At 71.6% G+C, this 57,671-nt stretch carries 43 protein-coding genes, 2 tRNA genes and 1 pseudogene (1 of these 46 running past the window's edge); 27 read left to right on the top strand and 19 right to left on the bottom strand.

The features are described from left to right. Nucleotides 1-136: 136 nt before the first annotated feature. From ACFU9P_RS17495 to ACFU9P_RS17525, 7 genes are all read right to left on the bottom strand, one after another. Nucleotides 137-1,582, bottom strand: coding sequence for a S28 family serine protease (locus tag ACFU9P_RS17495; protein ID WP_384081459.1), 1,446 nt, complete (start codon nucleotides 1,580-1,582; stop codon nucleotides 137-139). 90 nt (nucleotides 1,583-1,672) lie between these two features. Beyond that, entirely contained in the window at nucleotides 1,673-2,158 is a 486-nt protein-coding gene (locus ACFU9P_RS17500) for a hypothetical protein (RefSeq protein WP_384081462.1), read from the bottom strand. 141 nt (nucleotides 2,159-2,299) lie between these two features. Next, nucleotides 2,300-6,154: an ABC transporter ATP-binding protein gene (locus ACFU9P_RS17505; RefSeq protein WP_384081465.1), complete on the bottom strand. Its 3,855-nt coding sequence runs from the start codon at nucleotides 6,152-6,154 to the stop codon at nucleotides 2,300-2,302. A gap of 153 nt (nucleotides 6,155-6,307) precedes the next feature. After that, the gene (locus tag ACFU9P_RS17510) at nucleotides 6,308-7,165 is read right to left on the bottom strand and encodes a serine hydrolase (RefSeq protein ID WP_384081468.1); all 858 of its coding nucleotides are present in this window, start codon (nucleotides 7,163-7,165) and stop codon (nucleotides 6,308-6,310) included. Between the two features lie 185 nt (nucleotides 7,166-7,350). Next, nucleotides 7,351-9,021, bottom strand: coding sequence for a thiamine pyrophosphate-binding protein (locus tag ACFU9P_RS17515; RefSeq protein ID WP_384081471.1), 1,671 nt, complete (start codon nucleotides 9,019-9,021; stop codon nucleotides 7,351-7,353). Then, nucleotides 9,018-10,181, bottom strand: a complete 1,164-nt coding sequence (speB, locus tag ACFU9P_RS17520; protein ID WP_384081474.1) for an agmatinase — start codon at nucleotides 10,179-10,181, stop codon at nucleotides 9,018-9,020. Before speB ends, ACFU9P_RS17515 begins: the two co-directional genes overlap by 4 nt. A gap of 200 nt (nucleotides 10,182-10,381) precedes the next feature. Then, entirely contained in the window at nucleotides 10,382-11,896 is a 1,515-nt protein-coding gene (locus ACFU9P_RS17525; RefSeq protein WP_384081477.1) for a sodium:solute symporter, read from the bottom strand. Between the two features lie 140 nt (nucleotides 11,897-12,036). Here ACFU9P_RS17525 and ACFU9P_RS17530 point away from each other — a divergent pair, with 140 nt between their 5' ends. Together ACFU9P_RS17530 and ACFU9P_RS17535 are read left to right on the top strand one after the other, a co-directional pair. Then, entirely contained in the window at nucleotides 12,037-13,644 is a 1,608-nt protein-coding gene (locus ACFU9P_RS17530) for a PucR family transcriptional regulator (RefSeq protein ID WP_384081480.1), read from the top strand. 196 nt (nucleotides 13,645-13,840) lie between these two features. Continuing rightward, nucleotides 13,841-14,998, top strand: a complete 1,158-nt coding sequence (locus ACFU9P_RS17535) for an acyl-CoA dehydrogenase family protein (protein ID WP_376373921.1) — start codon at nucleotides 13,841-13,843, stop codon at nucleotides 14,996-14,998. A 72-nt stretch (nucleotides 14,999-15,070) separates the two neighbouring features. On the opposite strand, the gene ACFU9P_RS17540 is transcribed toward ACFU9P_RS17535, so the two are convergent. Both ACFU9P_RS17540 and ACFU9P_RS17545 read right to left on the bottom strand, forming a co-directional pair. Beyond that, entirely contained in the window at nucleotides 15,071-15,850 is a 780-nt protein-coding gene (locus ACFU9P_RS17540; protein WP_376373923.1) for a phosphatase, read from the bottom strand. Between the two features lie 194 nt (nucleotides 15,851-16,044). Beyond that, nucleotides 16,045-16,659 (bottom strand): TetR/AcrR family transcriptional regulator, encoded by a 615-nt coding sequence (locus ACFU9P_RS17545; RefSeq protein ID WP_376373926.1) that lies wholly within the window; start codon nucleotides 16,657-16,659, stop codon nucleotides 16,045-16,047. Nucleotides 16,660-16,759: 100 nt separating this feature from the next. On the opposite strand from ACFU9P_RS17545, the gene ACFU9P_RS17550 reads away from it, so the two are divergent. The 5 genes and pseudogenes from ACFU9P_RS17550 (at nucleotide 16,760) to ACFU9P_RS17570 (ending at nucleotide 23,790) form a co-directional block, all read left to right on the top strand. Further along, the gene (locus tag ACFU9P_RS17550; protein WP_376373928.1) at nucleotides 16,760-18,391 is read left to right on the top strand and encodes a carboxyl transferase domain-containing protein; all 1,632 of its coding nucleotides are present in this window, start codon (nucleotides 16,760-16,762) and stop codon (nucleotides 18,389-18,391) included. Between the two features lie 8 nt (nucleotides 18,392-18,399). Further along, nucleotides 18,400-20,415, top strand: a pseudogene (locus tag ACFU9P_RS17555) (acetyl/propionyl/methylcrotonyl-CoA carboxylase subunit alpha); the annotation flags it as partial. A 59-nt stretch (nucleotides 20,416-20,474) separates the two neighbouring features. Continuing rightward, a complete protein-coding gene (locus ACFU9P_RS17560; protein ID WP_384081485.1) occupies nucleotides 20,475-21,416 on the top strand; it encodes a hydroxymethylglutaryl-CoA lyase in 942 nt (313 codons plus the stop codon). A gap of 7 nt (nucleotides 21,417-21,423) precedes the next feature. Next, a complete protein-coding gene (locus ACFU9P_RS17565; protein ID WP_384081487.1) occupies nucleotides 21,424-22,584 on the top strand; it encodes an acyl-CoA dehydrogenase family protein in 1,161 nt (386 codons plus the stop codon). A gap of 135 nt (nucleotides 22,585-22,719) precedes the next feature. Further along, nucleotides 22,720-23,790, top strand: coding sequence for an ABC transporter substrate-binding protein (locus tag ACFU9P_RS17570; protein ID WP_384081490.1), 1,071 nt, complete (start codon nucleotides 22,720-22,722; stop codon nucleotides 23,788-23,790). Between the two features lie 40 nt (nucleotides 23,791-23,830). Here the strand turns inward: ACFU9P_RS17570 and ACFU9P_RS17575 are convergent, their stop codons facing one another. Then, nucleotides 23,831-25,447, bottom strand: coding sequence for a beta-N-acetylhexosaminidase (locus ACFU9P_RS17575; RefSeq protein WP_384081493.1), 1,617 nt, complete (start codon nucleotides 25,445-25,447; stop codon nucleotides 23,831-23,833). A 208-nt stretch (nucleotides 25,448-25,655) separates the two neighbouring features. On the opposite strand from ACFU9P_RS17575, the gene ACFU9P_RS17580 reads away from it, so the two are divergent. The 3 genes from ACFU9P_RS17580 to glmS all read left to right on the top strand — a co-directional run bounded on the left by ACFU9P_RS17580 (nucleotide 25,656) and on the right by glmS (nucleotide 28,917). Next, nucleotides 25,656-26,540, top strand: a complete 885-nt coding sequence (locus ACFU9P_RS17580; RefSeq protein WP_384081495.1) for a DUF4429 domain-containing protein — start codon at nucleotides 25,656-25,658, stop codon at nucleotides 26,538-26,540. Nucleotides 26,541-26,709: 169 nt separating this feature from the next. Continuing rightward, complete coding sequence (locus tag ACFU9P_RS17585; protein WP_046507995.1) at nucleotides 26,710-26,985, top strand: hypothetical protein; 276 nt, start codon at nucleotides 26,710-26,712, stop codon at nucleotides 26,983-26,985. A 102-nt stretch (nucleotides 26,986-27,087) separates the two neighbouring features. Next, nucleotides 27,088-28,917, top strand: a complete 1,830-nt coding sequence (glmS, locus tag ACFU9P_RS17590; protein ID WP_376373946.1) for a glutamine--fructose-6-phosphate transaminase (isomerizing) — start codon at nucleotides 27,088-27,090, stop codon at nucleotides 28,915-28,917. Between the two features lie 122 nt (nucleotides 28,918-29,039). Here the strand turns inward: glmS and ACFU9P_RS17595 are convergent, their stop codons facing one another. Next, nucleotides 29,040-29,618, bottom strand: a complete 579-nt coding sequence (locus ACFU9P_RS17595) for an acetate uptake transporter (RefSeq protein WP_384081499.1) — start codon at nucleotides 29,616-29,618, stop codon at nucleotides 29,040-29,042. 242 nt (nucleotides 29,619-29,860) lie between these two features. After that, entirely contained in the window at nucleotides 29,861-30,382 is a 522-nt protein-coding gene (locus ACFU9P_RS17600) for a universal stress protein (RefSeq protein WP_376373950.1), read from the bottom strand. Nucleotides 30,383-31,438: 1,056 nt separating this feature from the next. Between ACFU9P_RS17600 and ACFU9P_RS17605 the strand changes: the two genes are divergently transcribed. The 3 genes from ACFU9P_RS17605 to ACFU9P_RS17615 all read left to right on the top strand — a co-directional run bounded on the left by ACFU9P_RS17605 (nucleotide 31,439) and on the right by ACFU9P_RS17615 (nucleotide 33,423). Further along, nucleotides 31,439-32,659: a GlxA family transcriptional regulator gene (locus tag ACFU9P_RS17605; RefSeq protein WP_376373952.1), complete on the top strand. Its 1,221-nt coding sequence runs from the start codon at nucleotides 31,439-31,441 to the stop codon at nucleotides 32,657-32,659. Between the two features lie 10 nt (nucleotides 32,660-32,669). After that, nucleotides 32,670-33,272 (top strand): oligoribonuclease, encoded by a 603-nt coding sequence (gene orn, locus ACFU9P_RS17610; RefSeq protein WP_376373955.1) that lies wholly within the window; start codon nucleotides 32,670-32,672, stop codon nucleotides 33,270-33,272. Nucleotides 33,273-33,350: 78 nt separating this feature from the next. Then, nucleotides 33,351-33,423, top strand: a tRNA-His gene (locus tag ACFU9P_RS17615). A 193-nt stretch (nucleotides 33,424-33,616) separates the two neighbouring features. On the opposite strand, the gene ACFU9P_RS17620 is transcribed toward ACFU9P_RS17615, so the two are convergent. Beyond that, complete coding sequence (locus tag ACFU9P_RS17620) at nucleotides 33,617-34,795, bottom strand: LacI family DNA-binding transcriptional regulator (RefSeq protein WP_384081504.1); 1,179 nt, start codon at nucleotides 34,793-34,795, stop codon at nucleotides 33,617-33,619. Nucleotides 34,796-35,058: 263 nt separating this feature from the next. Here ACFU9P_RS17620 and ACFU9P_RS17625 point away from each other — a divergent pair, with 263 nt between their 5' ends. The 4 genes from ACFU9P_RS17625 (at nucleotide 35,059) to ACFU9P_RS17640 (ending at nucleotide 40,010) form a co-directional block, all read left to right on the top strand. Beyond that, nucleotides 35,059-36,393 carry an ABC transporter substrate-binding protein gene (locus ACFU9P_RS17625; protein WP_376373961.1) on the top strand — a complete coding sequence of 445 codons (1,335 nt, stop codon included), beginning with the start codon at nucleotides 35,059-35,061 and terminating at the stop codon, nucleotides 36,391-36,393. Between the two features lie 2 nt (nucleotides 36,394-36,395). Continuing rightward, nucleotides 36,396-37,493 carry a carbohydrate ABC transporter permease gene (locus ACFU9P_RS17630; RefSeq protein WP_376373963.1) on the top strand — a complete coding sequence of 366 codons (1,098 nt, stop codon included), beginning with the start codon at nucleotides 36,396-36,398 and terminating at the stop codon, nucleotides 37,491-37,493. 8 nt (nucleotides 37,494-37,501) lie between these two features. Beyond that, nucleotides 37,502-38,419 (top strand): carbohydrate ABC transporter permease, encoded by a 918-nt coding sequence (locus ACFU9P_RS17635; protein ID WP_384081508.1) that lies wholly within the window; start codon nucleotides 37,502-37,504, stop codon nucleotides 38,417-38,419. Between the two features lie 181 nt (nucleotides 38,420-38,600). Next, the gene (locus ACFU9P_RS17640) at nucleotides 38,601-40,010 is read left to right on the top strand and encodes a GH1 family beta-glucosidase (protein WP_384081510.1); all 1,410 of its coding nucleotides are present in this window, start codon (nucleotides 38,601-38,603) and stop codon (nucleotides 40,008-40,010) included. A gap of 297 nt (nucleotides 40,011-40,307) precedes the next feature. Here ACFU9P_RS17640 and ACFU9P_RS17645 read toward each other — a convergent pair whose 3' ends face one another. Together ACFU9P_RS17645 and ACFU9P_RS17650 are read right to left on the bottom strand one after the other, a co-directional pair. Then, nucleotides 40,308-41,771: a sensor histidine kinase gene (locus tag ACFU9P_RS17645; RefSeq protein WP_384081513.1), complete on the bottom strand. Its 1,464-nt coding sequence runs from the start codon at nucleotides 41,769-41,771 to the stop codon at nucleotides 40,308-40,310. After that, the gene (locus ACFU9P_RS17650; protein WP_376373975.1) at nucleotides 41,768-42,490 is read right to left on the bottom strand and encodes a response regulator transcription factor; all 723 of its coding nucleotides are present in this window, start codon (nucleotides 42,488-42,490) and stop codon (nucleotides 41,768-41,770) included. The genes ACFU9P_RS17645 and ACFU9P_RS17650 overlap by 4 nt, the downstream gene beginning before the upstream one ends. A 98-nt stretch (nucleotides 42,491-42,588) precedes the next feature. On the opposite strand from ACFU9P_RS17650, the gene ACFU9P_RS17655 reads away from it, so the two are divergent. Further along, on the top strand, nucleotides 42,589-43,170 hold the full coding sequence (locus ACFU9P_RS17655; RefSeq protein WP_384081516.1) for a hypothetical protein: 582 nt from the start codon (nucleotides 42,589-42,591) through the stop codon (nucleotides 43,168-43,170). A 39-nt stretch (nucleotides 43,171-43,209) separates the two neighbouring features. Here the strand turns inward: ACFU9P_RS17655 and ACFU9P_RS17660 are convergent, their stop codons facing one another. Together ACFU9P_RS17660 and ACFU9P_RS17665 are read right to left on the bottom strand one after the other, a co-directional pair. Next, entirely contained in the window at nucleotides 43,210-44,073 is an 864-nt protein-coding gene (locus ACFU9P_RS17660; protein WP_384081519.1) for a spermidine synthase, read from the bottom strand. A 226-nt stretch (nucleotides 44,074-44,299) separates the two neighbouring features. Beyond that, nucleotides 44,300-44,701, bottom strand: a complete 402-nt coding sequence (locus ACFU9P_RS17665) for a hypothetical protein (protein WP_384081859.1) — start codon at nucleotides 44,699-44,701, stop codon at nucleotides 44,300-44,302. A 225-nt stretch (nucleotides 44,702-44,926) separates the two neighbouring features. On the opposite strand from ACFU9P_RS17665, the gene ACFU9P_RS17670 reads away from it, so the two are divergent. After that, nucleotides 44,927-46,336 (top strand): tetratricopeptide repeat protein, encoded by a 1,410-nt coding sequence (locus ACFU9P_RS17670; RefSeq protein ID WP_376373986.1) that lies wholly within the window; start codon nucleotides 44,927-44,929, stop codon nucleotides 46,334-46,336. Nucleotides 46,337-46,364: 28 nt separating this feature from the next. Here the strand turns inward: ACFU9P_RS17670 and ACFU9P_RS17675 are convergent, their stop codons facing one another. After that, nucleotides 46,365-46,961: a histidine phosphatase family protein gene (locus tag ACFU9P_RS17675; RefSeq protein ID WP_376373988.1), complete on the bottom strand. Its 597-nt coding sequence runs from the start codon at nucleotides 46,959-46,961 to the stop codon at nucleotides 46,365-46,367. A gap of 312 nt (nucleotides 46,962-47,273) precedes the next feature. Here ACFU9P_RS17675 and ACFU9P_RS17680 point away from each other — a divergent pair, with 312 nt between their 5' ends. From ACFU9P_RS17680 to ACFU9P_RS17710, 7 genes are all read left to right on the top strand, one after another. Continuing rightward, complete coding sequence (locus tag ACFU9P_RS17680) at nucleotides 47,274-48,248, top strand: phosphatase PAP2 family protein (RefSeq protein WP_384081862.1); 975 nt, start codon at nucleotides 47,274-47,276, stop codon at nucleotides 48,246-48,248. Continuing rightward, on the top strand, nucleotides 48,166-49,377 hold the full coding sequence (locus ACFU9P_RS17685; RefSeq protein WP_384081522.1) for a hypothetical protein: 1,212 nt from the start codon (nucleotides 48,166-48,168) through the stop codon (nucleotides 49,375-49,377). Before ACFU9P_RS17680 ends, ACFU9P_RS17685 begins: the two co-directional genes overlap by 83 nt. After that, the gene (locus tag ACFU9P_RS17690; RefSeq protein WP_384081525.1) at nucleotides 49,377-51,044 is read left to right on the top strand and encodes a hypothetical protein; all 1,668 of its coding nucleotides are present in this window, start codon (nucleotides 49,377-49,379) and stop codon (nucleotides 51,042-51,044) included. The genes ACFU9P_RS17685 and ACFU9P_RS17690 overlap by 1 nt, the downstream gene beginning before the upstream one ends. 94 nt (nucleotides 51,045-51,138) lie before the next feature. Beyond that, nucleotides 51,139-52,518, top strand: coding sequence for an AAA domain-containing protein (locus ACFU9P_RS17695; RefSeq protein ID WP_384081528.1), 1,380 nt, complete (start codon nucleotides 51,139-51,141; stop codon nucleotides 52,516-52,518). 145 nt (nucleotides 52,519-52,663) lie between these two features. Further along, the gene (locus ACFU9P_RS17700) at nucleotides 52,664-53,011 is read left to right on the top strand and encodes a hypothetical protein (protein ID WP_384081531.1); all 348 of its coding nucleotides are present in this window, start codon (nucleotides 52,664-52,666) and stop codon (nucleotides 53,009-53,011) included. 356 nt (nucleotides 53,012-53,367) lie between these two features. Next, entirely contained in the window at nucleotides 53,368-53,937 is a 570-nt protein-coding gene (locus tag ACFU9P_RS17705; protein ID WP_384081865.1) for a bifunctional DNA primase/polymerase, read from the top strand. A gap of 85 nt (nucleotides 53,938-54,022) precedes the next feature. Next, a tRNA-Lys gene (locus tag ACFU9P_RS17710) sits at nucleotides 54,023-54,096 on the top strand. Nucleotides 54,097-54,180: 84 nt separating this feature from the next. On the opposite strand, the gene ACFU9P_RS17715 is transcribed toward ACFU9P_RS17710, so the two are convergent. Then, nucleotides 54,181-55,425, bottom strand: a complete 1,245-nt coding sequence (locus ACFU9P_RS17715; RefSeq protein ID WP_384081868.1) for a M6 family metalloprotease domain-containing protein — start codon at nucleotides 55,423-55,425, stop codon at nucleotides 54,181-54,183. Nucleotides 55,426-55,771: 346 nt separating this feature from the next. Here ACFU9P_RS17715 and ACFU9P_RS17720 point away from each other — a divergent pair, with 346 nt between their 5' ends. After that, a protein-coding gene (locus ACFU9P_RS17720) for a putative bifunctional diguanylate cyclase/phosphodiesterase (protein ID WP_384081534.1) crosses the window boundary here: on the top strand, nucleotides 55,772-57,671 show its 5' portion. Its footprint extends 152 nt past the window's final position; only the first 1,900 of its 2,052 coding nucleotides appear in the window; its start codon is at nucleotides 55,772-55,774; its stop codon lies beyond the right edge, outside the window.

The raw sequence follows: 57,671 nt of genomic DNA on the forward strand, positions 1-57,671 counted from the left end.
TTGTACGGATCGGCCGGGCAGTGAAGCGCACTTGGGGAAAGAGAGCCGTTCCTGCGTTCCCGAAGTCCAGGGGCCCGGAACGGGAGGCCACGGCAGGCACAGCGGCACGGCCGCCTGTAGACCGGCGGCTGAGGAGTTACGGCCTCAGAGTGTGCTGCTCGCGCTCGGTCTTCTGCCGGTCGAGCTTGGTGTTGAACGGCGCCAGCGGCTTCGCCTTCGCCGCGTCCTGCTGGACGGCGGCCGGGGCGACGCCCGCCCACTCCAGGATCCGGGCGGTGGCCTTCGCCTGCTCGTCCGGGACGAGGGCCGCGACATTGGCACCGTGGTTGGCGCCCGGCGCGACATACACATAGCTGTCACGGGCACCGCGGCCCAGGTGGAAGGGCTCCGCACCCCACGGGTCGTTCTGCCCGTACACGAACAGCATCTGGTTCGCGTGGTTGCGGACCCAGGTGTCGACGTCCCGCATCGTGGAGGAGTCGAACTTCATGGGGATGGAACGGGGCACGAAGTTCCGCGGCGGCTGGTAGCCGTAGCGGCTCAGATTGCCGAGGTGCGGCTGCTTGATGTCGGGCGAGCCGAGCTGCGTACCGGCCTGGTAGTAGTACGGCGTGTAGGTCTCCAGGCCCTGGTCCGTGTAGGCCGAGAAGCCGGAGATCGCGTCGATGGTGTCGTAGATCTCCTGGTCGGAGGCGGTCGCCGCGGCCGGGATGAACTCGCAGTCCGAGAGCAGGCTGTACTGCCAGAAGGCCCAGACGAAGTCGAGCACCACGGCCTCGTACGCCTTGTCCAGCGTGCCGACGGTGGTGAAGGTGGCACCGGTGGCGTCCGCCCACTCCTGGTAGGTCTTCTCCAGCGGCTCGCGCCGGACGAGCGCCTCGCGCTGTACGGCGTTGAGCTTGTCGCGGCACTCCTTGGTGCCGACCCGCTCGAAGAACCGGTCGTACGCCGAGTCCTCGGTGTTCACCACATCGTTGGGCGCGACATACGCGACGACGCCGTCCATGTCGCGCGGGTAGAAGCGCTCGAAGTAGGTGGCGGTCATGCCGCCCTTGGAGCCGCCCGTGGAGAGCCACTTCTTGGGGTAGATCTTCTTCAGCGCGGAGAAGATCCGGTGCTGGTCACTGGCCGCCTGCCAGATGTCCAGCTTCGACCAGTCGGCCGGCTGCGGGCGCGACGGCGTGAAGAATCGGTACTCCATGGAGACCTGGTTGCCGTCGATGATCCGGGTCGGCTCGCTGCGGCTCGGGTTGGTGGAGACGTTGTAGCCGCCGGTGAAGAAGACCGTCGGCCGGCTGGTGTCCTTGTGCAGCAGGGTGACGCGCTGCTGGAACGTGCCCTTGGACGGATGACGGTGGTCGACCGGCTGGGTGTAGTTGAGGACGAAGTAGCGGTACCCCTCGTACGGCTTCTCCTGGATCAGGCTCATCCCCGGGATCGCGAGGATCCGGTCCTTGATGTCGGTGGTGTCGGTGGCGGGCTTGTGGTCCGCGCTCCGATCGGCGGCGGTGGCCGCGCCTGCCGTGGCCACCGTGCCTATGATCAGCACGAGCGACAACAGCCATCTCAGCGCCTTGCGCATTCGCTCTCCCCTGTGTTCATGACAGACGCCGTGAACCTAGCGGGCCGAACACCCGACCCGCCAGTGCCGGTTCGGCGACGGTTCACGGGTTCAACAGAGGATCCAGCCGGTGGAGGCGGAGACTCCGGCGACGGCGCCGGAGACCCGTACGCATCGGTTCAGGGCATGGACCGTGACGGGGCCCGCCTGCTGGACGAAGTTTCCGCTGTCCACCACCGGACGTGCGCCGCGCGCCTGGAGACTGACCGTCATCGTCCGCCTCGGGCCGGGGTCCTTGGCGACGGTGAGGGCGCAAGCGTAGTCACGCGCCTTGTAAATCCGCAGCTCACCGATGGCGAAGCCCACCGTCTTCTGCGGCCGCCCCGAGCAGACGGACGCGATCTCGGTACGCGCGACCCCCGACACCTTCGTGGGCGCGACTCCCGGCACACCGTCGGCCTCTGCCGTGCCGGGGCCCGCGAGAACCAGGGCGCCGGCGGCGGTCAGTCCCGTAAGACAGCGCAGCAGTGCTCTTCCGGCGCCGATGCCCGTACCGGCACCACTACCAGTACCGGTCCCTCCCCCAGCCCGACCCAAGACACGCCCCCTCAAGGCTCCCACCACATATACGCGTACGACGCTTCAAGGGCCCGGAAGGTTGTGAAGGGCGTCAAAGGACGGCAAGTGCGCCCACACGCCACCCTGATGACCCCGTGATGCCCTCCCGCACAACGCCCCTCAGACCACCGCGGCCGGCTCCTCCTCGCCGAGGAAGCTCCGCCACAGCTTGGCGTACCGGCCCTCCAGGGCGAGGAGTTCATCGTGCGTGCCGTCCTCGACGACCCGCCCGTGGTCCATCACGACCACCCGGTCCGCGCGGGCCGCAGTGGTCAGCCGGTGCGCCACGACCAGGGTGGTGCGACGGCCCGTCAGCCGGTCGGTTGCCTGGTTGACCAGGGCCTCGCTGGCCAGGTCGAGGGCGGCGGTCGCCTCGTCGAGCAGGAGTATGTCCGGGTCGACCAGTTCGGCACGGGCCAGGGCGATCAACTGGCGCTGCCCCGCGGAGAGATTGCGCCCGCGCTCGGCGACCTCGTGCAGATAGCCGCCGTCCAGCGTGGCGATCATCTCGTGCGCGCCGACCGCGCGGGCCGCGGCCTCGACCTCCGCGTCGCGCGCGTCGGGGCGCCCGTACGCGATGGCGTCACGGACCGTACCGGCGAAGAGGTACGCCTCCTGCGGTACGACTCCGAGCCGGTGGCGGTACGCCGTGAGATCCAGGTCGCGCAGATCGCTGCCGTCCACGGTGACCCGGCCGGAGGTCGGATCGTAGAACCGCGCGACCAGCTTGACCAGGGTGGACTTGCCCGCTCCGGTCTCGCCGACGAAGGCGACGGTCTGGCCCGCCGGTATCCGCAGATCGACACCGGCGAGAGCGGCCTCCCCCGAGCCGGCGATACCGGCCGAGACCCGCGAACCCGCGGCGCCCGCGCCGCCGTTCGACGCGAGCCGATCGCTCGCGAGTCCGTTGCTCGCCAACCCGCCGCTGGGCAACCCGTCGCTCGCAAGCTCGTTGTACGCGAACCGCACACCCTCGAAGGCGATCTCGCCCCGCAGCGACAGCACATCCAGCGGCTCCTTCGAGGAGGCCGTCGAGGTCGGCTCCCGCAGCAGCTCCTGGATACGGCCCAGGGAGACGGTCGCCTGCTGGTAGCCGTCGAAGACCTGCGAGAGCTGCTGCACGGGGGCGAAGAACAGATCGATGTAGAGCAGATACGCGACCAGCGCGCCGGTCGTCAGCGTTCCGGCCTCCACCCGCCCCGCGCCGACGATCAGCACGGCCGCCCCGGCCACCGAGGACAGCAACTGTACGAAGGGGAAGTACACCGATATCAGCCACTGACCGCGTACCCGGGCCTCGCGGTAGTGGTCGCTGCGCCCGGCGAACCGCTCCGCGCCGTCCTTCTCGCGCCGGAACGCCTGGACGATCCGCAGCCCGGACACCGACTCCTGGAGATCTGCGTTGACGACGCTGATGCGCTCGCGGGCCAGTTCGTACGCCTTGACGCTCTTGCGGCGGAAGTAGACCGTACCGACGACCAGGACGGGCAGGGTCGCGAACACCACCAGCGCGAGCTGGACGTCGATCACCACCAGCACGACCAGGATGCCGAAGAAGGTGACGACGGAGACGAACGCGGTGACCAGGCCGGTCTGGAGGAACGTCGAGAGCGCGTCCACATCGGTCGTCATCCGGGTCATGATGCGGCCGGTCAGCTCACGCTCGTAGTAGTCGAGCCCGAGGCGCTGGAGCTGCGCGAAGATCTTCAGGCGCAGCGCGTAGAGGATGCGTTCGCCGGTCCGCCCGGTCTTGCGTGTCTCGCCGATCTGCGCCGCCCACTGGACGAGTACGGAGACGAGTCCGAGGGAGGCGGCCACCCAGACGGCGCCGAGCGCGAGCTGCTCGACGCCCTGGTCGATGCCGTGCCGGATGAGGACCGGGAGCAGCAGGCCCATTCCGGCGTCGACGGCGACGAAAGCGAGGCTGATCAGCAGCGGCAGCCCGAAGCCGCGCAGCAGCCGGCGCAGTCCGTACGACTCCTCGGCGGCGACCGCGCGCGCCTCGTCGACCTCGGGGGTGTCGGTGGCCGGGGGCAGCGCCTCCACCTGGGCGAGCAGTTCGGGGGTGGCGCCGGGGGCCGCCGCGTCGGCGGCGTCGCGCGCCTCGTCCCGCACCCACAGCCCCGGGGTGACTCCGCGCTCGGCGTCGAACTCGGCGTCGATCTCCTCCTGGAGCGCGCGGACCTCCTCCGGGGAGGGGGCGTCGTCCGCGCATTCGGCGGCGACGGGGGTGTGGCCGGGTGAGACCCCGCCCAGCTCCTCGGGGTCGGTCAGCAGCCGGCGGTAGAGAGCGGACCGTTCCTGCAGCTCCTCGTGGGTGCCGATGTCGGCGAGCCGTCCGCCGTCGAGTACGGCGATACGGTCCGCGAGGCCGAGGGTGGAGCGTCGGTGGGCGATGAGCAGGGTCGTACGCCCGGCCATCACCGCGCGCAGTGCCTCATGGATCTCGTGCTCGACACGGGCGTCGACGGCGGAGGTGGCGTCGTCGAGGAGGAGCAGCCGGGGGTCGGTGAGGATGGCGCGGGCCAGGGCGATGCGCTGGCGCTGGCCACCGGAGAGGGTGAGACCCTGCTCGCCGACCTTGGTGTCGTAGCCGCCGGGCAGCGCGCTGATGAAGTCATGGGCCTGGGCGGCGCGGGTCGCCGTGAGGATCTCCTCCTCGGTGGCGTCCGGCTTTCCGTAGGCGACATTGGCGCGGACGGTGTCGGAGAAGAGGAAGCTGTCCTCCGGTACGAGCCCGATGGCGGCCCGCAGCGAGTGGAGTGTCAGCTCGCGCACATCGTGGCCGCCGACGAGGACGGCGCCGTGCGTCACATCGTAGAAGCGCGGCAGCAGGAGCGAGACGGTGGACTTGCCGCTGCCGGAGGAGCCGACGACGGCGACGGTCTCGCCGGGCCGAATCTCCAGGGAGAAGCCGTCGAGGACGGGTCTGCCGTTCTCGTACGCGAACGACACGTCGTCGAACTCGACGGAGGCCGGGGCGTCCGCGGGCAGTTCCTTCGTGCCGTCCTGGAGGGTGGGCTCGGTGTCGATCAGCTCCAGTACGCGTTCCACACCGGCGCGGGCCTGCTGGCCGATGGTCAGCACCATGGCGAGCATCCTGACCGGGCCGACGAGCTGGGCGAGATAGGTGGAGAAGGCGACAAACGTACCGAGGGTGATCTGGCCGCGGGTGGCCAGCCAGCCGCCGAGCGCCAGCATCGCGACCTGTCCGAGGGCGGGTACGGCCTGGAGTGCGGGGGTGTAGCGGGCGTTGAGCCGGATGGTGCGCAGCCGCCCGGCGAACAGCTTGCGGCCTGCTTCGCGGAGTTTTCCGGTCTCCTGGTCCTCCTGCCCGAAGCCCTTGACGACCCGGACGCCGGAGATCGCTCCGTCGACGACCCCTGCGACGGCGGCGGCCTGAGACTGCGCGTACCAGGTGGCGGGGTGCAGCCGGGTGCGGCTGCGGCGGGCGATGTACCAGACGGCGGGGGCGACGGCGAGGGCGATCAGGGTCAGCGGCAGGGACAGCCACGCCATGATCGCCAGGGATATGAGGAACAGCAGGACATTGCCGATGGTCATCGGCAGCATGAAGAGCAGGCCCTGGATGAGCTGGAGGTCGCTGGTGGCGCGGCCGACGACCTGCCCGGTGGAGAGGCTGTCCTGGCGCCGCCCGTCGAGGCGGGCGATCGTGTCGTACATCTCGGTACGGAGATCGTGCTGGACGTCGAGCGCGAGACGGCCGCCGTAGTAGCGCCGTACGTACGTGGCCGCGTAGACGCCGAGCGCGGCCAGGATGAGCAGGCCCGTCCAGACCAGGAGGGAGCGGTTGCCGTCCCCGATGACATCGTCGATGACGACCTTGGTGATCAGCGGGACGAGTGCCATCACCGCCATGCCGGCGAGCGACGAACCGAGCGCGAGGATCACATTGCGCCGGTACCGCCAGGCGTACCCGGTCAGCCGCCGTGCCCAGCCCTGCTCCGCCGCCACTGATGCCTCCCGGTCGTTCTGATCTGCCGGAAGGCACCAACGCGGGCGGCGGCGGATTTCATCCCTCCGCAACAAAAGACCGGTCTCCGGTCCTAGGACCGGCCCCTCACGGGACCGGTCCCTCACCGCCGGCCTCGCGACCGGCCGCGGTCGTCACTTGGCGGCGGCGAGATCCTTGTGAACAGCGCGGGCGACGGCCTGGATGGTGTTGATTCCGTCGTTCATCGTCTTGTTGTCGTGGGTGAGCACGGTGATCAGGTAGTTGTTGCCCTTGCCGGTGAACGCGCCGATGCTGTGCACGCGCCAGCCGTGCGTGGACCGCTGGAGCCAGCCGTTCTTGAGCTGGACGGTGGCCGAGGCCGGGGCGCCGGCCGGGACGCCCCACCGCTGGGACGAGATCACCCGGCGCATCCGGTCCAGGATGTAGCTGCGGGCGTTGTCGCTGAGCACGCTGTTCTTGGCGGTCACCAGGGTGAGGAGCTGCTGCTCGTCACGGGCGGTGATCTGGGTGAGCCCCCAGGAGCCGTTCGCGCCCGGGGTGGTCTGGGTCATCCCGGCGGCCTTGAGGAATCCCTTGACCTTCGTCAGACCCAGCTGCTTCCACAGGGTGCTGGTCGCCGCGTTGTCCGACTTGGTGATCATGGCTGTGGTGAGGTCGACCTCGCGCTGGGTCAGATAGCGGTTGGTCTTCTTGGCGTCCCAGAGCAGCGTGGCGAGGACGGTGACCTTGACCACGCTGGCGGAGTCGAAGTTCTGGGTGGAACGGAGGGTGCACCGCGTGTTGGTCGTACGGTCGTAGACCGCGACGGCGGTGGTCGATGCCCTGCCCTTGAGCGCCGCGGTGATGTCCTTGGACAGCTTGCTCGCGAGGCCCGCCTTGCCGGAGGTACAGGCGACGGCCGGAGCCGCCGCCATCGCGGGTGCCGCTCCCGCGGCGACCGGTACGAGCCCGGCGGCGAGGGCGACGGAGAGCGCGCCCCGGGCGCGCCAGGATATTCGCTGCTGAGTCATTGAAGTTCCCGCCCCTGCCCCTCGCGTCAGGAGCGCGCCGCCCGGCGCGCTCGCAGACATGATGCACAGGGAGGGGTCAATGGTTGTATGGGCTCGAACACAATCGCGGTCCGAGACCGAATCGTGTTGATCCCCGCCCTCCGGCTCGCTCGTACTGGGAGCGCCGGGACCCCTGGGCCCCGGGCTCAGAGATGCGTCGGCGCGAACATCCTGAGCAGGGCGGGAAGCACCACGACCGACGGCCCGGGGGCGGCGAGCGCGGCGGCGAGGTCCTCGCGCAGCGACTCCGGGTCCGTACGGACGGCCGGGACGCCGAAGGACTCCGCGAGGGCCACGAAGTCCGGGCGGGCCAGCTCCGTACCGGTGGTCTCGCCGAAGGCGTCCGTCATGTACTCGCGCAGGATGCCGTAGCCACCGTCGTCGACGATCAGCCAGGTGACCGGGAGGCCATACTGCCGGGCGGTGGCCAGCTCGGCTATGGAGTACATCGCGCCGCCGTCGCCCGATACGGCCAGGACTGGTGTCGTACGGTCGGCCACCGCGGCGCCGAGAGCCGCGGGGAAGCCGTAGCCGAGGCCGCCCGCGCCCTGGGCCGAGTGCATGGGTCCCGGCCAGGCGGACCAGGCCCAGTAGGCGAGGATCGTCATGTCCCAGAAGCTGGGGGACGCGGCGGGCAGGGCAGCGCGTACGGCGTCGAGCACCCGCCGCTCCAGGGTGAGGTCCTGCGCCTCGATCCTGGCCCGTACCTTCGCCAGGACCGTACGGACCGCTTCGGCGGCGGCCGGGTCGTGGCGCCGGGTGACCGACTCCAGCAGCGCGGACAGCGCGATCCGGGCGTCGGCGTGGATCCCCAGGGCAGGGTGGTTGGACTCCAGCTTGCCGAGGTCCGCCTCGATCTGGATCACCCGGCCGCGGGGACGGAGGGTGTGGTAATTCGAGGACAGCTCGCCGAGGCCGGAGCCGACGACCAGCAGGACGTCCGCGCCCTCCAGGAAGTCGGTGGTGTGCCGGTCCTCGATCCAGGACTGGAGCGAGAGCGGGTGCTCCCAGGGGAAGGCGCCCTTGCCGCCGTAGGTGGTGACGACCGGGGCGGAGAGCTTCTCGGCGAGGGCGAGCAGCTTGCCCGGGGCGTCGGCCCGTATCACTCCGCCGCCCGCGATGATCACCGGGCGCTCGGCGTGCGACAGGGCGTGCGCCGCGACCGCGGTCAGCTCCGGGCGCGGAGGCAGCTCGCGCGGCGTGGCGTCCGGCACTGTGACGACCGGCAAGGTGGTCGGCGCGAGCAGCACGTCCTGCGGGATCTCCACCCAGACCGGGCCGTGCGGCGCGGTGAGCGCGGACTCCCAGGCGGCGGCGATCGCGGAGGGGATCTGCGAGGCGGTACGGACGAGGTGGACGGATTTGACGATGCCGCGGAAGGACGCCTGCTGGTCCGGGAGTTCATGGAGATAGCCATGGCGTCCGCCGCCGAGGCCCGCGGCCGGCACCTGGCTGGAGATGGCAAGGACCGGGGCGGAGGCCGCGGCCGCCTCCTGGAGCGCGGGCAGCGAGGTGAGCGCACCGGGGCCGGTGGACAGCAGCAGGGGTGCGGCCTGGCCGGTGACCCTGCCGTACGCGTCGGCGGCGAACCCCGCGTTGTTCTCGACGCGCAGCCCGACATAGGCCAGACCGGATCTGCGCAGGGCGTCGAACATGCCGAGCGCGTGCTGTCCGGGCAGCCCGAAGACGGTGGTGGCGCCGAGACCGCTCAGGGTCTCGATGACGAGATCGCCGCCGTTGCGCCCGGCCGGCGGGTCCAGCGCGGCCTTGGTCTGCGCCTCGGTGGGGCGGAGCACCACATCGTGGTCGTGGGTCACTTCGCCGCCCCGTTCGGTGCCCCGGCCGCGGTCGGAGCGGCGGACTCGGCGGCGGTGCGGGCCTCCGCTGTCTGGCGGGACATGATCGTGGTGAGTTCGTAGGCCGTGTGGGAGGCCGCGACGGAGGTGATCTCGGCGTGGTCGTATGCGGGCGCGACCTCGACGACATCAGCCGAGACCAGGTGGCAGGAGGCCAGTCCCCGGATGATCTCCAGCAGTTCGCGTGAGGTCAGTCCGCCTGCCTCCGGGGTGCCGGTGCCGGGCGCGTGTGCCGGGTCGAGCACATCGATGTCGACGGAGATGTACAGCGGGCGGTCCCCGACGCGCTGCCGGAGCTGGTCCACGATCTCGTCCACGCCCCGGCGCATGACATCGGCGGAGGTGACGATGCCGAAGCCCATCCTGGCGTCGTCGTCCAGGTCGCTCTTTCCGTAGAGCGGGCCGCGGGTGCCGACATGGGAGAGCGCCTCGGTGTCGAGGATGCCCTCCTCGACGGCCCGGCGGAACGGCGTGCCATGTGTGTACGCGGCGCCGAAATACGTGTCCCAGGTGTCGAGATGGGCATCGAAGTGGAGCAGTGCGACCGGTCCGTGCTTCTTGGCCACCGAACGCAGCAGCGGCAGCGCGATGGTGTGGTCGCCGCCGAGGGTCATCAAGCGGGCTCCGGTGCCCAGCAGTTCATCGGCGGCGGCCTCGACGGTGTCGACTGCCTCACCGATGTGGAACGGATTGGCGGCGATGTCCCCTGCGTCCGCGACCTGCGCGAGCGCGAAGGGCGAGGCGTCCTGGGCCGGGTTGTAGGGACGCAGCAGCCGCGACGCCTCCCGTATCGCGTTGCCGCCGAACCGGGCGCCGGGCCGGTAGGAGACCCCGGAGTCGAAGGGGACACCGACCACGGCCACATCGGCGGTGCCGACCTCGTCGAGCCTGGGCAGCCGGGCGAAGGTGGCCGGTCCGGCGTACCGCGGGATACGGGACGAGTCGACGGGCCCACGCGGAGGGTCACCGAGCCGGCCGTCGCCACGCGAACCGTCGCCGGGCAGGCCGTCGCCACGCGAACTGCCGCCGGGCAGGCCGTCGCCAAGCCCGGGCGAACCGTCCTCACGGCCGGCGGTGGCCGGGTCCTGCTGTACCTGTCCGCTGTGTCCGTTGCTGCTCATCGTCGGGCCTCTCCGGGTGATGCGTGCGGCTCCGCACTGCTCTGTTCTGTGTCGTGCGTGTCGTGTCTGTGTCGGGTGTGTCGTGCCGGTGTTCCGCGTCGTGCTGGTGTGCTCGAAGCTGATGTGCTCAAGAATGACCCGCCCCGCCGACAGCGGCCGGGGCCTGTGGATAACTCTTCTCGGATCGGCCTCGGATCGCTTCAGACCACCGGGACCGCGCCCTCCCCGGCGCTCGCCACGGCACCCTCCTCGCCCTCCTGACCAGCCAGTCTGCGGCGCCAGACGGCGAGCACCGCCTCGTCCGTGGGCCTGGTTGCCAGACTGACGATCACATAAGCGGCCAGCGAGGAGAGCAGCCCGTAGTAGATCGGTTCCGTGGCGAGGATTCCGTACGCCGCCATCAGCCCCACGACCGCCCCGCCGCCGACGATCACGGCGGCCAGCGCCCCGTACACCGTGCCGCGCCGCCAGAGCAGACCGCCGAGGATCGGTACGAGCAGCCCTCCGACCAGCAGGTTGTACGCGACGGTCAGCGCCTCGACAACATTGTTCAGTGCGATCGCGATAGCGATGACGGCGACGCCCATGATCAGGATGAAGAGCCGGTTGCCCCTGACCTCGTCCCGCTGGGCATCGCCACCGCCGGCTCCGTGACCGTCACTGGCCCCGTCGCCGCCCCCGCGCCCGGCGCGCCGCAGCCGCGACCAGATGTCGTTGTTCGCGACAGTGGCGCACGCGATCAGCGCTCCCGAAGAGGTCGACATCACCGCCGCGAGGGCGGCGGCCAGCACCAGCCCCCGAACCCCGATGGGCAGTTCGTCCTTGACAATGGTCGCGAACGCGTCGTCCGCGCTGCCCAGATCCGGATAGAGCGCCTTGGCGGCCGTGCCGATGACCGCGCCGGCCAGCGCGTACACCAGGCAGTACGTACCCGCGACGGTGCCGCCCCAGCGCGCCACCTTGTCACCACGCGCGGTGAACACCCGCTGCCAGATGTCCTGTCCGATCAGCATGCCGAAGGTGTAGATCAGGACATAGGTGAAGATCGTCTCGCCGCCGATGCCGAACGGCGCGAAGTACTCGTCCGGCAGCTTGGCCCTCATCTCGCTGAAGCCGCCCGCCTTGACCACGGCGATGGGCAGGAGGAGCAGCAGCACCCCGATGGTCTTGACGACGAACTGCACCATGTCGGTGAGGGTGATGGACCACATGCCGCCGAGCGTCGAGTAGGCGACGACGATCGTGCCGCCCAGGACGATCGCGACCGTACGGTTCAGATCGAAGAGGACATCGAAGATCGTGGCGTACGCGATGGTCGAGGTGACCGCCAGCATCAGCGTGTAGGCCCACATCACGATGCCCGAGATGACCCCGGCCCGGCCTCCGTACCGCAGATCGAGCATCTCGGAGACGGTGTAGACCTTCAGCCGGGCGATCCGCGCCGAGAAGAAGACGGAGAGCGCGAGCAGTCCGAGGCCGATGGTGAAGACCATCCAGGCGCCCGAGAGGCCGTGCCGGTAGCCGAGGCCGACGCCGCCGATGGTGGAGGCGCCGCCGAGGACGATGGCGGCCATGGTGCCGGAGTACATCCACGGGCCGAGCCTGCGTCCCGCGACCAGGAACTCGCTCTTGGATCTGGCGCGGCGCATGCCCCACCAGCCCATGGCGAGCATGCCGGCCAGATAGACGACGATCACCGCGTAATCGACAGCCATGGGCTTCCTCCGTCTGGTTCCGCCTCGTCCGGGCGTCCTCGTCCGCACGCCGTCCGTGCGACATGACCGTAGGTGGCCGGAAAGCAACGCTGAAGTGTACGTTTCATCCACTCAACTCGCCGATGATGGATGGATCGTCCATGCCGGATCTCGTACCGCCACCCACCCCGCCGATTCCGCTGGCCGCGCTGCTGGCGGACGCCGGGCTCGGTCTGCGCCGGATCGCCGGTCCTGCCGATGACTCGGCCACGGCCGTTCACTGGGTGCACACCTCGGAGATGACCGATCCGTATCCGTATCTGCTCGGTGGGGAGCTGCTTCTGACCGCCGGTGTCCAGTTCACGGCCGCTTATGCCGACGCCTATGCGGCACGGGTGGTCGAAGCGGGGGCGGCGGCTCTCGGTTTCGGGGTGACACCGGTGTACGACACGGTGCCCCCGGCGCTCATCGCGGCCTGCGACCGGCACGGCCTGCCGCTGCTGGAGGTCCCGCCGCGCACCCCGTTCACGGCGGTGGCGCGGGGCGTGTGGCGGCTGATGGCGGAAGCACGCCACCGGGAACTGCGCCGGGTCACCCGGGCCCAGCAGGGTCTTGCCGCCGCGGCGGCCCGCCGGGACCCGGTGCCCGCGGTGCTGCACCAGCTCGCGGTACGGCTCGGAGGGCGGGCGGTGCTGTTCGCAGCGGACGGCACGGAGCTGTACGGGACGGGCCGCGCCCTGTCCCCGGTGGCCCACGAAGCACTGGCGCGCCTGGCGCGGGTGGTCAATCCGGACAGGCCGCCGGGCGACCGGGCGGCAGGACCCGGGCCGGGCTCCGCGCCCGATCGCCCGCCGAACTCGGCAGCAACTCCGGCTCCGGCTCCCACATCAGGGCTGGCATCAAGCCCCCGACCGGCCCCTCCGCCGGCCTTGTCAGCTCCCTCTCCCTCCCCCGGCCCCACCCTTTCCCCCAACCCCTCCTCCGCCGCAGACACCGTCGACGGCACTCATCTCGCCGCCTACCCCCTCGCCGGCGGCCATGGCCTTGTCCTCGGCGTCGCCGTGGCGGCCGGGGGCCGGGAGCCCGGGGATCACACCATCACCGGTGTCGCCGTCGTCCTGCTCTCCCTGCTGGCCGCGCCCCATCAGAGCGCGGCCGAGGCCGGCCGGTCCGCCGCGCTCGTACGGCTGCTCCTCGGCGCCACACCCGCCGAGGCCGCTCCCCTGCTCGGCACCGGGCCCTGGACCGTGGTCCACGCGCGCGGTGGCGCCACACCCTTCGCCGCGGGCGCGCTCGCGGCGGCACTGGGCAGCGCGCTGGTCGAGGCGGACGGCGCGGCGGTCCGTATCGTCACCGATCGCGAGGTCACCGCCCAGCCCGGCTGGACCCTCGGTGTCAGCGACCCCGTGGACCCCGCGGACCTCGCCGCCGCCGACATCCGCGCCGGGCGGGCGCTGCGCCGCGCGGAGGCCACCCGTACCCCGCTCGTACGCCACCACGAGGCGGGACTCGCCGGGCTCGTCGCGCCCGAGGAGGCCGCGGCCCACGCGCGGGCCCGGCTGGCGCCGCTCGCCGGCTCCCCCGCCCTCACCGAGACCCTGCGTACCTGGCTTTCCCTGCACGGGAGCTGGGACCGTACGGCGGTGGCGCTGGCCGTGCACCGCAATACGGTCCGTCAGCGCATCGCCCGCTGCGAGGCGCTCCTCGGCAGCGACCTGGACGACGCCGACGTACGGATGGAGCTGTGGTTCGCGCTGCGCTCCCTGTGACCGTGTGACCGTGACATACGCGACTGTGACATGCGCGACCGTCGCGCGGCACTTATCCACAGGCTCTGTCCACAGCCCTGGACAGCCTCGGTGACCGCCGGGTAACTTCCCACTAGATCTGAGCAAGCGCTTAGCCGAGTCGGCGCGGGCCGGCCGGAGTTGAACGGACACATCGAACGGACAGAGGGGGCTTACGGTGCGTCGTACCGTCTACAACGAGGACCATGAGGCGTTCCGGGAGACCATCCGCGCCTTCATCGAGGCGGAGGTCGTCCCCGTCCACGACGAGTGGTACGCGGCGGGCCAGGCGCCCCGCGACTTCTACTACAAGCTCGGTGAGCTGGGCATCTTCGGGATCGAGGTACCGGAGGAGTACGGCGGCGCGGGCGAGGAGTCCTTCAAGTTCCAGGCGGTCATCACCGAGGAGACCGCGCGGGCCGGTGTCTCCTTCGGCGGCTCGGGCGTCCATGTCGCGCTCTGCCTGCCGTATCTGAAGGCGTATGCGACCGACGAGCAGAAGAAGCGCTGGCTGCCGGACTTCGTCAGCGGCAGGACGATGTACGCCATCGCCATGACCGAGCCGGGCACCGGGTCCGATCTGGCCGGGATGAAGACGACCGCCCGGCTCTCCGAGGACGGCACGCACTATGTGCTCAACGGCGCGAAGACCTTCATCACGGGCGGTGTCCACGCGGACCGGGTGATCGTCTGCGCGCGTACCGCGCCACCGTCGGCCGAGGACCGCCGCCACGGGATATCGCTGCTCGTCGTGGACACGAAGGCGGAGGGGTACGCGGTCGGGCGCAAGCTCGACAAGCTGGGGCTGCGGATCTCCGACACCGCCGAGCTGTCCTTCACCGATGTCAAGGTGCCGGTCGGGGACCTGCTCGGCGAGGAGAACGAGGGCTTCTCCTATCTCGGCCAGAATCTGCCGCAGGAGCGCCTCGGGATAGCCCTCGGCGCCTATGCGCAGGCGGCCGCAGCGGTCAGGTTCGCGCAGCAGTACGTCCAGGAGCGGACGGTGTTCGGGAAGTCCGTGGCGTCCTTCCAGAACACCAAGTTCGAACTGGCCGCGTGCAAGGCCGAGGTGGACGCGGCGGAGGCGGTGGTCGACCGCGCGCTGGAAGCGCATGATCTGGGCGAGCTGTCCGCCGCCGAGGCCGCGTCCGCGAAGCTCTTCACCACGGAGGTGGCGCACCGCGTCATCGACAAGTGCCTCCAGTTGCACGGCGGATACGGCTATATGAACGAGTACCCGATAGCCCGGCTGTACGCGGACAACCGGGTCAACCGTATCTACGGCGGCACCAGCGAGGTCATGAAAATGATCATCGCCAAGTCGATGGGGCTGTAGGGCGCGATGGGGCGGTAGGGCCGGAGGGAGCCGGACGAGTCGGAGGAAGCCGGGCGGGCCGGAAAGGGGCCGTCAGAGCAGACCGGCCTCGTTCAGCAGGTAGGCCGTCATCGGGTCGTAGAAGCGCGGGTCCGTGACATGGTCGTCCAGGGGGACCGTGACCTCCATCGTGCCCTCGGCCTCGGCGAGGAAGAGGGCGGGGTCGTTGCAGTCCGCGTAGCCGACCGAGTCGAGCCCGCGCTGGGCGGCGCACCCGGCCCAGCCGTGGTCCGCGACCACCAGGTCCGGCTGCGGTCTGCCGTCGCGCTCCAGGCCGTCGAGGATCGCGCGCATGGGTTCCGGCGAATGGGTGTGCCAGAGGGTGGCGCCGCGCTCCAGCATGGCGACGTCGGCGAACTGGAAGACCATGCCCTCGTCGGCGGTGAGCCCGGCGGGGATCCGTACGATCTCGCAGCCGACGGCCCGGAGCGCGTCCGCGGTCTGCCGGTGCACGTCCAGGAGCCCGCCCGGGTGGCCGGTCGCGAACAGGACGCGCTCCTTGGCGGCGGCGGCCTTGCGCAGCCGGGCGGCCATCCGCTCCAGGGCATCGATGGTCAGCTCGGGGTCGATGGTGTCCTGGCCGACCCGGTGCTCGGGGTCGTCGTTGACGCCGCACCGCTCGGCCATCACGGCGAGGACGTCCTGCTCGTCGGTCCAGCGCTCGCCCAGCTCAAGACCCAGCCAGTAGTGGCGGTCGCCGTTGGCGAGCTTGCGGTAGTGGGAAAGGTTGTTGTCGCGGGGGGTGGCCACGTCTCCGGCGATACGCGTACGGACGAGGTGGTCGACAAGGGCGGCGCGGCTGGGTATCGGCATGAGCCCATTGTGCCGTCAGCCCCACACCCCGCGCCGGATGTCCTGCCCTCCGGACAGCCCCGCACAGCCCGGACGGCTCCGAACGGCTCGTAACGGCACCGAACGGCTCTACGGCACCGGACGACGGCACCGAACGCTGCCCGAACGGCCCACAGGTCCGCGAGGCCCGCCTCGCGGAGAGCCGTCGCCCCGGCTCACAGAGGGCCGTCTCCGTTGCCCAGGGCCGCGAAGGCGCCGTGGGCCAGGCGGCGGAGCAGGGATTCCGTGGCTGTGCGGGTGGGCAGGCCGGGGGTGTGGGGGCCCAGGTGGGGGGTGGAGTTCAGGAGGCCGAAGACGGCGTGGACCGCGCCCCGGGCCTGGGGCTCGGGGACCTCGGGGTAGAGCTGCCGTACGACCTCGACCCACAGCTCCACGTACTGGCGCTGGAGCTGCCGCACCAGCTTGCGGTCGGTGTCCCGGAGGCGGTCCAGCTCGCGGTCGTGGAGGGTGATCAGCGGGCGGTCGTCGAGAGCGAAGTCGATATGGCCGTCGATCAGCGAGGCCAGTACGGCGGCCGGGTCGGCGGTCTCCCCAGCTCCGCGCACGCGCCGCCTGCCGCCGTCCAGCAGCCGGCCGCTGATACCGACGAGCAGTTCGGCCAGCATGGCGTCCTTGCCCGCGAAATGGCGGTAGAGGCCGGGGCCGCTTATCCCGACCGCCGCCCCTATCTCATCCACACCGACCCCGTGGAAGCCGCGCTCGGCGAAGAGGCGGGCGGCCTGCTTGAGGATCTGCTCGCGGCGGGTCGGGGCGGCGGTCCTGGTGCTCATGAGAATTCATTCTAGACAGGACTGTTAGCGGTCGTTAACCTGAAGGCAATGACGTTAACGCTCACTAACCCAGCGAGCCCGGTGAAGGGAGCTTCGAGCGATGCAGCAAGCACCGGTGCTGGCGAGCGCCGCGGATCCGGCGGCCGAGTCCTGGCGGGTCAATGAGGCGGCGCACGAAGAGCTGGCCGCGGAGCTGCGGGCCCGGCTCGCCGCGGCCCGGCTCGGCGGCGGCGAGAAGGCCCGCGCCCGGCACACGGCCCGCGGCAAGCTGCTGCCGCGCGACCGGGTGGACGCGCTGCTCGACCCCGGCTCGCCCTTCCTGGAGCTGGCGCCGCTCGCGGCCGAGGGGATGTACGGGGGCGCGGCCCCGGCCGCCGGGGTGATCGCCGGGATCGGCCGGGTCAGCGGCCGTGAGGTGGTGATCGTCGCCAATGACGCCACGGTCAAGGGCGGCACGTATTACCCGATGACGGTGAAGAAACACCTCCGCGCCCAGGAGGTGGCCCTGGAGAACAGGCTGCCGTGCCTGTATCTCGTCGACTCCGGGGGCGCCTTCCTGCCCATGCAGGACGAGGTGTTCCCCGACCGGGACCACTTCGGGCGGATCTTCTACAACCAGGCCAGGATGTCCGGCGCGGGCATCCCGCAGATCGCGGCGGTGCTCGGCTCCTGCACGGCCGGCGGCGCGTATGTCCCGGCAATGAGCGACGAAGCGGTGATCGTGCGCGGGCAGGGCACGATCTTCCTGGGCGGGCCGCCGCTGGTGAAGGCGGCCACGGGCGAGGTCGTCACGGCCGAGGAGCTGGGCGGGGGCGAGGTCCACTCCCGGGTCTCGGGTGTCACCGACCATCTCGCGGAGGACGACGCGCACGCGCTGCGGATCGTGCGCACCATCGTCTCCACCCTCCCGGCCCGAGGCCCCCTCCCCTGGTCCGTCGAGCCGGCCGAGGAGCCCAAGGCCGATCCCGCGGGGCTGTACGGAGCGGTGCCGGTGGACTCCCGTACGCCCTATGACGTCCGCGAGGTCGTCGCGCGGCTCGTCGACGGCTCGCGGTTCGCCGAGTTCAAGGCCGAGTTCGGTACGACACTGGTGACCGGGTTCGCACGGATCCATGGGCACCCGGTCGGGATCATCGCCAACAACGGCATTCTTTTCTCCGAATCCGCCCAGAAGGGCGCACACTTCATCGAGCTGTGCGACCAGCGCGGCATCCCGCTGCTCTTCCTCCAGAACATCTCCGGCTTCATGGTCGGCAGGGACTACGAAGCGGGCGGGATCGCCAAGCACGGCGCGAAGATGGTCACAGCCGTGGCGTGCGCGCGCGTGCCGAAGCTGACGGTCGTCATCGGCGGTTCGTACGGAGCGGGCAACTACTCGATGTGCGGCCGGGCCTACTCCCCCCGGTTCCTCTGGATGTGGCCCAACGCCAAGATCTCGGTCATGGGCGGCGAGCAGGCCGCCTCCGTCCTCGCGACCGTCAAGCGCGATCAGATAGAAGGGCGCGGCGAGGAGTGGCCGGCGGAGGACGAGGAGTCGTTCAAGTCGCCGATCCGCGCGCAGTACGAGACCCAGGGGAACGCTTATTACGCGACCGCGCGCCTCTGGGACGACGGGGTGATCGACCCGCTGGAGACCCGGCAGGTGGTGGGTCTGGCCCTGACCGCGTGTGCCAACGCCCCACTGCCCCAGAGGGACAGCACGGCGCCCGGCTTCGGCGTCTTCCGGATGTGAGGGTGGGAATGTTCGACACGGTTCTGATCGCCAACCGCGGCGAGATCGCGGTCCGCGTCATCCGTACCCTGCGGAGTCTGGGGGTGCGCTCGGTCGCGGTGTTCAGCGATGCCGACGCGGAAGCCCGGCATGTACGGGAGGCCGACACGGCGGTCCGTATCGGCCCGGCGGCGGCGTCCGAGAGCTATCTCTCCATCGGGCGGCTGCTGGCGGCGGCGGAGCGTACGGGAGCGCAGGCGGTCCACCCGGGCTATGGCTTCCTCGCGGAGAACGAGGCGTTCGCGCGCGCCTGCGCCGACGCGGGGCTGGTCTTCATCGGGCCGCCCGCCTCCGCCATCGAGCTGATGGGCGACAAGATCCGTGCCAAGGAGACGGTACGGGCGGCGGGGGTGCCGGTGGTGCCCGGTTCCTCCGGCAGCGGGCTGACCGATGCCCAACTGGCCGCGGCCGCCGCGGAGATCGGTATGCCGGTGCTGCTGAAGCCGTCGGCGGGCGGCGGCGGCAAGGGCATGCGCCTCGTGCGTACGGAAGCGCTGCTGGCCGAGGAGATCGCGGCGGCCCGGCGCGAGGCGCGGTCCTCCTTCGGGGACGACACGCTGCTGGTGGAGCGGTGGGTGGACCGGCCGCGCCATATCGAGATCCAGGTCCTGGCGGACACGCACGGGAATGTGGTGCATCTCGGCGAGCGCGAGTGCTCGCTCCAGCGCCGCCATCAGAAGATCATCGAGGAGGCGCCTTCCGTCCTGCTGGACGAGGCGACCCGGGCGGCCATGGGCGAAGCGGCGGTCCAGGCGGCGCGCTCCTGCGGATACGCCGGCGCGGGGACGGTCGAGTTCATCGTGCCCGGCGGCGACCCCGCGTCGTATTTCTTCATGGAGATGAACACCCGTCTCCAGGTGGAGCACCCGGTCACGGAGCTGGTCACGGGTCTCGATCTGGTCGAGTGGCAGCTCCGGGTCGCGGCCGGTGAGGAACTCCCCTTCGCGCAGGCCGACATCACCCTCACCGGCCACGCCGTGGAGGCCCGGATCTGCGCGGAGGACCCGGCCCGTGGGTTCCTGCCGACGGGCGGTACGGTCCTGGCGCTGCGCGAGCCGCAGGGCGCGGGGATACGGACGGACTCGGGCCTCTCCGAGGGCGCCGAGGTCGGCAGCACGTACGACCCGATGCTCTCCAAGGTCATCGCCCATGCCCATGACCGCCCGACCGCCCTGCGCAAGCTCCGCGCGGCCCTGGCCGGGACGGTCACCCTCGGCGTCCCCACCAACGCCGCGTTCCTCAGCCGGCTGCTGGCCCATCCCTCGGTCGTCGCGGGCGATTTGGACACGGGTCTGGTGGAGCGGGCGGCGGACTCCCTGCTGCCCGACGGGGTCCCGCCGGAGGTGTACGCGGCGGCGGCCGCGGTCCGCCAGGCGGAGCTGCGGCCGGCCGCGCCGGAGGGCTGGGTGGACCCCTTCTCCGTACCGAACGGCTGGCGCCTGGGCGGCACGCCCGTCCCTGTGACACACCATCTGCGGGTAACGGGACTCGAACCGGTCGCCCAGCAGGTACAGGCCGGGGACAGGTACGAGGTGGAGTCCGACCGGGTCACGGTCACCGTCGACGGAGTGACCCATACGTTCCACCGGGCCGGCGACTGGCTGGGCAGAGACGGGGAAAGCTGGCAGGTGCGGGACTTCGACCCGGTCGAGGCCGCCCTGCGCGCGGGCGCCGGGCGCGGCGGGGCCGACTCACTGGTCGCGCCCATGCCGGGGACGGTCACCGTCGTCAAGGTGGGGGTGGGCGACGAGGTCGCCGCCGGGCAGAGCCTGCTCGTGGTCGAGGCGATGAAGATGGAGCATGTGATCTCCGCGCCGCACGCGGGGACCGTCACCGAGCTGGATGTCACCCCCGGCTCCACCGTCGCCATGGACCAGATCCTGGCCGTCATCACCCCGGCTGCCGAGCCGGACCCCGTACCGGCCCCCGGAACCACGCCCGTACCGGATCCGGATCCCGCGCCCGTACAAGACCCCGCCCCTGCACAGGGTCCCGCGCCCGCGCGGAGCCCCGCCCCGGACAGCGCCGTCCCCCAGGAGGAGTCATGATCCACGGACTGCCCATGGCCGTGCCCTCGGAGGAGCTGCCACCCCAGGTCCGTATCCATGAGGTGGGCGCGCGCGACGGACTCCAGAACGAGAAGGCCGTCGTACCGACCGCGGTCAAGGCCGAGTTCATCCACCGGCTCGCCGAAGCAGGGCTGACCACCGTCGAGGCGACCAGTTTCGTACGCCCCGACTGGGTGCCCCAGCTCGCGGACGCCGAGGAGCTGTTCCCCCTTCTCGGTGACCTCGGCCCGCAGGTCGCGCTGCCCGTCCTCGTGCCCAACGCCCGTGGGCTCGACCGCGCGACCGCCCTCGGGGCACGCCGTATCGCCGTGTTCGCCAGCGCCACCGAGTCCTTCGCCAAGGCCAATCTGAACCGTACGGTCGCCGAATCCCTGGCCATGTTCGCGCCGGTCGTGGAGCGGGCCCGTGCCGACAAGATCCATGTGCGCGGCTATCTCTCCATGTGCTTCGGCGACCCCTGGGAGGGCCCGGTCCCCATCCACCAGGTGGTCAGGGTCGCCAAGGCCCTGATGGATCTGGGGTGCGACGAGCTGAGCCTCGGCGACACCATCGGCGTCGCCACCCCGGGCCATGTGCAGACCCTGCTCTCCGAGCTGAACGAGGAGGGCGTGCCCACCAATGCCCTCGGGGTGCACTTCCACGACACCTACGGTCAGGCGCTCGCCAACACCTTCGCCGCGCTCCAGCACGGCGTGACCACCGTGGACGCCTCGGCGGGCGGCCTCGGCGGCTGCCCGTACGCGAAGAGCGCCACCGGAAACCTCGCCACCGAAGATCTCGTGTGGATGCTCGACGGCCTCGGTATCGAAACCGGCGTCGATCTCGGCCGGCTCACCGCCACCAGCGTCTGGCTGGCCGAACGGCTGGGCCGCCCCAGCCCTTCCCGTACCGTCCGAGCCCTCTCCCACAAGGAGTGACGCACCCATGTCCCTGGACCACCGGCTCTCCGCCGAGCACGAAGAACTGCGCCGCACGGTCGAGGAGTTCGCGCACGACGTCGTGGCGCCCAAGATCGGCGACTTCTACGAACGGCACGAGTTCCCGTACGAGATCGTCCGGGAGATGGGGCGGATGGGCCTGTTCGGGCTGCCGTTCCCCGAGGAGTACGGCGGGATGGGCGGGGACTATCTCGCGCTCGGGATCGCCCTGGAGGAGCTGGCCCGGGTCGACTCCTCGGTGGCGATCACCCTGGAGGCCGGGGTCTCGCTCGGCGCCATGCCCATCCATCTCTTCGGTACGGAGGAGCAGAAGCGCGCCTGGCTCCCCCGGCTCTGCGCGGGCGAGATCCTCGGCGCCTTCGGGCTGACCGAGCCGGAGTGCGGCTCGGACGCCGGCGGCACCCGTACCACCGCCGTGCGCGACGGCGACTCGTGGGTCATCAACGGCAGCAAGTGCTTCATCACCAACTCGGGGACCGACATCACCGGTCTGGTCACGGTCACGGCGGTCACCGGCCGCAAGGACGACGGGCGTCCGGAGATCTCCTCGATCATCGTCCCGTCCGGCACCCCCGGCTTCACTGTCGCCGCCCCCTACTCCAAGGTCGGTTGGAACGCCTCGGACACCCGCGAGCTGTCCTTCTCCGACGTCCGGGTGCCGCTGGCGAATCTGCTCGGCCAGGAGGGCCGGGGGTACGCCCAGTTCCTCCGGATCCTGGACGAGGGCCGGATCGCGATCTCGGCCCTGGCGACCGGTCTCGCCCAGGGGTGTGTGGACGAGTCGGTGGCGTACGCGAAGCAGCGGCACGCGTTCGGGCGGCCGATCGGCGCCAACCAGGCCATCCAGTTCAAGCTCGCCGACATGGAGATGCGTGCGCACATGGCGCGGATCGGCTGGCGTGACGCGGCGTCGCGGCTGGTGCGCGGTGAGCCGTTCAAGAAGGAGGCGGCGCTGGCGAAGCTGTACTCGTCGACGGTCGCCGTCGACAACGCCCGGGAGGCCACCCAGATCCATGGCGGATACGGCTTCATGAACGAGTATCCGGTGGCCAGGATGTGGCGCGACTCCAAGATCCTGGAGATCGGCGAGGGCACCAGCGAGGTCCAGCGGATGCTGATCGCAAGGGAGTTGGGCCTCCCCGCCTGAGTCGCCGGGCCCCGCGCCCCCGCGCCCGCTCGTATACGGAACCGGCCGGCACCCCGGCGATCCACTGAGGTTAGGCTAACCTACCTTCGGATTGCCCACCGGCCGGATTCCGGCTCGTACGAAAGCGGACCCACCATGCCCCGTGCCCGAGTCTCCCCTCTGACCCGTCGCGGCCTGCTGGCCGCCGGTGGCGCCGTCGGACTGGCCGCCGCGCTCGCCGCCTGCGGTAACAGCGGAGCCGACGACACGGACGGCACCGGCGGCACGAAGGACGGCTCAGGCACAGGCGCGGGCGCCGGGAAGTCCGGCCCCTGGTCCTTCACCGACGACCGGGGGCAGACCTCGAAGGCCGACGGCACCCCGAAGAACATCGTCGCGTTCACCGGCACGGCCGCCGCGCTGTACGACTACGGAGTCGAGGTCAAGGGCGTCTTCGGCCCGACCAGGGCCAAGGACGGCAAGCCCGATGTCCAGGCCGGCGACCTCGATATCGGCAAGGTCGAGATCCTCGGCAATGTCTGGGGCGAGTTCAATGTCGAGAAGTACGCGGCGCTCGCCCCCGATCTGCTGGTCACCGCGATGTGGATCAAGGACGCCCTCTGGTACGTACCGGACCAATCCAAGGACAAGATCGTCAAGCTGAACCCGAATGTGGTGGCTCTCCGGGCCGCCGAGACGACGATCCCCCAGGCGATCCAGCGCCACGCCGAGCTGGCCGAGTCCCTCGGCGCCGATCTCAAGGACCCCAAGGTCACGGACGCCAAGGCCCGGTTCGAGAAGGCCGCCGAACGGCTGCGCCAGGCCGCCAGGTCCAAGCCGGACATCACCGTGCTGGTCGGCTCGGCCAGCCAGGACCTCTTCTATGTCTCCCTCGCGAAGATGTCCGCCGACACCCTCTACTTCCAGCAGCTGGGCGTGCGCTTCATCGAGCCCGAGGTGAACGCGCAGGGCTTCTTCGAGGAGCTGAGCTGGGAGAACGTCGGCAAGTACCAGGCCGACATCATCATGATGGACAACCGCTCCTCGGCCCTCCAGCCCAACGCCCTGGCCTCCAGGCCCACCTGGGCGCAGCTTCCGGCCGTCAAGGCGGGCCAGGTCGTTCCGCGCACCACCGAGCCCATCTTCTCGTACGACAAGTGCGCCCCGATCCTGGACGATCTGGCGGCGACCATCGAGAACGCGAAGAAGGCCGGCCGGGCCTCATGACCACGGCCGGCCGTCCCCCTGCACTCGCTCCGGGCCCTCGTCAGCCCGCCGGCCAGGGCACCAGCGGCGAGCGGTAGTAGTCGATCCCGAGCGCCGTCATCCGCGGTCCCTGGGCCGCCAGACGGAGCTTGTAGGTGTCCCAGTCGTGCGAGGCCGCCGGGGACCAGCCCAGCTCCGCGACACCGAGCAGCCGCGGGAAAGCCATGTACTCCACCTGGTCACTGGTCGCGATGGTCTCGGTCCACAGCGGGGCCTCGATCCCGAGCACCGCGCTCTCCGGCACGCCCGCGCCGGCGAGATAGGTGCCGGGGTCCCAGTCGTACGAGCGGTCCACCTCGGTGTAGCCGGCCCAGGACTGGCCCAGCGGGGTGGACCGGTCGTACTTCATGTCGAGATACACCCGGTCCGCCGGCGAGAGCACCAGCCGCGTCCCCTTCTTGGCCGCCGCGGCGACCTGCGCGCGCTCGGCGGAACCGGTGGCGTCGTAGCCCCAGTACTGGGCGACGGCCCCCGCGGCCGGAGTGGCGCCCGTGATCTGGTGCCAGCCGGCCACGGTCTTCCCGTACTTCCGCACCGCGGCCTGCGCCCGGTCCATAAAGGCGACATAGTCGGCGTGGCTGGTGGCGTGCGCCTCGTCGCCGCCGATGTGGAGGTAACGGCCCGGGGTGAGCGCGGCCAGTTCGCGCACCACGTCGTCGACGAAGTCGTACGTCACCTCCTTGGGCACGCACAGCGAGCTGAAGCCGACACTGGTGCCCGTGTAGAGCGGGGGCGCGACACCGTCGCAGTTCAGCTCGGCGTACGAGGCGAGCGCCGCGTTGGTGTGGCCCGGCATGTCGATCTCCGGGATCACCTCAAGGTGGCGGGAGGTCGCGTAGGCGACCAGATCGCGGTACTGGGCCTTGGTGTAGTAGCCGCCGGGGCCGCCGCCGACCTGGGTGGAGCCGCCGTACGTCGCGAGCCGCGGCCAGGAGTCGACGGCGATCCGCCAGCCCTGGTCGTCGGAGAGGTGCAGATGCAGCGTGTTGATCTTGTATAGCGCCAACTGGTCGATGTAGAGCTTGACCTGATCGACCGTCAGAAAGTGGCGCGAGACATCGAGCATCGCGCCGCGGTAGGCGTAGCGCGGGGTGTCGGTGATGGTGCCGCCCGCGACGGTCCAGCGGACGCGCTGGGTGCTCCGCTTCTCCACCGGGGCGGGCAGGAGCTGGCGCAGGGTCTGGACGCCGTGGAAGAGCCCGGCGGGTTCGCGGGCGGTGATGGTGACGCCGCGCCGCCCGGACTCCAGCCGGTAGCCCTCCGTACCCAGGCTCCGGTCGCCCGTACCGAGGCGCAGCCGGATGCCGTCGCGGGCGTCCCGGTCGCCCTTCGGCTCGGTGACCGGGAGGGCGTAGCCGGTGGAGGGGCGCAGCAGCCCGGCCAGGTACGAGCCGATGCGCCGGGCCTCGCGGGTGTCCGTGCGCGACGCGCCGTCGGCCAGGATGCGGGTGGCGGAGGTGAGGGTGTACGGGGAGCCGCCCGGCCGTACCCGCTCGGGCGCCGGCACCACCTGGTCCAGCGGACGGGCGGGGGCGGGACCGGCCACAGGACCGGCGGCTCCGATGCCGCCGACACCGGCCGCCACGACGAGCAGCAGCGAGCCGGCCGCCCGGGGCAACGCCCAGCGCCCGCTTCTGCGACCTCTTCGGGGGTTGAGCCGACTTACCGTTTCGCGCTGACTCACGACGGATCTCACGAGGTTGTCCCTTCGACGGGGTACTCACCTGCGGTGCCGGGAAGTGAACTCCTCACCATGGGACCCGTACGCCCCACCCACGGTCAAGGTGTAGACCAATTTCCGCCGCCCTGATGGAAGAATCCCCGGCATGGCGGAAATAACCCAGAAGGACGGCACCTGGACCTTCGACGGTGACACGGTCCGTATCGTGCCCGGCAACGACAAGGGCGTCGGTCCGCTGCGCAGGGCGCTCGGTGAAATCGCCGTACCGCTCCAGGCGTTGGCCGGAATCTCCTTCGAGGCGGGGCGCAAGTCCGGGCGGCTGCGGCTGCGCCTGCGGGACGGCGCCGACCCGCTGCTCCTGGTGGCCGGGGGCAGGCTGGACGAGGGCTCCGACCCGTACCGGCTGACCGTCGAGAACGACCGCGCGGGGGTCGCCGAATACCTCGTCGACGAGGTGCGCAACGCGCTGCTGCTGGACGGCGTGGAGCCGGGGCCTGTCGGCCGTTATCTGCTGCCGGGACCCGCCCTGCCGATCACCGTGAGCGCGGGCGACGGGACCGTGACCTTCGACGGGGAGCGGATCAGGCTGGAGTGGAACTGGAAGACCGAGGAGTCCAAGTCCTCGGGCGGCGCCCGGACCATCGCGCTCGCCGATGTGGAGGCGGTGGAGTGGCTGCCGAGCGCGGGTCTGGAGAACGGTTATCTGCGCTTCCGGGCGGCCGGGGCGACGGTGGCGGTGTCGGTGCCGCCGAAGTACGACCCGCACGCGGTGGAGCTGTGGGGGTTCAAGAAGGACCCGCTGATGGCGCTGGCGGGGGCGGCGGTGGCGGCCCGGCTGCCGCATCCGTACGCGCAGACCGACCCGGCCGTGGAGCAGGCCCCGGCGCCCGAGGACGCCAGGCCGGCCGGGAGCGACGACCCGGACGCGCTGCTGCGCAGGCTGCGGGAGCTGGGCGGGCTGTACGAGGAGGGGATACTCACGGACGAGGAGTTCGCCGCCGCCAAGCAGGCCATCATCAGACGCCTCTGACCACGGCCCCTCCGTACGTACGGGAGACCCGCAGGCACAACCGCCAAAAGCGCCGCCCTCTCGCCCGTACCCCGCCGCACCCCCCTCCTGACCCCCAAATGGGCCGACCCCTGCCCGATTCCGGGCAGAAATCTTGCAAACCTCAGCCGCCGCCCCGCAGTATCGACGGGTGCTGGAACGCCGCTCGTCGTACGACGACCTCATCGACCATCTCGTCCGCAGCACCGCGCTCCAGCGCGGCGAGGCCGCCCGGGTGGTGCTCGACGTGCTGGCGTACTTCGACGAGACGACCGAGGAGTTCGTCCGCCGCCGCCACCGGGAGATGCAGTCAGGCGGCGGTACGAACGCGGAGATCTTCGAGCGGATCGCGGCCGAGCTGCCGCACCGCGCGGTGGCGCCCCCGGAGCTGTCGCTCCGGCAGCTGCGCCGCATCGTCTACGGCTGACACGGCCGGTACGGCCGGCACGGCTGCCACCAGCAGTCACCGCGCCGTAGCCGTCCGGGGCGAACCAATCGGGCTGAACCGATCAGGAGGAGCAGGAACTGTATGTGCGGAATCGTCGGATACATCGGAAAGCGTGATGTGGCCCCCCTGCTGCTGGAGGGCCTCCAGCGGCTGGAGTACCGCGGGTACGACTCGGCCGGGGTCGTCATCACCGGCAAGCCGGCCGCGGGCAAGGCCGCCACGCTGAAGATGGTCAAGGCCAAGGGCCGGGTCCGCGATCTGGAGGCCCGCGTGCCCAAACGCTTCGCGGGCACCACCGGAATCGCGCACACCCGCTGGGCCACCCACGGCTCGCCGAGCGACGAGAACGCGCATCCGCACATGGACCCCGGCGGCAAGGTCGCGCTCGTCCACAACGGCATCATCGACAACGCCGCCGAGCTGCGGGTGAAGCTGGAGGCGGACGGGGTGGTGTTCCTGTCCGAGACCGACACCGAGGTGATGACCCACCTCATCGCCCGCTCCCAGGCGCCGACCCTGGAGGAGAAGGTCCGCCAGGCGCTCCAGATCATCGAGGGCACCTACGGCATCGCCGTCCTGCACGCCGACTTCCCGGACCGTATCGTCGTCGCCCGCAACGGCTCCCCGGTCGTCCTGGGCATCGGCGAGAAGGAGATGTTCGTCGCCTCCGACGTGGCCGCGCTCGTCTCCCACACCCGCCAGGTCGTGACGCTCGACGACGGCGAGATGGCGACCCTGAAGGCCGACGACTTCCGTACGTACACGACCGAGGGGTCCCGTACCTCGGCGACGCCGACCACCGTGGAGTGGGAGGCCGAGTCGTACGACATGGGCGGCCACGACACGTACATGCACAAGGAGATCTCGGAGCAGCCGGACGCGGTGGACCGGGTGCTGCGCGGCCGGATCGACGACCGGTTCGCGACGGTGCATCTCGGCGGCCTCAATCTGGACGCCCGCGAGGCGCGCGGGGTGCGCCGGATCAAGATCCTGGGCTGCGGCACCTCGTACCACGCGGGGCTGATCGGCGCGCAGCTCATCGAGGAGCTGGCACGTATCCCGGCGGACGCCGAGCCCGCCTCCGAGTTCCGCTACCGCAATCCGGTCGTGGACCCCGACACCCTGTATGTCGCGGTGTCGCAGTCCGGTGAGACGTACGACGTGCTCGCCGCGGTCCAGGAGCTGAAGCGCAAGGGCGCGCGGGTGCTGGGGGTGGTCAATGTCGTGGGTTCGGCGATCGCCCGGGAGACCGACGGCGGGGTGTACGTGCACGCGGGCCCCGAGGTCTGTGTGGTCTCCACCAAGTGCTTCACCAACACCGTGGTCGCCTTCGCGCTGCTGGCGCTGCACCTCGGCCGTATCCGCGATCTGTCGGTCGCCGACGGCAAGCGGATCATCGAGGGGCTGCGCGCGCTGCCTGCGCAGATCGCGGAGATCCTGGCGACGGAGGACTCCATCGCGAAGCTGGCGGGCGAGTACGCGCGGTCCGCGTCGATGATGTTCATCGGCCGGGTACGGGGGTATCCGGTGGCGCTGGAGGCCTCGCTGAAGCTCAAGGAGATCTCGTACATCCACGCCGAGGCCTATCCGGCCTCGGAGCTGAAGCACGGCCCGCTCGCGCTGATCGAACCGGCGCTGCCGACGGTCGCGATCGTCCCGGACGACGATCTGCTGGAGAAGAACCGGGCGGCGCTGGAGGAGATCAAGGCGCGCAGCGGACCGATCCTGGCGGTGGGCCACCAGCCGCAGGAGAAGGCCGACCACACGATCGTGGTGCCGAAGAACGAGCCGGAGCTGGACGCGATCCTGCTGGGCATCCCGCTCCAGCTCCTGGCGTACCACACGGCCCTGACCCTGGGCCGGGACATCGACAAGCCGCGCAACCTGGCGAAGTCGGTGACGGTGGAGTAGCGGACGCGGCCCGGCTATTCGGCTATCCGGGCCGTCGGAGCGCCCCCCGCGCATGCCGCCCGGCGCGCAGGGGGCGCTCTGGGAGGGGGCCGGTGCTGCCCGGACACCGGCCCGTGGCTGCCTCAGCCGGTGGCCGTCACTCCACGGCCGGCAGCACGGCCGCGCGGCAGTGCGGTCGGCCACTTGGCGAGCGAGGCCGTCGCTCCGTACCAGGCGGCCAGGCCCGCCACCGCGGCCACCCAGCCGCCGATCTTCGCCAGGCCCGTGCTGTCGGCGAACTGTCCGAGGGCGAGCAGCAGGAGGGCGACGGTGAGCAGTCCGTACGTGCCCTGGAGGAGCGGCCCCGCGCCCGCCGCGCCGAGGGTCAGACTGAGCGCGAGCAGTGCCCAGAGGATGAGGAAGAGGCCGGCCGCGTCGGCGGAGATCTGGTCCCCGACGCCCGTACCCCAGGTGAACCAGAAGGCTCCGAGGCCCGCGAAGGCCGTACCGGTGAACGAGTCGCCCGCCCGGAACGCGAACAGTCCGGCGACGAAGAGCGCGACCCCGCCGACGTACAGCGCGAGAGAGACGGCGTCCGCCGCCGTCACTCCGTCGATGACGCCGGTGTGGCCTATGCCGAAGGCGAGCAGGGTGAGTCCGAGTGCAAGATGGCCGAGAACCGAAGTCGAAGTGGTGCTTCCCGCAGAGACGTCGTTGTCCACGGCGGGCTCCCTTCATGATGTGCGGGTGGCTGTGTCCCAGCGACCGCTATGTACCCTTCACAAGCGCACGATGCACCTCTACGCGTGAGTAAATTCACGTTGGGCGCAAGGGAGTTGACAGATTCTCAGGCGATGTGAAGCGCGTGCGGAGCCGCTGCGGAATCGCGCGTTGCGGAATGGAGCCGCCCACCGGGACACATGGCTGCCCACCGGCGAACGCGTCAGGCGAACGCGTCAGGGGATCAGGGGATGACGACAACCGGGCGCTGCGCGCGGCGTGCGAGACGGCCCGCGACCGAGCCGAAGATCCGCCCGACGATGCCGTGCGTGGAGCCGACGACGATCGCGTCCGCGGAGTACTCCTCGCCGACCTCTTCCAGCTCGTGGCAGATGTCTCCGCCGCGCTCGACCAGGATCCACGGGACCTCGGCGAGATAGTCCGCGCAGGCCAGTTCGAGGCCGAGCACCTCGGTGCGGTGGTCCGGTACGTCCACGAAGACCGGGGGTTCGCAGCCCGCCCAGACCGTGGTCGGGAGCCGGTTGGCGACATGGACGATGATCAGGCCTGAGTTCAGCCGCTTCGCCATGCCGATGGCGTAGGCGAGCGCCCGCTCGCTGGAGGTCGAGCCGTCGAAACCGACCACCACTCCGTGCCGGAAGGCGGGATCGCAGGACGCACGCGTCTGTTCCGCCGCTTGCAGGTCCGACAACGGGTCGGCTACCTGCTTGCGGTCAGCGGGTTCGGGGATTTCGTGACCAGCCATGATGTCTCGGCGAAAGAGGTCCTCTTGGGAAGGGACAACAATGGTCGTGGCGGGTGTCGTGGCGGGCGGTGCCGTGTCCGGGAATCATCTTCCCAACCCGTACCCACAAGGGTACGGCGACACTCCTCTCATGCCCAGAGCCCGCCGCCCCACACGCGGCGTTCCAGGGAGCATGCACGAGGGCGCGGCGGATCGCAATGCCGGATGGTCCCTACAGTTGTCCGAGGAGTGACCGGAGGGCTCCGCTCCTCGTTGGCCATCGGTCATATCGTCATCCCGAGGGAGCCGCCGTGCCCGCATCACCGATCGCTCAGGCGACTCGGGCCACTCAGGACGCTCCGCCGAGCCGCCCCCGGAGGCGGCTCCGGAGTCGGCGCCCGGGAGGGCCCAGGAGGCGCCCTGGGGGCCACACGGAGGCGATTGGGGGGTACGGGCCGGGACCACGGGCGGCCGCGGCCTCCGCCCCGTCAGCGAGAGACCCCGCCCCGAAGCCGCGACGGAAGCCGCGGCCGGCTCGGCGGAAAGGCCTGCGGAAGGGCCGGGCGCGGGGGCTACGATCAAGGCCAGGATGTACGGAACGTACGGAACGTCCGGAAGCCGACGGTCATCGGGGGCCCCGAGGGCGCATCTCGGCGCACGCGCGCGTGAAGGTAGTGCGCCGGGAGATTGAAAGCTTCGCACAGACACACCCATCACTTTTCAGCCAACTTCACACTGGGGCAGAACCCTTGGCGAAATGGCCTGCCAACCCCCTTGCCACCAGGGAAGAAAGGACCGACCCGACCGTCCGCACCCTACGGGGACGGGCCATGCACGCGAGGCCCACTTCCACTCTCGGCTCCCGAGTGGAACGCTTCGTGATCGAATGCTTCGCGCCAAGTTGCCTTGTCGACATAACGCCGGATGGAGAACTTGTCACGCCGGCACCACGGGACACAGTAGATTCGATCATGAGTATCGAAGGCTGGGGACCCGTGCAAAACCGAGGGGAATCGTGCAGGAGCGAGAGGCCCGACAAGAACGGGGAGACGCGAACACCGAGGGGGGCTTAGCGCCATGAGCCAGGACTCCACTGCCGCACCGGAGTCAGCAAGGAAGCTTTCCGGGCGTCGTCGCCGGGAAGTCGTCGCCGTGCTGCTCTTCAGTGGTGGCCCCATCTTCGAGAGCTCGATCCCGCTCTCGGTGTTCGGAATCGACCGCCAGGACGCCGGGGTTCCCCGCTACCGCCTGCTCGTCTGTGCCGGGGAGGACGGACCGCTGCGCACCACCGGCGGGCTCGAACTCACCGCGCCGTACGGCCTGGAGGCGATCAGCAGGGCGGGCACCGTGGTGGTGCCGGCATGGCGGTCGATCACTTCGCCGCCACCGGTGGAAGCGCTCGACGCGCTGCGCCGGGCGCATGAGGAGGGCGCGAGAATCGTCGGTCTGTGCACCGGCGCGTTCGTGCTCGCCGCGGCCGGACTGCTGGACGGCCGCCCGGCCACCACGCACTGGATGTACGCGCCGACGCTCGCGAAGCGCTATCCGTCCGTGCATGTGGATCCGCGGGAACTGTTCGTCGACGACGGCGATGTGCTGACGTCGGCGGGCACGGCGGCCGGAATCGATCTGTGTCTGCATATAGTCCGGACGGACCACGGCGCCGAGGCCGCGGGCGCGCTGGCCCGCAGACTGGTCGTACCGCCACGGCGCAGCGGCGGTCAGGAACGCTATCTGGACAGGTCTTTACCAGAGGAGATCGGCTCCGACCCGCTCGCCGAGGTCGTGGCCTGGGCCCTGGAGCACCTCCACGAGCAGTTCGACGTGGAGACGCTCGCGGCCCGCGCGTACATGAGCCGCCGTACCTTCGACCGGCGGTTCAGGTCGCTCACCGGGAGCGCGCCGCTGCAGTGGCTGATCACCCAGCGGGTGCTCCAGGCACAGCGGCTGCTGGAGACCTCCGACTACTCGGTCGACGAGGTCGCCGGCCGCTGCGGCTTCCGCTCCCCGGTGGCGCTGCGCGGGCACTTCCGGCGCCAGCTCGGCTCCTCCCCCGCGGCTTACCGGTCCGCCTACCGGGCCAGGCGCCCGCAGGGCGAGCCGATGCCGCCGGGGGTCATGGAACCGGGCGTACCGGCGCAGGCCTCCCCGCACACCAGGCGGGCGGCCGCGGCGGCGGGAGCGCCGGGCCAGCCGACGGCGTCCTCGGCGCTGCCGGAGCACGGCAAGCCCGGGTCGGACATGTACGCGGCAGGTCCGGGCCGTCCGAGTCTGCCCGGGCAGCGGAGCGCCCCGTAGGGTAAGGCGTATGAACGACCGCATGGTGTGGATCGACTGCGAGATGACCGGGCTCTCGCTGGCGGACGACGCGCTCATCGAGGTGGCCGCCCTGGTCACCGACTCGGAGCTCAACGTGCTCGGTGACGGGGTGGACATCGTGATCCGCCCGCCGGACGCGGCGCTGGAGACCATGCCCGAGGTGGTGCGGCAGATGCACACCGCCTCGGGCCTCCTCGACGAGCTGGCGGGCGGTACGACGCTGGCCGCCGCCGAGGAGCAGGTCCTGGCGTACGTACGCGAGCATGTCAAGGAGCCCGGCAAGGCGCCGCTGTGCGGGAACACGGTCGGCACCGACCGCGGCTTCCTGCTGCGCGACATGCCGACACTGGAGGGCTACCTCCACTACCGGATCGTGGATGTCTCGTCGGTCAAGGAGCTGGCCCGGCGCTGGTATCCGCGGGCGTACTTCAACAGCCCGGAGAAGAGCGGCAACCACCGCGCGCTGGCCGATATCCGCGAGTCCATCGCGGAGCTGCGCTACTACCGCGAGGCGGTCTTCGTACCGGCTCCGGGCCCGGACTCCGACACGGCGAAGCAGATCGCGGCGAAGTACGTGCTTCCCGCCCCCTGACCCGCCCCTTATGCAGGCGCGAGCACCCGCTCGGACCCTGTACACTTTTTCTCGGCCGGTCGGGAACGACCGGTCGTGGTGGGTATAGCTCAGCTGGTAGAGCACCTGGTTGTGGTCCAGGATGTCGCGGGTTCGAGTCCCGTTACTCACCCTCTGTGATCAAGGGCTGACCTGGATTTTCCAGGTCGGCCCTTCGTCGTTTCCGGGCCTGTTTCCAGGGCCGTCCGCAAGGCCGCTTCCAGGGCCTCCCTCAAAGCCTCTCGCCGGCCCCCGCTCCCGGGGGTGTCGCGCGCCCGGGGGAAGGGCAGGGGTGTACAGGAGTTGTACGCGCGCGGGGGCCGGCGTCAGGACGAGGACCGGATGACCAACTGGGTGGGAAGCACGATCTGGTGCGGGGGTGACGGGTGGGGTGTCGCGCGGCTGGCTATTTCCGTGAGGACCAGCCGGGCCATCGCGCGGCCCATTTCCTCGATCGGCTGACGGACGCTGGTCAGGGGCGGATCCATATGGCGCGCGATGGCCGAGTCGTCGAAGCCGATCAGGGCCACATCGTCCGGGATACGGCGGCCGGCCGCGCGGAGGACCTGGCGGGCGCCCGCGGCCATGACGTCGGAGGCGGCGAAGACCGCGTCCACGTCGGGGCGGCGGGCGAGGAGTTCGGTCATGGCGCGGCGGCCCCCGGCCTCGGTGAAGTCGGCCACGGCCGTGAGCCCCTCGTCGGGCGGCTGCCCGGCGTCCCTGAGGGCCTGGCGGTAGCCGTCGAGGCGGCAGGCCGCGCCGTACACGTCCAGGCGGCCGGTGATGGTGGCGACGGTCCTGCGGCCCCGCGCGAGCAGATGGGCCACGGCCGTACGGGCGCCCTCGGTGTTGTCGGAGTCGACCGAGGGCAGCGGCTCGGCCGCCGAGCGCCGGCCGCTGATGACCGTCGGGATGCCGAGCTGGGTGAGCAGCTCGGGCAGCGGGTCGTCCGCGTGGACCGACACCAGCAGCGCCCCGTCGGCGCGGTGCGCGGCCAGGTACTGGGCGAGGCGGCGGCGCTCGCGGGCGCCGCCCGCGAAGGTCAGCAGCAGTTGCATCCCGGTGTCCGCGAGGGCCTCGCCGACCCCGCTGACGATGTCGGAGAAGTACGGCTCGGCGAAGAACCGCGCCTCCGGCTCGGGCACCACCAGGGCGATCGCGTCGGCGCGGTTGGCGGCGAGTGCGCGGGCCGCGCGGTTCGGTACGTACCCCAGCTCGGCGACCGCCGCCTCGACCGCGGCCCTGGTCTGCGCGCTCACCCTGGGGGAGCCGTTGATCACCCGGGAGACCGTGCCGCGGCCGACCCCGGCCCGCGCGGCCACCTCTTCGAGCGTGGGCAGCTTGCCGCCGCGGGCCCGCGCTCCGGGAGCGTGTCCGGCTCCATGAACCCCGCGGGCCGTACTCCCGGCCCCGCCGGCCCCACGAGCCGTACCGGCTCCACCGAACCCGCCGGCGCCACCGATCCCGCCCGTCTCACGGCCGCCCCGGGCTTCCCGGTCCACCATCCCCACCTCCCCCGCCGAATCCGGCCGCCGCCCCAAGGCGTAATCCAACAAACCCATAAACGAGCCACCTCGCGCCGCCCGGTCCCTTGACACCCCTACGGGGACCCGCGACGCTTCAACACATCACACATGGGAGCGCTCCCACCGTACCTGACCCATTCATGCCCCGCACGTATCCCGACCGCACCGGACCCCCTCTCAACCGCCGAGCCGCACTCAGCAGTTGGCCGGAGCCGGACACGTCGGTGCATTAGGAGGACGTAATGCGCACACGTACCCGCTCGTCCCGCCGGGTGGTGGTCCTCGCGGCCGTCGCCGCGCTCGGCGCCGGCATTCTGTCCGGCTGTGCCCAGGACAGCGACGAACCCTCCGGCAGCGCGCCGGGCGGCGGCGATGGCGGCAAGGGCAAGACCACCATCACGGTGGGGGTCTTCGGGGCCTTCGGTCTCCAGGAGGCCGGGCTCTACGACGAATACATGAAGCTCAACAAGGACGTGGTCATCAAGCAGACCTCGATCGAGCGCAACGAGAACTACTACCCGCAGCTCCTCACCCACCTGGGCAGCGGCAGCGGACTCGCCGACATCCAGGCCATCGAGGTCAACAACATCGCCGAGATCACGGCCACCCAGGGCGACAAGCTGGTGGACCTCGGCAAGACCGCGGGCGTGCAGAAGGACAGCTTCCTGCCCTGGAAGTGGTCGCAGGCCACCACCACGGCCGGCAAGACCATCGCGCTCGGCACCGACATCGGCCCGCAGGGCATCTGTTACCGCAAGGACCTGTTCGCGGCCGCCGGGCTGCCCACCGACCGCGAGGCGGTCGGCAAGCTGTGGGCGGGCGACTGGCAGAAGTTCCTTGAGACCGGGAAGCAGTTCAAGGCCAAGGCCCCCAAGGGCAAGGCCTTCGTGGACTCGGCGAGCGGTGTGATGGCCGCCATCACCGGCAGCAACGCCAACCGGTTCTACGACAAGGACGGCAAGGTCATCTACAAGACCAACCCGGCCGTGCGCGAGGCCTGGGACACCGCCGCGGAGTTCGCGAGCGCCGGACTGACCGCCAAGCTCCAGCAGTTCACCCCCGGCTGGGACCAGGGCTTCGCCAACGGCACCTTCGCCACCGTCTCCTGCCCGGCCTGGATGCTCGGCTATATCCAGGACAAGGGCGGTGAGGCCGGCAAGGGCAAGTGGGACGTGGCCGCCGCGCCCAAGCCCAGCAACTGGGGCGGTTCCTTCCTGACGGTGCCCGAGGCGAGCAAGAACAAGGAAGCGGCGGCGAAACTCGTCGCCTGGCTGACCGCACCCGAACAGCAGGCCACGCTCTTCGCCAAGCGTGGCAGCTTCCCGAGTTCACAGGCCGCGTACTCGCTGCCGGCCGTCTCCGACGCCAAGCACCCGTACTTCGACAACGCCCCCATCGGCCAGATCTTCTCGACGGCCGCCAAGGGCGTACCGGTCCAGATCGTCGGTCCGAAGGACCTGATCATCGCGCAGAACCTGGCCGACATCGGCATGCTCCAGGTCGACCAGAAGGGCACGTCCTCCAAGGACGGCTGGAACGCCGCCGTGAAGGCGATCGACAACGCGCTGGACCAGTGACGATGTCCAGTGACGCACGTGCCGCCGCGCCCTCCGAGGAGGAGGGCGCGGCCCCGGCGCAGGACGACGGCAGCGGTGGCGGCAGTGGTGGCGGTGGTACGACCGTACGGAGCGCCGCTCCCAAGTCCGGCCCGCGCGGGGACCAGGGCCACGACGACCCGGCTCATGAGGCGCGCCAGGAACGGCGCCGGGAACGGCGCAGCCGCTGGTACCGCCGCGATGTGCGATGGAGTCCGTACGCCTTCATCGCCCCCTTCTTCGTCTTCTTCCTGGCCTTCGGCCTCTTCCCGCTGCTCTACACCGGCTGGGCCTCGCTGCACCGGGTGGAGCTGACCGCGCCCACCGACATGGAGTGGGTGGGCCTGCGGAACTTCTCGCGGCTGCTCAGTGACGAGTTCTTCTGGAACGCCCTCCAGAACACCGTCACCATCGGGCTGCTCTCCACCGTCCCGCAGCTTCTGATCGCGCTGGGCATCGCGCATCTGCTCAACTACCGGCTGCGCGGCTCGATGTTCTTCCGGGTCGCGGTCCTCACCCCGTACGCCACCTCGGTGGCCGCCGCGACCCTGGTCTTCGTCCTGCTCTTCGGACGCGACTACGGGATGATCAACTGGCTGCTGGGGATCGCCGGGATCGATCCGGTCGACTGGCAGAACGGCACCTGGACCTCGCAGCTCGCGGTCTCCACCATCGTCATCTGGCGCTGGACGGGCTACAACGCCCTGATCTATCTGGCGGCGATGCAGGCCATCCCCAACGATCTGTACGAGTCGGCCGCCCTGGACGGGGCCTCGCGCTGGCAGCAGTTCATCCATGTGACCGTGCCCTCGCTCCGGCCGACGATCCTGTTCACCTGCGTGGTCTCGACGATCGGCGCGACACAGCTCTTCGGTGAGCCGCTGCTGTTCAACGGCGGCGCGGGCGCGACGGGCGGGGCCAGCCACCAGTTCCAGACGCTCGGGCTCTATCTGTACGAACAGGGCTGGGTGAATCTGCATCTCGGCCGGGCCTCGGCGATCGCCTGGACGATGTTCCTGATCCTGCTGATCATCGGCGCGGTGAACTGGGTCATCGGCCGCCGTCTCCGCAAGAGCGCGTAGGGGGACCCATGTCGACGACTTCGCAGACATTCACCGATACGGCCCCCGGCCCCACAGGGACGGACGGCGGGCGCGGCGCCCGGCCGAAAAAGCGCGGCGCGGGCCGGCAGCTCCATGGCGGGCCGATCACCTACGCCGTACTGATCATCTTCACCGTCGGCTCGCTCTTCCCGCTGGTCTGGACGGCGATCGCGGCCTCGCGCAACAACACCCGGCTCGCCCAGACGCCGCCGCCGTTCTGGTTCGGCGGGAACCTCTTCAAGAATCTGGAGATCGCCTGGACCGACGCCAATATGGGGACGGCCCTGCTCAATACGACGGTGGTCGCCGGGGCCATCGCCACGGGTACGGTGCTCTTCTCCACGCTCGCCGGGTTCGCCTTCGCCAAGCTGCGCTTCCGGTTCCAGAACGTGCTGCTGCTGATGGTGATCGGCACGATGATGGTGCCGCCGCAGCTCAGTGTCGTACCGCTGTACATGCTGATCGCCGAGCTGTCGTGGACCGATCAGCTCCAGTCCGTCATCCTGCCGACCCTGGTGAGCGCCTTCGGGGTGTTCTTCATGCGGCAGTACCTGATCGGCGCGTTGCCCACGGAGCTGATCGAGGCGGCGCGGGTGGACGGCGCGAGCAGCTGGCGGGTGGTGTGGCACGTGGTCTTCCCGGCGGCGCGGCCGGCGATGGCGGTGCTGGGGATGCTGACCTTCGTGATGGCCTGGAACGATTTCTTCTGGCCGATCATCGCGCTGACCCAGAACGGCAGTCCGACGGTGCAGGTGGCGCTGACCGGGCTCGGCCGCGGCTATATCCCCGACCAGTCGGTGATCATGGCCGGGGCGCTGCTCGGTACGCTGCCGCTGCTGATCGCGTTCGTGCTGTTCGGCAGGCACATCGTCGGCGGGATCATGCAGGGCGCGGTCAAGGGCTGACGCGGTCAGGGGCCGAGCGGGACCGCGCCGGGAGGGCGGCGCGGTCCGGGCCTGCTCCGGGCGGGGCACAGGCGGGGCCGGTTCGGCCGGAGCCGTCCGGCCGGTCCTGGCGGAACCCGGTCTGCCGCCGCCGGCGCCTCCGTACCTCATCCCTCACATCTACGGTCAACGGGAGCTGCATATGTCAGACACCTTTCCGCCCGGCTTCCTGTGGGGCACCGCCACCGCCGCGTACCAGATCGAGGGCGCGGCCCGGGAGAACGGGCGTACTCCCTCCATCTGGGACACCTTCAGCCACACCCCCGGCAAGGTCGAGAAGGGCCACACCGGGGATGTCGCCGTCGACCACTTCCACCGCAGGGCCGAGGACGTCCGGCTGATGGCGGACCTGGGGGTGAACGCGTACCGCTTCTCGGTCTCCTGGCCGCGTGTCCAGCCCACCGGGCGCGGCCCCGCCATCCAGCGCGGTCTCGACTTCTACCGGGAGCTGGTCGACGATCTGCTCGCGCACGGCATCGAGCCCGTCCTCACCCTCTACCACTGGGACCTGCCGCAGGACCTGGAGGCCGCGGGCGGCTGGCCCCGGCGCGAGACGGCGTACCGCTTCGCGGAGTACGCGCGGTGCGTGGGCGAGGCGCTGGGCGACCGGGTGGAGCGCTGGATCACCCTCAACGAGCCCTGGTGCACGGCCTTTCTGGGGTACGCGTCCGGAGAGCACGCCCCGGGCCGTACGAGCCCGTCGCTCGCGCTGCGCGCCGCGCACCATCTCAACCTCGGGCACGGGCTGGCCGCGCAGGCGCTGCGCTCGGTGATTCCCGCGCGCGGCCGGATCTCGGTGAGCCTCAACCCGTCGGCGGTACGGGCCCGTACGCAGTCGCCCGCGGACCTGGACGCGCGCCGCCGTATCGACGCGCTCGCGAACCGGATCTTCACGGGGCCGATGCTGCGCGGCGCGTACCCGGAGGATCTCTTCGCGGACACGGCGCGGATCACGGACTGGGCGTTCGTCCAGGACGGGGACGCGGCGACGGCCCGGCAGCCACTGGACTCGCTGGGCATCAACTACTACGCGCCCACGGTCGTCTCGGCCGCCGAGGACGGGCCCGCCGCCCGCCGCGCCGGGCACGGCGGGAGCGAGCACTCCCCCTGGCCGGGCGCCGATTCGGTGGCGTTCCACCAGCCGCCCGGCGAACTCACCGAGATGGGCTGGTCGGTGGATCCGAGCGGGCTGTACGACCTGCTCCTCCGCTACACGCGCGAGGCGCCCGGGCTGCCGCTGATGATCACCGAGAACGGCGCGGCGTACGCGGACCAGCCGGACGCCGACGGTACGGTCCACGACCCGGACCGGATCCGCTATCTGCACGGCCATCTCGCGGCGGTCCGGCGCGCGATCGACGACGGCGCGGATGTGCGGGGCTACTTCCTCTGGTCGCTGCTGGACAACTTCGAGTGGTCGTACGGCTACGGCAAGCGCTTCGGCGCGGTGCACGTGGACTACGAGACACAGCGCCGCACCCCGAAGTCCAGCGCCCTGTGGTACGCGCGCCTGGCCGGCACGGGCATACTCCCGGAAGTCCCGGTCGGCTGATCCGGACCCGCGTCCGGGGCCGGCCGTACGGCGTGCCCCGGCCGGGTGGGGGGATCCGGCCGGGGCGCGGGGGAGGCCGGTGGGGGGCGGCCGTATTGGTGCGCTGGATCGATTGAAAATCAGGCCTGTCCGGCTGCCGGTTCGTCCTCAATCGCCGGACGGGCTGGCTTTGCACGACCCTAGCCGCCACGGCACGGACAAATGGGCCGTACGGGACAGGGGGCGTGGTTCTTAGGGCGCGCTTAAGGTGCGCATCGGAGCCGATTAAAGGTCCGGCCCGGCGGTCGAACCGCTCCCTCAGACCTCCGCCGCCCTGCGGCGTCGGCGGCGCAGACGGTGGCCCCGGGGTTCGTCGGGGGAGCGCCAGCCGTCCAGGCCTATCCAGATACGGACCTCGGTGCCGCCGAGGACCGAGCGGCCGATCCGTACGTCCCCGCCCGTCGACTCGGCGACCCTGCGCACGATGTCCAGACCGAGGCCGGTCGAGCCGTCCCGGCCGCCGCTGTTGCCGCGGGCGAGCGCGGCGCGCGGGTCGGCGATGCCCGGGCCCGCGTCCGAGACCAGCACGATCACCGCGTCCTCGCCGTTGTGCACATCGACCGCGAAGGCCGTGCCCTCGGGCGTATGGCGGAAGACATTCCCGAGCAACGCGTCGAGCGCGGCGGCCAGTTCGGCCCGTACCACCGGGATGCGCACCGGGCCGCCGATGCCCGCGACCCGTGCCGTACGGCCCTCGTCCTCGGCCAGGGCGGACCAGAAGTCCATCCGTTCCCGTACGACTTCGGAGACGTCACAGCCTCCGGCCGGGCCCGCCGCCACCGTCTGCGGCTTGGCCTCCCGGGCCGTACGGATGATCGTGTCGACCTCGCGCTCCAGCTGGGCGACCGCAGAGCGGGTCTGGTCGGCGGCCGGACCCTCGCCCAGCGACGCGGCGTTGAGGCGCAGCACGGTGAGCGGGGTGCGCAGCCGGTGGGAGAGGTCGGCGGCGAGTTCGCGTTCGTTGGCGAGGAGCTGGACGACCTGGTCGGCCATCGAGTTGAACGCGACGGCCGCGGACCGCAGTTCGGTCGGCCCCTCCTCCGGGACCCGCGCGCCGAGCTTGCCCTCGCCCAGCGCGTGCGCCGCGTACGCGAGGCGCTGCGCGGGCTCGACCATCCGCAGCCCGAGCCGGTCGGCGACGGCGACGGAACCGACGACCAGCGCGAGACCGACGCCCGCGAGCACCAGCCAGGCGGTGTCGACGCCGTTGGAGACCTCGTCGTCGGGGACGAAGATCTCGACGATCGCGATCCGTGCCTGGCTGAGCGCGGTCGGCTGGAGCAGCGCGAAACCGCCGGGGACTTCGGCGATGGAGGCGCGGCCGATGCGCTGGACGGTGCGCAGGTCCTTCTCGGCCGCCCGGCGCGTACCGATCTCCAGCGGCAGGCCTTCCGTACCGGTACCGGTGCTCGTATCCGTACCGGTGCCCGTACCGGTGCTCGCGCCTGTGCCCGTACCCGTGCCGCCCGGCTCGTCGACCGCCGGGACATGCACCGCCATCCGTCCGTACGCCCCCGCCTGGGTGGAGGCGACGGCCCGTTCCAGCTCCGCGCGGTCGGTGGTGATGGAGAGGGTGGGGCCGATGGCGGCGGCCTGCCGCTCGGCGTTGGTGAAGGCGCGGTCCCTGGCCATCTCCTTGATGACCAGGCCCAGGGGTACGGCGAACGCCACGACGACCATCACGGTGACCGCCACGGCCACCTTGACCAGGGCCCATCTCATGCCGGCGGCCCCTGGCGGGGCGACGCCCCGGGCGCGGGCGGCTCCAGCTTCACACCGACGCCCCGCAGCGTGTGCAGATAGCGCGGCCTGGCCGCCGTCTCCCCCAGCTTGCGCCGCAGCCACGACAGATGCACATCGATGGTCTGGTCGTCGCCGTACGACTGCTGCCACACCTCGGCGAGCAGTTCCTTGCGCGGTACGACCACCCCCGGGCGCCCGGCGAGAAAGGTCAGCAGATCGAACTCCCGCCGGGTCAGGTCGAGTTGACAGCCGTCCAGCTCGGCCTGGCGGCGCAGCGGGTCGATGGAGAGCCCGCCGACCCGGATCACCCTGGAGGGCGTGGCCTCTTCGGCGCCGGCGCGCGAGCGGCGCAGCACGGCTGCCATCCTGGCCGAGAGATGCTCCACCGAGAACGGTTTGGTGAGGTAGTCGTCGGCGCCGTCGTTGAGCAACCGTACGATCTCCGCCTCGTCGTCCCGCGCGGTGGCGATGATCACCGGTACATCGGTGATCCCGCGCAGCATCTTCAGCGCCTCGGATCCGTCGAGATCGGGCAGTCCAAGATCGAGAATGACCACGTCGAAGCGGAAATGGGCCACTTCGCGCAGCGCCTCCAGGGCCGTACCGACACTCCGTACGGTGTGGGAGGCCTCGGTCAAGTGCCTGATGAGGGCGGAGCGCACGAACTGGTCGTCCTCGACCACGAGCACACTGGGCATGGGCCGCACCGTACGCCATCCGGGCGATGCGGGGAGGCCGGTCGGGGCCAACGGGGCGGGTGTGGCGCGGGTGTTGCGGGTGCGGCACCATGGCCGGGATGCGCAGAGGACTCGTACACGCGATGGCCTGGTCGCTCGCCACCGGGGCGGCGGTCACGCTCTCGTGGTGGGGCGTCCGTACGGTCATGACCGGTACGGCATACGACCCGCCGCGGGCGCTCGCGCTCCCCACGGACAGTTCGGCCAACTCGACGGCGCGGCCGCCCAGTCCGCTCGTCTCGTCGACACAACGGCCTCCGAGCCCGTCCGCGACCCCCAGCCCCCCGGCGAAGCCGCGCACACCGAAGGCGGCGACCCCCACCCCGGCCGAGACCGCGACCGACGGCCACCCGCCCGCGCAGTACCCCTCCCCGGGCGCCACCGAGCCGAGCGCGGCCGGCTCGGAACCGCCCGAGTCCGGCACGGTCAAGAGCTATACGGTCGACGGCGGCCGGGTCGCCTTCGACATCGGCCCGGCCTCCGCCGAGCTGGTCTCCGCGACCCCGGACGCGGGCTGGCAGATGCAGGTCTGGACCCAACCCACCTGGATCCGGGTGACGTTCACGCAGGACGGCCGGGAGGTCTCGGTCTTCTGCGTCTGGAACGGCCACCCGCCGATGGTGCAGTTCGACGAGCGCTGAGACGGCCGCTGAGGCGGGAGCGGCAGTGCCACGGTGGCGTCAGCCGGTGAACGCGTCCGGCGGGGGCAGCGGGGAAGGTTTCGCGCTCGCGTCCGTCACGGCGGGCGCTCCGCCGGTGAAATCCGTGAGGGCGCGGCCGTGTTCGACGCGGCCCGGGTGCGGGTCGCTCGCCACGCGGCGGGTCAGTTCGGGGACGGGAAGTTCGTCGTCGGAGGCGAGCAGGATCGCGTTGCCGAAGCGGCGGCCGCGCAGGACCGCCGGGTCGGCGGCGAGCGCGAGGTGCCCGAAGGCGGTGGCGGCGGTGGCGATCTGGCCGCGGAGATGGGCGAGGGGCGGCCCGTCGGCCAGGTTCGCGGCGTAACGGCCACCCGGCCGCAGGACCCGCCGTACCTCCGTCAGGAACTCCGCGCTGGTGAGATGCGCGGGCGTGCGCGCCCCGCCGAACACATCCGCGATCACCAGATCCGCCCAGCCGTCCGGCACCTTGCCGAGCCCGGCCCGGGCGTCGGCCGAGCGGACCCGTATCCGCGCGGCGGGATCCAGCGGCAGCCGTTCGCGTACGAACCGTACGAGCGCCGCGTCCACTTCGACGATCTGCTGGCCGGAACGCGGCCGGGTCGCGGCGATATAGCGCGCGAGCGTGAAGGCACCGCCGCCGAGATGCACCACCTGGAGGGGCCGGCCGGCGGGCGCGACAAGATCGGCGACATGGCCGAGCCTGCGCTGGTACGCGAAGGAGAGGTACGTCGGGTCGCCGAGGTCGACATGGGACTGCGGGGCACCGTCGATCAGCAGGGACCAGGCGCGGGGGCGGTCGCGGTCGGGTATGAGTTCGGCGGTGCCGCCGTCGACGGCGGCCACGATGGCGGCTTCCGCCGCCGCGCCCCGCCTGCTTCTCGCCATCGCCCTATTTTAGGGGCTCGGTTCGCCTCCGGGCGCCTCAAGACCCTGTCGACGGTCGACCGTGCTCGGTCCGCTCGTACCTCGCTACCCTGCGCGCGCTCTCCCTTTCGACAGTGCCCGGCGCCCTTCGGCTCACTCGCCGGCGGCTGTGCGGGGCCGGAACACGTCCGCACCCCAGGCGCCCGTGCGGGGCCCGGACATCAAAGTCACCCCAGGCCGCCGGGGCTCATCCGCATCTGTCCACCGCTTCGATCAGGCGTGCCGCCTGGCCCAGGGCCTCCCTCAGGACCGCCGGGTCCGTGACCGTGCCCGTCGTGTCGGGGGGCAGCAGCCAGCCCGAGCCCGTGACCGGGGGCTCCGTCTGGGTGCGCGGGCTGTGCCCGTGCGTCTGCGTACACGCGCTGCCCGGCATGTCCCAGCCCGCCGCCGTGCCCGGCGGCACCAGAAAGCCCAGGGTGTCGCAGGGCGCGTCATGGAGCACGGGCCCCACCGAGGGCGCGGACCCGCGCCGCAGGATGTCCACCGCTTCGAGCCCCTGCCGGGCCGGAACGGTCACCAGGTCGCAGGGCTGCCCCGCGTCCCCGGGACGCGTGCCGTGCTCCTGGCCGGTCGTGTGCTGAGACTCCAACAAGGGAACCCCTCCTCGTCGAGCGCAGACGCCGTGAGCGCCTCCACGGGGTTCAACGCCCCACGGCGTCAACGGCTACGGCGCCGCGCCGCCTCAAAGGATGGCAGTTCATAGCAGATCGGGGGCGAGATATCCCCTTTGTCAATAAACCCTGCGTGTACGCCCCATCACAACCGGTACGTTCATGCTCCGCCGGAGCTGACCGGCAGGAGGAGAGGGCTCGGCATGGCGTCGTCCCGGGCGGTTCCCAACCACGCCTTCCGCAGGCTGCGCGCACAGCGCTCACCGGCGGAGTTCGCCGCCGCCGTCCGCAGGGCCGCCCGTGAGATCGGCGAACAGGTCGCCTGCGACGCGCGCTATGTCGGCCGGGTCGAGGCCGGCGAGATCCGCTGCCCCAACTACGCGTACGAACGCGTCTTCCTGCATATGTTCCCGGGGCTGACCCTCCAGGACCTGGGCTTCAGCGCACGCGAACAGGTACGCGGCAGAGCCGCCCGGATCACGGCGGCCAAGATCGCGGCGCACCCCCCTCCGGCTCCCCCGCCGCCCCCGCCGCTCATCGACGAAGGCAGTGAGAACAGCGATGGCGGCGAAGGCGATACCGGCGACACCAGCGAGGAGAGCGATGTGCTGCGTCGCGCATTCATGACGAGCGGCCCCGTCACGGTGATGGCCGCGACCCTCGGTCTCGGCGGTACGCCCGCCGCGGCCGTTCCCGCCCCCCGCCGGGTCGGCGACGCCGAGGTCGACGCCGTCGAGGAGGCCGTACGCCGGATCCGGCTGCTCGACGACCGGCATGGCGCCGACGGCCTCTACCGGCAGGCCGCCCGCCCGCTGCGCGCCGCGTACGCCCTGCTCGACGCGGGCACGGCCACCCGGCAGTCCACCGCCGGCCGGCTGCACTCGGGCGCGGGTGAGCTGTCGATCTCGGTGGGCTGGCTGGCCCATGACTCCGGCCGGTTCTACGACGCGCGCTCGCACTACGGGGAGGCGCTGGCGACCGCGCGCGTCGCGGCCGACGCCGCGCTGGAGGCGCACGCCTTCTGCAACATGTCGTTCCTGGCGAGGGATTCGGGCCGGCACCACGAGGCGGTGCGTGCCGCACAGGCCGGCACCCGGGCCGCCCGGCATCTCACCTCCCCGCGGCTGCTGTCGCTGCTCGCGCTGCGGGAGGCGGGCGGCTGGGCCGGGCTCGGTGACCGTACGGGCTGCGAACAGGCGCTGTCCCGGGCCCACGACCTCTTCGGGCGCGGCCCCTCGGAGGCGGACCCCGAGTGGATGTCCTTCTTCGGCGAACCCGAGCTGGAGGCACAGGAGGCGCTCTGCCACGCGGCGCTGGGCGACTGGGCGCGGGCGGCCCGGCACGCGTACCGCGCGACCGTCCTCCAGGACCCGCACTTCGTCCGCAATCTCGCCCTCTACCGCGTCGAGCTGGCCACCGACCTGGCCCGCGCGGGCTCGCCGGACGCGGCGGCGGTGGCGGGCGGGCAGGTGCTGGATCTCCTGGAGGGCGTGCAGTCGTCCCGTATCCACACCAAGCTCGCGGGCACGGCCCGGGTGCTGCTGCCGCAGAAGCGGCTGCCGGAGGTACGGGCCTTCCTGGAGCGGCACGCGGCGACGAACGCCCGTACGTAGTACGGGCCCGGGGCGCGGCGTCGCGGAATCAGTCCGCCAGGTGCGCCGTGTCGTTCCAGACCTCGATGGCCGGGAGTCCGTACGCCCAGCCCAGCACCGACACCGAGGTCGGGTCGAGCCGGACGCGCGCCGCGAACGCGATGTCCTCGCCCAGCCAGCGCGCGCCTATCGCGCGCAGGATGTGGCCATGGGCGAAGAACAGCACGTCCCGGTCGGCCGAGCGCGCCCACGCTATGGCCTCGTCCGCGCGGGCCGAGACCTGCGCCAGGCTCTCGCCGCCGGGCACGCCGTCGCGCCAGATGAACCAGTCCGGGCGGTCCGCCTTGATCTGGGCCGGTGTCATGCCCTCGTACGCGCCGTAGTCGAACTCCATCAGCGCGTCCCACTCCTCGGCCCGCTCGCCGAAGCCCGCCAGCGCACAGGTCTCGCTCGCGCGGGACAGCGGGCTGGTACGGATCTCCGCGTCCGCCAGGCCCGACCAGGGCGCCTGGCGCAGCCGTTCGCCCAGCAGCTTGGCGCCCCTGCGGCCCTCGTCGAGCAGGGGGATGTCCGTCCTGCCCGTGTGACGGCCGGAAAGCGACCAGGCCGTCTGGCCGTGCCGGGCGAGGAGGATGCGCGCTGCCATGGGGGCTCTCCCTGAGGTTCACAACGGGTGCCGCTCCATCATCGCGTACCTGAACGACGGGCAACCTCCCGGGTGATACGGGCGTCCACCTCTCCGTTGGGCGGCGTTGGCCGGAGATATCCCCGAACGACAGTCCGGGGATACACCCGACCGGGGGATGCGGTGACGTACACCGTACGGTTGAACATCGGCCAAAACCCGCATGAAATCACGATGGAGAGCGCCAGAATGCCACGCAGCGCCGCCGCCAGCGCCAGAGCCAGCGCCCGCGACGGCGTACCCGCCAGAGCGGTCGGCGCGGGTTCGGCGCAGATGGGGCATCGGACGGGCGCCCGGCCGCGCTGGTGGGCCGAGCTGGTGCTGATCGTCCTGGTCTACGCCGCTTACTCGGCGGGCCGGCTGCTGGCGCGCGGCGACGAGTCGACGGCCGTCGCCCACGGCCTGGCGATCCTCCGTGTCGAGAAGGCGCTGCGCCTCAACGCCGAGCACCCGCTCAACCGGCTCTTCACCGGCACCCCCGCACTCGGTGTGCCCGCCGATTTCATCTACGCCTCGCTGCACTATCTGGTCACCCCGGCCGTACTCGTGTGGATGTTCCGCCACCGCGCCGCGCTCTACCGGGCCGCGCGGAACTGGCTGATGCTCGCCACCCTGCTCGGTCTGGCCGGCTTCACCCTGCTGCCCACCAGCCCGCCCCGGCTGCTGGCGGCCCGGCACGGCTTCGTCGACACCATGGCGCACTTCAGCGAGTACGGGTGGTGGGGCGACGAGGCGAGCGCGCCGCGCGGTCTGGGCGAGATGACCAACCAGTTCGCGGCGATGCCGAGCCTGCATGTCGGCTGGGCCCTGTGGTGCGGGGTGCTGCTGTGGCGGCACGCCCGTACCCCGCTGGTGCGGTGGCTGGGGGCGGCCTATCCGGTCGTCATCACCGTGGTGGTGATGGGGACGGCGAACCACTACTTCCTGGACGCGGTCGCGGGGGCGGTGGTGATGGCGGCGGGGGCGGCGCTGACGGGGCCGGCGCTGCGGGCGGCGGACCGAATACGCGACCGGGTACGGGTCACGATGCCCGTACGGTCCGGGCCTCCGCCGGCCCTGCCACGGCTGTTCACCGTGCCCGCGCAGGCGCCTCCGAAGTCCCCGGAGTCACAGCCGAGGCCTCACGCATCGCCGATTGTCAGTGGCGGATGCGAGACTTCCGCGGGTGAGCGATTCCCTGGGCGGCGGACCCGCGGCAGCACCCCCGGCACCTCCTCCGCAGACGACACTCCGGCGACGGCTCGCTGAGCTGCGCGGCCCCTCCGTCGCGCCCCAGCCGCTCGACGCCCGCGCGCTGGCGGCCCTCGCGGCCAACCCCGGCTGTAAGCGGCGGGCGCTGCTGGACGGGGCGGGTGTCGACAAGAAGGCGCTCGCGAAGGCCCTCGGCTCCCCGGCGCCGTTCGGGCAGTCGCAGTTCGCGTTCATGCGGGGGAACGCGTTCGAGGCGAAGGTCAAGGCCGACGGGGGTACGGAGCTGCTGCGGCTGCTGGCGGAGCGGCTCGGCGGCGAGGCACCGCCGCCCGCGCCGGGCGAGGTGTCCGTACCGGATCTGTCCGCGGCGGGACCGGAGGGGCGTACGGCCCGTACGGCGCTGGCCCTGCGCGAGGCCACGGAGGCCGGGGGCTGGGCGCTGCTCGACCATCCGCTGCTGGCCCTCGATGTGGCGGGCTCGCCCGCGTATCTGGAGCCGGACGCGGTGGTGGTGCGGCCGGACGGGCGGTGGACGGTCGTGGAGATCAAGTCCTTCCCGATGATCGACGGTTCGGCGGACGCGGCGAAGGTCGGCGCGGCGGCGCGGCAGGCCGCGGTGTACGTCCTGGCGCTGGAGCGGGTCGCGGCCCGCACGGCGGGGGCGGAGGTGGGCGACCGGGTGCTGCTGGTGTGCCCGAAGGACTTCTCGAACCTGCCGACCGCGTCCGTCGTCGACATACGCAAACAGCTCTCGGTGACGCGCCGTCAGCTCACCCGGCTGACCCGGATCGAGGACATCGCGTCCGCGCTCCCCGAGGGCACCACCTTCGACGTCACCCGCTGCTCGGACGCCGAGCTGACGACCGCGGTCGAGGCGGTCCCGGCGGCCTACGCCCCGGAGTGCCTGTCCGCCTGCGAACTGTCCTTCCACTGCCGTGCCCGCGCGAGGGAGAGCGGCGCGGTGGAGGCGCTGGGCCGGAGCGTACGGGGCGAACTGGGCGCGCTGACAACGGTGACGGCGGTGCTGTCGGCGGCACACGGGGACACGGGGGATCCGGCCGATCCGGCCGTGGCGGCGCTCCGGAGGGCGGCGGCGCTCCGGGCGGAAGCGCTGGCAGGGGCGGGTGCCCTGGCAGGCGCGGGGGCTCTGGACGGCGCGGGGGCGCCCGAGCGAGGGGTGGGCTGATGTCGCTGATCAGTACGCTCGCGCGGCTGGAGGCCATGGCGAGCGGGCAGGCCGGGCCGCTCGCGACCGTACGGCACCGGCGGATCTCGGACCGGCCGCTCGTGCTCGTACCGCTGACCACCGCGGGCGAGGCGGGCGCGCCGCTCGGGGCGCTGGTCGGGACGGACCGGGACGCGCCCCGGCTGCTGACGGTCGCGCAGCCTCGCGACCGCGATCTGCGGTTCACGTTCCTCGCCGAGCTGGCCGAGGCCGTGCTGCCGTATCTGGACGCGTACGCCGATGTCGTCGAGCCCGCCGAGCGGAGCGAGACCGACCCGGAGACCGGGAAGCGGGTCAAGGCCGAGGTCGAGCTGTGCGTGGACGCGCCGCAGATCATCGTGCCGAGCAGGCCCGGTATCGACTTCGTACGGCTGCTGGGGCGGTCGATGCGGTTCCGGCGCACCGCCGAGGAGGACCCGGACACCCCGTATCCGGCGCCGCCGCGGGTGCCGCTGCTCGGGCGCTGGCTGACGCATTACGGCGAGCGCGCCCGGGTGCCGGGCTCCTCGCTGCTGCTCGCGGCGACCGATCTGCTCAACCGGCACTGGGCGACCGGCCAGTCGAACCTGGAGGACCAGCACCTCGGCGCACTGCTCGCCTGGATCGATCCGCCCGGCGGTCTGTCCGGCGCGGAGGCGGCGCTCCGGGCGGAGACGGCGCGGGACAGGGACGGGCAGTTGGTGTGCCCGCCGGCCGGACCCGCGACGGACCCGGCGTTCGACAACAAGCTGCTGGCGCCCGCGGTCGAGCGGTACGACCGGGCCCGCCAGGAGCTGGCGGCGGCCGAGGACGGACCGGACGCGGACGAGCGCCTCGCCCGGCTCACGTCCGCCGAGCGGGATATCCGCGCCCTGCTGCACGGGGTCATGCGGCCGGCCTGGGACGCGGTGTGGCACGGCCTCGACCTGCTGCGCGAACTGCCGGAGGGGGCGCGGGTCGAGGACCGCTGGACGCGCGACCGCTGGTCGTTCACCGGCCATCGCGACCGGGTGCGCGCCGGTGAGCCGCCGCAGCCCCGGCGCGACGACGCCGTGACCGCCGCGCAGAAGCTCGCCACGCGCGAGACGGCGCAAGCACAGCTCGACGCGGCGGAGGCGCTGGACGATCCGCTGGTGCTGGCGGGGCGCAGGCTCTCCGGCGAGGCGTTCGTCGGGGAGGTGACGGAGGTGGTGATGGCGTACAGCGAGAGCAAGCGCCCGAGCCCCCGCCCGCTGATCACGGTCCGCACCGACGACCGGCCGTATCTCGGCGAGCGTACGAAGGTGTTCCGCTCGCTGGACGGGAGACCGCAGTCGGCGGAGTTCGTACGGTACGAGAGCGACGCGGGCGGCGAGGACGGGGACCGGGTGCTCGTGCTGCGGCTGACCGACCGTATGGGCCGCGGCAAGGAGCCCGCGCCCGGCTCCGTACCGGACAAGGGCGACCGGATCGCCTGGACCCTCTTCGAGCACGACCAGCGCGGCGGCCCGAAGCTGCCGGACCCCGAGGAAACCCCGTGGACCCACGGCGGCCCGCCGGGCGCGGAAGGCACGGCGGGCCCAGAAGGCGCTGCGGGCGCGGTCGGCCAAGAAGGCACGGCGGCTCCGGCGCACGCTCCCGACCCGGTGACCGAGGAGGACTTCCTATGACCCGCCCAGGCCGCCGCGCGTTACGGAGCACCGGCTCCCACGCACCGCAAAGCAACAGCCCCGGCACCGCGCCCCGCTCACCAGGAGCCGCCCGATGACCGCACCGGCCACACCCCACTCCGCTCCCCGGCCCGTACCGGCCGGTTCGTCCTTCGATCCCGGCGCCGCCGCGACCCGGGCCACCGACGCGATTCTGCGGGACACCCTGCACGGTTCCCACCGGGGTGTTGTCGTCGACTCACCGCCCGGCGCGGGCAAGTCGACCCTCGTTGTGCGGGCCGCGCGTGAACTGGCCGCGGCGGGGCGGCCGTTGATGGTGGTCGCGCAGACCAACGCGCAGGTGGACGATCTCGTCGCCCGGCTCGCCGAGAAGGAGCCGGAGCTGCCGGTCGGCCGGCTGCACAGCAATGACCCCGACCCGTACGACCGGGCGCTGGACGAGCTGCCGAATGTCCGCAAGTCCGCGAAGGCGGCGGATCTCGCGGGTCTCGACGTCGTGATCTCCACGGCCGCGAAGTGGGCCCATGTGCAGGGCGTGGAGCCCTGGCGGCACGCCATCGTCGACGAGGCCTACCAGATGCGCTCGGACGCGCTGCTGGCCGTCGCCGGGCTCTTCGAGCGCGCGCTGTTCGTCGGCGATCCCGGCCAGCTCGACCCGTTCAGCGTGGTGGGCGCGGACCAGTGGGCGGGCCTGTCGTACGACCCGTCGGCGAGCGCGGTCTCCACGCTCCTGGCGCACAACCCCGGACTGCCCCAGCACCGGCTGCCCGTCTCGTGGCGGCTGCCCGCGTCGGCGGCGCCGCTGGTGTCGGCCGCGTTCTATCCGTACACCCCCTTCCGCAGCGGTACGGGCCATGGCGACCGGCGGCTCACCTTCGGGGTGGCGTCGGACGGCTCGGGGCCCGACCGGGTGCTGGACGAGGCGGCCGAGTCCGGCTGGGGGCTGCTGGAGCTGCCCGCGCGGCGCACGCCCCGTACGGACCCCGAGGCGGTGCAGGCCGTGGCCCTGGTGGTGCGCAGGCTGCTGGACCGCGGGGGCGCGGCCGTCAGCGAGCGCACCCCGGGACCGGTGCCGGTGACGGCCGACCGGATCGCGGTCGGTACGGCCCACCGCGACCAGGCCGCCGCGGTACGGGCCGCCCTCGCGGAGCTGGGCGTGGCCGGGGTGGCGGTGGACACTGCGAACCGGCTCCAGGGCCGCGAGTTCGATGTGACGGTCATGCTCCACCCGCTCTCCGGCCGCCCGGACGCCACGGCCTTCCATCTGGAGACGGGCCGGCTCTGCGTGCTCGCCTCCCGGCACCGGCACGCCTGCATCGTGGTCTGCCGGGCGGGCGTCGCGGAGCTGCTGGACGAGCATCCGTCGACCGAGCCGGTCCAGCTCGGGGTGACGGTGAAGTTCCCGGACGGCTGGGAGGCGATGCAGTCCACCTGGGAGCGCTGGTCGAACCACCGGGTGGCCTGGCGCCCCTGAACGGCGCCCGGGAAGCCGCGGCCCCGGACCGCCGCCACGAGCCGCTCGTACGCCGGGTGGCGCACGTCATCAAGGCCCCCTTGCGCGGAGCGGGACAATGGACGGTGGCCAGGGGCCTGTACACGCACGAGCAGCAGGAGGAACGATGCCGGATCCCGAGCGGAGCGAGCGGCGGCTGCGGCCCGCACCGCTGCTCTTCGACCCCTCGGAGGCGGTCGCCGACCCCGAGCACTTCTTCGATCTGGAGTCGCTCGACGACCCCGCGGAGCTGCTGGCCAGGGCCACCGAGCTGACGCTCGCGTTCCGTGCGGCGACCGACCGGGCGGTCGAGTTCCAGGCGCTGGCCGCCGCCCAGCTCGCCGATCCGCGCCGCTTCGACCGGCTCACGACGGAGGACATCGCGCGCCGCGCGGAGTGGACCGAGGACTACGCGAAGAAGATGGTCGAGTTCGGCCGCGACCTGCTCCGCGGCGAGGGGATGGCGGACAGATAGCCAGGAGCCTGCGGAAGCGGCGGGCCCCAGGAGCGGGACCCTGGCATATGCCGCGGGGCAGGTTACCCCTCCACGGACTTCGCCGTCGGTATTTCGGCGAACTCTCTGGAATACGGGGGTTACTGGCGGTAGACCTGGATGTCATGAGCGCATGGCCACGAGACGCAGCCCCCCTGAGCCCCGGCACCCCTCCCCGTACGAGCCCCCGTACGAGCGACGGCCGACGCCGCGCCGACCTTGCCGCCCTTCTCCATGAGGACAGCAAGGACGGCAACAGCGGCAGCAACGCCGGCAACGGCAAGGAGAGCGGCGCGAGCGACCAGGGCACCGAGGACCGCCCCCGTACCGCCGCCCGTATCACCCCCGCCGGCGCCGACTGGCTCGCCTCCTCCGCGCCGTCCCCCCGCTCCACGCTCTCCCGCTGGGCCGCCCGGCCGACCGCCCCCACCGTGCTCACCTGCGGCTCCGCCTTCGATGTGGTGAGCGTCCCCGGCGTCTTCGGCCGACGCATGCTGGACCGGCTCTGGGCCGAGGGCCCCGGCTCGGGCCCGGTCGCCGCGCACCGCGGCCGTACGCTCCTCTTCGCCGTGCCCGGCACCGCCCAGCGGCTGCCGTCCCTGCTCTCCTGGCAGCAGTGGGACGGTACGGGAGCCGTCGGCCGGGACGAGCCGGCGCCGCCGCTGCTCTGCCATGGCGTGGGCGACGCCGTGACCGTACCGCCGCTGGTGCCCGGCGCCCCCTCCGGGCCGCACTGGGTGGTCGCTCCCGAGACCCGCCACCCCTGGCTCCCGGGCCCCGAGGTCCTGCTCTGGGCCTGTGTACGGGCGGCGCGCGCGACGCTGCGGGCGGCCCGCGCCGCGACCGGACCCATACCCCGGCCCCGGACGGGCGCCGCACCGGACAGACTGCCCCAGTCGCGCTCCTGACCACCGGAAACGGCCCCCGGGGCGGTGCCGGTATATCGATTTTTCCTCCCGCCGATCCGGGTGCTAAGGTCTACGACGTCAGCAGGCGCCGCTAGCTCAGTTGGTTAGAGCAGCTGACTCTTAATCAGCGGGTCCGGGGTTCGAGTCCCTGGCGGCGCACAGACGGAAAGAGGCCCTTCGCCACCGGCGAGGGGCCTCTTTCGTGCCGCTGAGACCAGGAGCCGAGCCGAGACCAGGAGCCGATCAGGGCGCCGGGGTGATCTTGACCGTCCAGGCGCCCCCGCGGGTACGGTCCGCCACCTCCACCTTCGTACGCTCCCCCGGCACCGTGAACGTCTCGCCGACCCCCAGCGGCGCGTCCGCGAGCGGCGGGTACACCGACTGGTCCCAGCAGGCCCGGCTCCCCGGATGCGCGTCCACCACCTCGACCGGGCCGCCGCCCGAGGACGCGCCGCTGCGCACCCGGTAGATCAGCACGCCCTCGGTGCAGGTGTCGAGATCGTTGCCGGTCGCCGAGCGCGCCTCGATCACCAGGGCGGAGCGGTCGCCGGTCCTGACGACCGCCAGCCTCGTCCCCGTGCTCCCGGCGACGGACGGCGCGGCGGAGACCGGTTCCAGGCTGAGCAGAGTCGTACCGGACGCCGCCACGCACCGCACCTGGCTCCGGTCGAGCCAGCCCAGCTTCCACTTGTGCCAGCCGAAGAGATCCGGGGACATCCCGAACTGGCTGCCCATCACGTCCCAGTCCCCGACATAGGTGTCCCAGTCGCCCTTGCCGTCCACCGGCCGGTGGTAGAGGTCCGGCAGATCGAAGACATGCCCGGTCTCGTGGGCCAGCACATTGCGGTCCGGCGGATGGCGCTCGAAGACGGTGACGATGCGCTTGATCTCCGTACCGTCCGCCCGCATCGGCTGCTCGAAGTTGACGACCTTCGTGGCGTCGGAGTCGACGCCGGGCGCCTCGGGGTCGGCGACCAGATAGACGACGTCGTAGCGGGAGAAGTCGACCAGCGGATCGGCGGCGGCCACCGCGTCCCGCAGATAGGCCGTGCGCCGCGCGGGCTCCCAGTCGCGCCGCATCCCGTACGCGGTCGACGAGTGCGGCATCCGGGCCCAGCGCAGCTTGGGGTGGGGGCGCAGGGTGAACTTGCCGTACGAGGCCTGCTCGTAGAAGCGGCTGGTGGCCGGGAAGTGATCGGCCACCAGCTCCGCGGGATCGGGCAGCTTCTTGGAGTCGGGGAAGGAGAGGAAGACCATCACCGCGTCGAGCGGGCGGTCCGGGCGCGGATAGGCGGCGTTCCAGGTGTCCAGGCCGACGGAGTGGTGGGCGGAGCTGCGGGGCAGTGCGCAGGGTCCCTCGGAGACGGCGTCGGCGGCGGGGCCCGTGACGAGGGAGGTGGCGGCGAGCGCCGTGAGGGAGGTGAAGGCGGCCGCGGTCCTGCGCAGGCGGGGCCGGTCCACTCCCCCCGGTGGCTGTGGACACTCCACGTCGACCTCCGGCTCCGGATTGGTGGATCCCTCACCCACCCTGTGCCGTTTTGGGACGATACGCCCTGTTCCGCTGCCCCACACGGGTGAGGAGGGTCACGCCTTCCGTACGACACCCCGACGGGTCACGGAACGTCACGGGATATGAACGCCCGGGCGGACCGGGCCACAGGCAGGCAGAAACGATCGCCCGGCGGCGGGGCCACGGCCCGCGACGCTCCCTCGCGGGCACCGGAGCTGGAATGGCCGCCCGGGCTCCCTCTATGATCGGCACACTTTCCCTGGCCGGCCGTCCCGATCACTCGGTACGACTCTGTACGACACGACTGCACCGCGGGAGCGAGCCGTGAGCGGAACCTCCGAAGGGCCGCACGGTCCGCGCCGAACGGCGGTCGTGCCGCAGGACGGCGACGGGCCTCCGAGCACCCAGTCGGTGACGGAACGTCATCCTCTCGGCAGAGCCGATACGGACCGGGCGAACGCCCGGAGAGCCGACGCCCACGGAGCCGACACCGGCAGAGCCGGCACCGGCGGCGCGAGCCACGGACCCGCAGGCGCGGACGCCGGCGCCGACGAGCGCGACTACCGCGGTGCCTTCCACGCCGCCCAGCTCGCCATGGCCGTCCTCGACGACAACGGCACCGTCATCAGCGCCAACGACGCGCTCGCCGCCCTCCTCGGCACGCAGTCCGCCACGCTGGTCGACCAGTCCGCCGCCGATCTCGTCGATCTCGCCTCGGACAGCCGCACCTGGCACGCCTACCGCGCGGTGCTGGACAGCCACCGCTCCCGTTTCCGCTGCACGCGCCGCCTCAAGCACCCCGACGGGCGGACTCTGTGGGCCGAGGTCACGGTCTCGCCCGTACCGGAGAGCGGCACCGCGCTGCTGTCGATCACGGACATCAGCGACCGGCGCGAGCTGCAGGCGCGGCTGCGCCATCTCCAGATGCACGACCCGGTGACGCGGCTCCCCAACCGGACCCTGTTCTTCGAACGCCTCGCCTCCGCGCTGGAGACCTCGGCGCTGGACGCGTCCTCGTACGGCACGGGACCGTACGGCGGCGGCATGTACGGCACAGGCACGTACAGCACCGGAGCGTATGCCCGGAGCGGTGCGTACGGCGATGCCAGGGGCGATGGCAGAACAGGGCGGATCGGTCTCTGCTATCTCGATCTCGACGGCTTCAAGGCCGTCAACGACACCCTCGGCCACCGCACCGGCGACCGGCTGCTCGCCGCCGTCGCCACCCGGCTCACCGAATGCGCCGACCAGGACGGATACACACGCAGCGGCGGCCACTTGGTGGCCCGGCTCGGCGGCGACGAGTTCGCGATCCTGGTCGAGGACTCCACCGGTACGGAACAGCTCGCCGATCTCGCGCGCTCCGTGCTCACCGCCCTCCAGCGCCCCTTCGACCTGGCCGGGCAGCGGCTCTCGGTCTCGGCCTCGATCGGGGTCGTGGAGCGCGCCGCGCAGGGCACCACCCCGACCGGTCTGATGCAGGCCGCGGACACCACGCTGTACTGGGCGAAGGCCGACGGCAAGGCCCGCTGGACCCTCTTCGACCCGGAGCGCAACGCCCACCGGATGACACGGCAGGCACTGACCTCGCGGCTGCGCCCGGCCGTCGAGCGCGAGGAGTTCGTCCTCCAGTACCAGCCACTGGTGGGCATGGCCGACGGGACCGTACGAGGGGTGGAGGCGCTGGTGCGCTGGAACCACCCGCAATTCGGGACACTCTCGCCGAATCGGTTCATCGGTATCGCCGAGGAGGACGGCTCGATCGTCCAGCTCGGGCGTTGGGTGCTCCGTACGGCCTGCCGCCAGGCCCGCCGGTGGCAGCTCGACCATCCCGGCGCCCGGCCGCTGTTCGTGAGCGTCAATGTCGCCGTGCGCCAGGTCTGGGACTCCGATCTGGTCGCGGATGTGGCGGAGATCCTCGCGGAGACCGGTCTCGTACCGCATCTGCTGCAACTGGAGCTGACGGAGTCCGCGGTGATGGGCTCGGCGGGCCGGCCCCTCCAGGCGCTCCAGGCGCTGAGCGACATGGGCGTACGGATCGCCATCGACGACTTCGGCACCGGCTATTCGAACTTGGCCTATCTGAGCAGGCTGCCGGTCTCGGTGCTCAAGCTGGACGGTTCGTTCGTACGCGGGTTCCGGTACGACGACGGGGTCCATCCGAATCCCGCGGACGAGACGATCGTCGAGGCGCTGGTGCAGCTCGCGCACCAGCTGGGGCTGA

This window comes from Streptomyces sp. NPDC057617 (genome assembly GCF_042800555.1).
GTDB lineage: Bacteria > Actinomycetota > Actinomycetes > Streptomycetales > Streptomycetaceae > Streptomyces.

Coding starts and splice junctions, on each gene's coding strand:
- ACFU9P_RS17670 (WP_376373986.1), top strand. CDS start 44,927: ATGGCGTCGTCCCGGGCGGTTCCCAACCACGCCTTCCGCAGGCTGCGC.
- ACFU9P_RS17635 (WP_384081508.1), top strand. CDS start 37,502: ATGTCGACGACTTCGCAGACATTCACCGATACGGCCCCCGGCCCCACA.
- ACFU9P_RS17630 (WP_376373963.1), top strand. CDS start 36,396: ATGTCCAGTGACGCACGTGCCGCCGCGCCCTCCGAGGAGGAGGGCGCG.
- ACFU9P_RS17680 (WP_384081862.1), top strand. CDS start 47,274: ATGGGGCATCGGACGGGCGCCCGGCCGCGCTGGTGGGCCGAGCTGGTG.
- ACFU9P_RS17540 (WP_376373923.1), bottom strand. CDS start 15,850: ATGCCGATACCCAGCCGCGCCGCCCTTGTCGACCACCTCGTCCGTACG.
- ACFU9P_RS17660 (WP_384081519.1), bottom strand. CDS start 44,073: ATGGCGAGAAGCAGGCGGGGCGCGGCGGCGGAAGCCGCCATCGTGGCC.
- ACFU9P_RS17550 (WP_376373928.1), top strand. CDS start 16,760: ATGCAGCAAGCACCGGTGCTGGCGAGCGCCGCGGATCCGGCGGCCGAG.
- glmS (WP_376373946.1), top strand. CDS start 27,088: ATGTGCGGAATCGTCGGATACATCGGAAAGCGTGATGTGGCCCCCCTG.
- ACFU9P_RS17645 (WP_384081513.1), bottom strand. CDS start 41,771: ATGAGATGGGCCCTGGTCAAGGTGGCCGTGGCGGTCACCGTGATGGTC.
- ACFU9P_RS17545 (WP_376373926.1), bottom strand. CDS start 16,659: ATGAGCACCAGGACCGCCGCCCCGACCCGCCGCGAGCAGATCCTCAAG.
- speB (WP_384081474.1), bottom strand. CDS start 10,181: ATGAGCAGCAACGGACACAGCGGACAGGTACAGCAGGACCCGGCCACC.
- ACFU9P_RS17675 (WP_376373988.1), bottom strand. CDS start 46,961: ATGGCAGCGCGCATCCTCCTCGCCCGGCACGGCCAGACGGCCTGGTCG.
- ACFU9P_RS17640 (WP_384081510.1), top strand. CDS start 38,601: ATGTCAGACACCTTTCCGCCCGGCTTCCTGTGGGGCACCGCCACCGCC.
- ACFU9P_RS17530 (WP_384081480.1), top strand. CDS start 12,037: ATGCCGGATCTCGTACCGCCACCCACCCCGCCGATTCCGCTGGCCGCG.
- orn (WP_376373955.1), top strand. CDS start 32,670: ATGAACGACCGCATGGTGTGGATCGACTGCGAGATGACCGGGCTCTCG.
- ACFU9P_RS17620 (WP_384081504.1), bottom strand. CDS start 34,795: ATGGTGGACCGGGAAGCCCGGGGCGGCCGTGAGACGGGCGGGATCGGT.
- ACFU9P_RS17655 (WP_384081516.1), top strand. CDS start 42,589: ATGCGCAGAGGACTCGTACACGCGATGGCCTGGTCGCTCGCCACCGGG.
- ACFU9P_RS17625 (WP_376373961.1), top strand. CDS start 35,059: ATGCGCACACGTACCCGCTCGTCCCGCCGGGTGGTGGTCCTCGCGGCC.
- ACFU9P_RS17565 (WP_384081487.1), top strand. CDS start 21,424: ATGTCCCTGGACCACCGGCTCTCCGCCGAGCACGAAGAACTGCGCCGC.
- ACFU9P_RS17605 (WP_376373952.1), top strand. CDS start 31,439: ATGAGCCAGGACTCCACTGCCGCACCGGAGTCAGCAAGGAAGCTTTCC.
- ACFU9P_RS17580 (WP_384081495.1), top strand. CDS start 25,656: ATGGCGGAAATAACCCAGAAGGACGGCACCTGGACCTTCGACGGTGAC.
- ACFU9P_RS17600 (WP_376373950.1), bottom strand. CDS start 30,382: ATGGCTGGTCACGAAATCCCCGAACCCGCTGACCGCAAGCAGGTAGCC.
- ACFU9P_RS17510 (WP_384081468.1), bottom strand. CDS start 7,165: ATGACTCAGCAGCGAATATCCTGGCGCGCCCGGGGCGCGCTCTCCGTC.
- ACFU9P_RS17695 (WP_384081528.1), top strand. CDS start 51,139: ATGACCGCACCGGCCACACCCCACTCCGCTCCCCGGCCCGTACCGGCC.
- ACFU9P_RS17650 (WP_376373975.1), bottom strand. CDS start 42,490: ATGCCCAGTGTGCTCGTGGTCGAGGACGACCAGTTCGTGCGCTCCGCC.
- ACFU9P_RS17495 (WP_384081459.1), bottom strand. CDS start 1,582: ATGCGCAAGGCGCTGAGATGGCTGTTGTCGCTCGTGCTGATCATAGGC.
- ACFU9P_RS17560 (WP_384081485.1), top strand. CDS start 20,475: ATGATCCACGGACTGCCCATGGCCGTGCCCTCGGAGGAGCTGCCACCC.
- ACFU9P_RS17525 (WP_384081477.1), bottom strand. CDS start 11,896: ATGGCTGTCGATTACGCGGTGATCGTCGTCTATCTGGCCGGCATGCTC.
- ACFU9P_RS17690 (WP_384081525.1), top strand. CDS start 49,377: ATGTCGCTGATCAGTACGCTCGCGCGGCTGGAGGCCATGGCGAGCGGG.
- ACFU9P_RS17700 (WP_384081531.1), top strand. CDS start 52,664: ATGCCGGATCCCGAGCGGAGCGAGCGGCGGCTGCGGCCCGCACCGCTG.
- ACFU9P_RS17570 (WP_384081490.1), top strand. CDS start 22,720: ATGCCCCGTGCCCGAGTCTCCCCTCTGACCCGTCGCGGCCTGCTGGCC.